Source organism: Thauera sp. 28, assembly GCF_000310145.2.
Lineage (GTDB): Bacteria > Pseudomonadota > Gammaproteobacteria > Burkholderiales > Rhodocyclaceae > Thauera > Thauera mechernichensis.
Window position 1 is genome coordinate 228996 of sequence record NZ_AMXA01000003.1, and the last position, 56994, is coordinate 285989.

At 66.2% G+C, this 56994-nt stretch carries 53 protein-coding genes and 1 pseudogene (2 of these 54 running past the window's edge); 25 read left to right on the forward strand and 29 right to left on the reverse strand.

Translation table 11 applies throughout. The features are described 5' to 3' along the window. Together C662_RS04400 and C662_RS04405 are read left to right on the forward strand one after the other, a co-directional pair. A protein-coding gene (locus C662_RS04400) for a Tim44 domain-containing protein (RefSeq protein ID WP_002925425.1) crosses the window boundary here: on the forward strand, nt 1-25 show its final stretch. The gene continues 863 nt to the left of window position 1, outside the view; 25 of the gene's 888 nt are visible here — the last part of the coding sequence; the start codon falls outside the window, past its left edge; its stop codon occupies nt 23-25. A gap of 68 nt (nt 26-93) precedes the next feature. Continuing rightward, nucleotides 94-681 (forward strand): ubiquinone biosynthesis accessory factor UbiJ, encoded by a 588-nt coding sequence (locus C662_RS04405; protein ID WP_002925427.1) that lies wholly within the window; start codon nt 94-96, stop codon nt 679-681. Nucleotides 682-790: 109 nt separating this feature from the next. Here C662_RS04405 and C662_RS04410 read toward each other — a convergent pair whose 3' ends face one another. The 9 genes from C662_RS04410 to C662_RS04450 form a co-directional block, all read right to left on the reverse strand. Then, a complete protein-coding gene (locus C662_RS04410; RefSeq protein ID WP_002925429.1) occupies nt 791-1216 on the reverse strand; it encodes a F0F1 ATP synthase subunit epsilon in 426 nt (141 codons plus the stop codon). Between the two features lie 54 nt (nt 1217-1270). Continuing rightward, nucleotides 1271-2671, reverse strand: coding sequence for a F0F1 ATP synthase subunit beta (atpD, locus tag C662_RS04415; RefSeq protein ID WP_002925431.1), 1401 nt, complete (start codon nt 2669-2671; stop codon nt 1271-1273). 26 nt (nt 2672-2697) lie between these two features. Continuing rightward, a complete protein-coding gene (gene atpG, locus C662_RS04420; protein ID WP_002925433.1) occupies nt 2698-3567 on the reverse strand; it encodes a F0F1 ATP synthase subunit gamma in 870 nt (289 codons plus the stop codon). Nucleotides 3568-3588: 21 nt separating this feature from the next. Further along, nucleotides 3589-5127, reverse strand: a complete 1539-nt coding sequence (atpA, locus tag C662_RS04425; protein ID WP_002925435.1) for a F0F1 ATP synthase subunit alpha — start codon at nt 5125-5127, stop codon at nt 3589-3591. Between the two features lie 12 nt (nt 5128-5139). After that, nucleotides 5140-5673: a F0F1 ATP synthase subunit delta gene (locus tag C662_RS04430; protein WP_002925436.1), complete on the reverse strand. Its 534-nt coding sequence runs from the start codon at nt 5671-5673 to the stop codon at nt 5140-5142. A gap of 3 nt (nt 5674-5676) precedes the next feature. Continuing rightward, a complete protein-coding gene (locus C662_RS04435; RefSeq protein WP_037984103.1) occupies nt 5677-6150 on the reverse strand; it encodes a F0F1 ATP synthase subunit B in 474 nt (157 codons plus the stop codon). Between the two features lie 47 nt (nt 6151-6197). Beyond that, nucleotides 6198-6443: a F0F1 ATP synthase subunit C gene (gene atpE, locus C662_RS04440; protein WP_002925444.1), complete on the reverse strand. Its 246-nt coding sequence runs from the start codon at nt 6441-6443 to the stop codon at nt 6198-6200. A 65-nt stretch (nt 6444-6508) separates the two neighbouring features. Further along, complete coding sequence (gene atpB, locus C662_RS04445; RefSeq protein ID WP_002925446.1) at nt 6509-7354, reverse strand: F0F1 ATP synthase subunit A; 846 nt, start codon at nt 7352-7354, stop codon at nt 6509-6511. Between the two features lie 2 nt (nt 7355-7356). Continuing rightward, complete coding sequence (locus C662_RS04450; RefSeq protein ID WP_002925448.1) at nt 7357-7698, reverse strand: ATP synthase subunit I; 342 nt, start codon at nt 7696-7698, stop codon at nt 7357-7359. A 234-nt stretch (nt 7699-7932) separates the two neighbouring features. Here C662_RS04450 and C662_RS04455 point away from each other — a divergent pair, with 234 nt between their 5' ends. Next, nucleotides 7933-9267 (forward strand): MFS transporter, encoded by a 1335-nt coding sequence (locus C662_RS04455; protein WP_002925449.1) that lies wholly within the window; start codon nt 7933-7935, stop codon nt 9265-9267. On the opposite strand, the gene C662_RS04460 is transcribed toward C662_RS04455, so the two are convergent. From C662_RS04460 to mnmG, 4 genes are all read right to left on the reverse strand, one after another. Continuing rightward, nucleotides 9264-10115 carry a ParB/RepB/Spo0J family partition protein gene (locus C662_RS04460; RefSeq protein ID WP_002925451.1) on the reverse strand — a complete coding sequence of 284 codons (852 nt, stop codon included), beginning with the start codon at nt 10113-10115 and terminating at the stop codon, nt 9264-9266. The two genes, C662_RS04455 and C662_RS04460, sit on opposite strands and share 4 nt — an antisense overlap. 14 nt (nt 10116-10129) lie before the next feature. Then, a complete protein-coding gene (locus C662_RS04465) occupies nt 10130-10900 on the reverse strand; it encodes a ParA family protein (protein ID WP_002925454.1) in 771 nt (256 codons plus the stop codon). Nucleotides 10901-11004: 104 nt separating this feature from the next. Further along, nucleotides 11005-11658 carry a 16S rRNA (guanine(527)-N(7))-methyltransferase RsmG gene (gene rsmG / locus C662_RS04470; RefSeq protein ID WP_002925456.1) on the reverse strand — a complete coding sequence of 218 codons (654 nt, stop codon included), beginning with the start codon at nt 11656-11658 and terminating at the stop codon, nt 11005-11007. Continuing rightward, nucleotides 11655-13583, reverse strand: a complete 1929-nt coding sequence (gene mnmG, locus C662_RS04475; protein WP_002925459.1) for a tRNA uridine-5-carboxymethylaminomethyl(34) synthesis enzyme MnmG — start codon at nt 13581-13583, stop codon at nt 11655-11657. The genes rsmG and mnmG overlap by 4 nt, the downstream gene beginning before the upstream one ends. A gap of 409 nt (nt 13584-13992) precedes the next feature. Between mnmG and C662_RS04480 the strand changes: the two genes are divergently transcribed. The 10 genes and pseudogenes from C662_RS04480 to C662_RS04525 form a co-directional block, all read left to right on the forward strand. Continuing rightward, nucleotides 13993-14358: a response regulator gene (locus C662_RS04480; RefSeq protein ID WP_002925461.1), complete on the forward strand. Its 366-nt coding sequence runs from the start codon at nt 13993-13995 to the stop codon at nt 14356-14358. Between the two features lie 2 nt (nt 14359-14360). Next, nucleotides 14361-15635: a methyl-accepting chemotaxis protein gene (locus tag C662_RS04485; protein WP_002925463.1), complete on the forward strand. Its 1275-nt coding sequence runs from the start codon at nt 14361-14363 to the stop codon at nt 15633-15635. 8 nt (nt 15636-15643) lie between these two features. Further along, complete coding sequence (locus C662_RS04490; protein WP_002925465.1) at nt 15644-15964, forward strand: STAS domain-containing protein; 321 nt, start codon at nt 15644-15646, stop codon at nt 15962-15964. A gap of 18 nt (nt 15965-15982) precedes the next feature. Then, nucleotides 15983-18208 carry a chemotaxis protein CheA gene (locus tag C662_RS04495; RefSeq protein WP_002925467.1) on the forward strand — a complete coding sequence of 742 codons (2226 nt, stop codon included), beginning with the start codon at nt 15983-15985 and terminating at the stop codon, nt 18206-18208. A 39-nt stretch (nt 18209-18247) separates the two neighbouring features. After that, nucleotides 18248-20314, forward strand: coding sequence for a methyl-accepting chemotaxis protein (locus tag C662_RS04500; protein WP_002925468.1), 2067 nt, complete (start codon nt 18248-18250; stop codon nt 20312-20314). Between the two features lie 37 nt (nt 20315-20351). Then, complete coding sequence (locus C662_RS04505) at nt 20352-20942, forward strand: chemotaxis protein CheD (RefSeq protein WP_002925469.1); 591 nt, start codon at nt 20352-20354, stop codon at nt 20940-20942. 20 nt (nt 20943-20962) lie between these two features. Then, entirely contained in the window at nt 20963-21826 is an 864-nt protein-coding gene (locus C662_RS04510; protein ID WP_002925470.1) for a CheR family methyltransferase, read from the forward strand. Further along, nucleotides 21823-22887 (forward strand): protein-glutamate methylesterase/protein-glutamine glutaminase, encoded by a 1065-nt coding sequence (locus C662_RS04515; protein ID WP_002925471.1) that lies wholly within the window; start codon nt 21823-21825, stop codon nt 22885-22887. The genes C662_RS04510 and C662_RS04515 overlap by 4 nt, the downstream gene beginning before the upstream one ends. Before the next feature lie 104 nt (nt 22888-22991). Further along, nucleotides 22992-23843 (forward strand): CheR family methyltransferase, encoded by an 852-nt coding sequence (locus tag C662_RS04520; RefSeq protein ID WP_002925473.1) that lies wholly within the window; start codon nt 22992-22994, stop codon nt 23841-23843. A gap of 23 nt (nt 23844-23866) precedes the next feature. After that, nucleotides 23867-24430, forward strand: a pseudogene (locus C662_RS04525) (chemotaxis protein CheB); the annotation flags it as partial. Nucleotides 24431-24435: 5 nt separating this feature from the next. Here C662_RS04525 and C662_RS04530 read toward each other — a convergent pair. Beyond that, complete coding sequence (locus C662_RS04530) at nt 24436-25524, reverse strand: substrate-binding domain-containing protein (protein ID WP_002925476.1); 1089 nt, start codon at nt 25522-25524, stop codon at nt 24436-24438. 128 nt (nt 25525-25652) lie between these two features. Here C662_RS04530 and C662_RS04535 point away from each other — a divergent pair, with 128 nt between their 5' ends. Next, complete coding sequence (locus tag C662_RS04535; protein ID WP_002925478.1) at nt 25653-26486, forward strand: extracellular solute-binding protein; 834 nt, start codon at nt 25653-25655, stop codon at nt 26484-26486. Between the two features lie 25 nt (nt 26487-26511). On the opposite strand, the gene C662_RS04540 is transcribed toward C662_RS04535, so the two are convergent. Then, complete coding sequence (locus C662_RS04540) at nt 26512-26982, reverse strand: Lrp/AsnC family transcriptional regulator (RefSeq protein WP_198291877.1); 471 nt, start codon at nt 26980-26982, stop codon at nt 26512-26514. 170 nt (nt 26983-27152) lie between these two features. Here C662_RS04540 and leuA point away from each other — a divergent pair, with 170 nt between their 5' ends. Next, entirely contained in the window at nt 27153-28865 is a 1713-nt protein-coding gene (leuA, locus tag C662_RS04545) for a 2-isopropylmalate synthase (protein WP_002925483.1), read from the forward strand. Here leuA and C662_RS04550 read toward each other — a convergent pair. The 7 genes from C662_RS04550 to C662_RS04575 all read right to left on the reverse strand — a co-directional run bounded on the left by C662_RS04550 (nt 28821) and on the right by C662_RS04575 (nt 33485). Beyond that, entirely contained in the window at nt 28821-29126 is a 306-nt protein-coding gene (locus C662_RS04550; RefSeq protein WP_037984109.1) for a hypothetical protein, read from the reverse strand. The genes leuA and C662_RS04550 overlap by 45 nt on opposite strands. Nucleotides 29127-29185: 59 nt before the next feature. Next, the gene (locus tag C662_RS04555) at nt 29186-29848 is read right to left on the reverse strand and encodes a C39 family peptidase (RefSeq protein WP_157354455.1); all 663 of its coding nucleotides are present in this window, start codon (nt 29846-29848) and stop codon (nt 29186-29188) included. A gap of 44 nt (nt 29849-29892) precedes the next feature. Next, complete coding sequence (locus tag C662_RS04560; RefSeq protein ID WP_002925488.1) at nt 29893-30474, reverse strand: hypothetical protein; 582 nt, start codon at nt 30472-30474, stop codon at nt 29893-29895. Between the two features lie 366 nt (nt 30475-30840). Then, the gene (locus C662_RS20255; protein WP_157354456.1) at nt 30841-30993 is read right to left on the reverse strand and encodes a hypothetical protein; all 153 of its coding nucleotides are present in this window, start codon (nt 30991-30993) and stop codon (nt 30841-30843) included. A gap of 48 nt (nt 30994-31041) precedes the next feature. Continuing rightward, a complete protein-coding gene (locus C662_RS04565) occupies nt 31042-31392 on the reverse strand; it encodes a hypothetical protein (RefSeq protein WP_002925490.1) in 351 nt (116 codons plus the stop codon). A gap of 156 nt (nt 31393-31548) precedes the next feature. After that, nucleotides 31549-32424, reverse strand: a complete 876-nt coding sequence (locus C662_RS04570) for a transporter (protein ID WP_002925493.1) — start codon at nt 32422-32424, stop codon at nt 31549-31551. 269 nt (nt 32425-32693) lie between these two features. Then, nucleotides 32694-33485: a DUF2059 domain-containing protein gene (locus C662_RS04575; protein ID WP_232433214.1), complete on the reverse strand. Its 792-nt coding sequence runs from the start codon at nt 33483-33485 to the stop codon at nt 32694-32696. Nucleotides 33486-33877: 392 nt separating this feature from the next. On the opposite strand from C662_RS04575, the gene C662_RS04580 reads away from it, so the two are divergent. Both C662_RS04580 and C662_RS04585 read left to right on the forward strand, forming a co-directional pair. Then, nucleotides 33878-34711 (forward strand): DUF3025 domain-containing protein, encoded by an 834-nt coding sequence (locus C662_RS04580; RefSeq protein WP_002925497.1) that lies wholly within the window; start codon nt 33878-33880, stop codon nt 34709-34711. A gap of 216 nt (nt 34712-34927) precedes the next feature. Next, complete coding sequence (locus tag C662_RS04585) at nt 34928-35764, forward strand: DNA ligase (protein WP_002925499.1); 837 nt, start codon at nt 34928-34930, stop codon at nt 35762-35764. Nucleotides 35765-35782: 18 nt separating this feature from the next. Here the strand turns inward: C662_RS04585 and C662_RS04590 are convergent, their stop codons facing one another. Beyond that, the gene (locus C662_RS04590; RefSeq protein ID WP_232433215.1) at nt 35783-37588 is read right to left on the reverse strand and encodes an ABC transporter transmembrane domain-containing protein; all 1806 of its coding nucleotides are present in this window, start codon (nt 37586-37588) and stop codon (nt 35783-35785) included. A gap of 143 nt (nt 37589-37731) precedes the next feature. On the opposite strand from C662_RS04590, the gene C662_RS04595 reads away from it, so the two are divergent. Next, complete coding sequence (locus tag C662_RS04595) at nt 37732-38340, forward strand: DUF924 family protein (RefSeq protein ID WP_002925504.1); 609 nt, start codon at nt 37732-37734, stop codon at nt 38338-38340. An 11-nt stretch (nt 38341-38351) separates the two neighbouring features. Here C662_RS04595 and C662_RS04600 read toward each other — a convergent pair whose 3' ends face one another. Beyond that, nucleotides 38352-42212, reverse strand: a complete 3861-nt coding sequence (locus C662_RS04600; protein ID WP_002925506.1) for an EAL domain-containing protein — start codon at nt 42210-42212, stop codon at nt 38352-38354. A gap of 227 nt (nt 42213-42439) precedes the next feature. Between C662_RS04600 and C662_RS04605 the strand changes: the two genes are divergently transcribed. After that, a complete protein-coding gene (locus C662_RS04605) occupies nt 42440-42952 on the forward strand; it encodes an LEA type 2 family protein (protein WP_002925508.1) in 513 nt (170 codons plus the stop codon). Between the two features lie 37 nt (nt 42953-42989). Next, nucleotides 42990-43778, forward strand: a complete 789-nt coding sequence (locus tag C662_RS04610) for an enoyl-CoA hydratase-related protein (RefSeq protein ID WP_037984138.1) — start codon at nt 42990-42992, stop codon at nt 43776-43778. Between the two features lie 48 nt (nt 43779-43826). Here C662_RS04610 and C662_RS04615 read toward each other — a convergent pair whose 3' ends face one another. After that, complete coding sequence (locus C662_RS04615) at nt 43827-44639, reverse strand: helix-turn-helix domain-containing protein (RefSeq protein ID WP_002925512.1); 813 nt, start codon at nt 44637-44639, stop codon at nt 43827-43829. 308 nt (nt 44640-44947) lie between these two features. Between C662_RS04615 and C662_RS04620 the strand changes: the two genes are divergently transcribed. The 5 genes from C662_RS04620 (at nt 44948) to C662_RS04640 (ending at nt 52727) form a co-directional block, all read left to right on the forward strand. After that, nucleotides 44948-46417 carry an alanine/glycine:cation symporter family protein gene (locus C662_RS04620; RefSeq protein WP_002925514.1) on the forward strand — a complete coding sequence of 490 codons (1470 nt, stop codon included), beginning with the start codon at nt 44948-44950 and terminating at the stop codon, nt 46415-46417. A gap of 73 nt (nt 46418-46490) precedes the next feature. Continuing rightward, nucleotides 46491-47894, forward strand: coding sequence for an aspartate ammonia-lyase (locus C662_RS04625; RefSeq protein ID WP_002925515.1), 1404 nt, complete (start codon nt 46491-46493; stop codon nt 47892-47894). Next, on the forward strand, nt 47891-48895 hold the full coding sequence (locus C662_RS04630) for an asparaginase (protein WP_002925516.1): 1005 nt from the start codon (nt 47891-47893) through the stop codon (nt 48893-48895). Before C662_RS04625 ends, C662_RS04630 begins: the two co-directional genes overlap by 4 nt. A gap of 133 nt (nt 48896-49028) precedes the next feature. Next, complete coding sequence (locus tag C662_RS04635; RefSeq protein ID WP_002925518.1) at nt 49029-50945, forward strand: B12-binding domain-containing radical SAM protein; 1917 nt, start codon at nt 49029-49031, stop codon at nt 50943-50945. A 90-nt stretch (nt 50946-51035) separates the two neighbouring features. Then, entirely contained in the window at nt 51036-52727 is a 1692-nt protein-coding gene (locus C662_RS04640; protein WP_002925519.1) for a DUF342 domain-containing protein, read from the forward strand. Between the two features lie 56 nt (nt 52728-52783). Here the strand turns inward: C662_RS04640 and tpx are convergent, their stop codons facing one another. The 4 genes from tpx to phnD all read right to left on the reverse strand — a co-directional run. Next, on the reverse strand, nt 52784-53284 hold the full coding sequence (tpx, locus tag C662_RS04645; RefSeq protein WP_002925521.1) for a thiol peroxidase: 501 nt from the start codon (nt 53282-53284) through the stop codon (nt 52784-52786). Between the two features lie 99 nt (nt 53285-53383). Next, nucleotides 53384-55393 (reverse strand): PhnE/PtxC family ABC transporter permease, encoded by a 2010-nt coding sequence (locus C662_RS04650; RefSeq protein WP_002925523.1) that lies wholly within the window; start codon nt 55391-55393, stop codon nt 53384-53386. Nucleotides 55394-55430: 37 nt separating this feature from the next. Continuing rightward, a complete protein-coding gene (locus C662_RS04655; RefSeq protein ID WP_002925525.1) occupies nt 55431-56246 on the reverse strand; it encodes a phosphonate ABC transporter ATP-binding protein in 816 nt (271 codons plus the stop codon). A gap of 68 nt (nt 56247-56314) precedes the next feature. Next, nucleotides 56315-56994, reverse strand: the 3' portion of a protein-coding gene (phnD, locus tag C662_RS04660; RefSeq protein ID WP_002925528.1) for a phosphate/phosphite/phosphonate ABC transporter substrate-binding protein. The gene runs 247 nt beyond the window's last position; 680 of the gene's 927 nt are visible here — the last part of the coding sequence; its start codon lies off the right edge, out of view; its stop codon occupies nt 56315-56317.

Below are 56994 nucleotides of genomic sequence, written 5' to 3' on the forward strand. Positions count from 1 at the left end.
TGCTGGCGTCCAGCAGACGCAGTGATCGGCAACTGATCTCACACCCGTGACTGGAGGCACCTTGGCGTGCCTCCTTTGCTTTTGGGGCTTCCCATGCTGTCAAGCGTCTTCCTGACCGCCACCAACCACCTTCTCTCGCAGGCAGGATGGGCGCGTGCGCGCCTGCAGGCCCACGCGGGACAGACTGCACGCCTGTCGGTGCAACCTCTGGGCGACATCGATTTCTGTATTGCAGCGGACGGCTATCTGGCCGAATGGAGCGCCGCCCAGGCGCCGGATGTCAGCCTTCACCTGTTGGTTGGCGAGCTTCCACGCCTACTGGTAGACGGGCTGGAGACCGCCATGCGCCACGTGCGCATCGAGGGCAACGCCGAGTTTGCCGAAGCGCTCGGCTTCGTTTTCCGTCATTTACGTTGGGACGCCGAGGAAGACCTGGCACGCCTGTTCGGCGACATTGCCGCTCACCGCCTAGTCGAAGGCGGCAAGCAGCTGATGGATCAAGGCCGGCGCTCTGCACAGCGCGCGGGCGGTACGCTGGCCGAGTACCTCACCGAAGAGGCGCCACTGCTGGTATCGCGTCATGCCCTGCCAGAACATGCGCAGGCGCTCATCGCACTGCGCGACGATCTGGCCAGGCTGGACAAGCGGTTGCAGCGCCTCGAAAGCCGCCGTCGGCGTTGAACAGCCTTTGCGCCTGCGCGGCGCTCATGGCGCAGAAAGCAAAAAAGCAGCTCCGCAGAGCTGCTTTTTTGTTGTCCGGCGCCTTGTACCTTGGTACAGGGCAGCCCGCTCAGTGCCCGCGCTTGCGCAGACGCTGGATGGCGGCAAGTTGCGCCACCGCTTCCATCAGCTCGGCCTGGGCCTTGGCATAGTCCAGACGCGCGGTCTGGTTGGCCATGGCTTCCTCGGCCTTGCGCTTGGCTTCGAGCGCCTTCGCTTCGTCGAGATCCTTGCCGCGGATCGCGGTGTCGGCAAGCACCGTCACCAGACCCGGTTGAACTTCCAGCAGGCCACCCGCAACGAAAACCAGTTCGTCTTCGGTTGCGTTCTGGGCACGCACACGCACGGCGCCCGGCTTGATCCGGGTCATGAGCGGCATGTGACCAGGCAGGATGCCGAGTTCACCCGTCTCGCCAGGCAGCGCGACGAATTCCGCCAGCCCGGAGAAGATCTGCTCTTCCGCGCTGACGATGTCGACGTGAACCGTCATAGCCATAGTGTTTCCCCTTGATGTCCCGCGCACCACACACGTGGCGCGCGGGCAGCCTCGTTACTGGAGCTTCTTGGCCTTCTCGATGGCCTCGTCGATGTTGCCGACCATGTAGAAAGCCTGTTCCGGCAGGCTGTCCAGCTCGCCGCTGACGATCATCTTGAAGCCCTTGATCGTGTCCTTCAGCGAGACGTACTTGCCCGGCGAGCCGGTAAACACTTCCGCAACGTGGAAGGGCTGCGACAGGAAGCGCTGGATCTTACGCGCACGAGCCACGGAGAGCTTGTCTTCCGGCGACAGTTCGTCCATGCCCAGAATCGCGATGATGTCGCGCAGTTCCTTGTACTTCTGCAGGGTCTGCTGAACCTGGCGGGCTACACCGTAGTGCTCTTCGCCCACGACCAGCGGATCGAGCTGGCGCGAGGTGGAGTCGAGCGGATCAACGGCCGGGTAGATACCCAGCGCGGCGATGTCACGCGACAGCACGACGGTGGAGTCGAGGTGCAGGAAGGTGGTAGCGGGCGACGGGTCGGTCAAGTCATCCGCCGGCACATACACGGCCTGGATCGAGGTGATCGAGCCAACCTTGGTCGAGGTGATGCGCTCCTGCAGACGGCCCATTTCTTCGGCCAGCGTCGGCTGGTAACCCACCGCGGACGGCATACGACCCAGCAGCGCGGACACTTCGGTACCGGCCAGGGTGTAGCGGTAGATGTTATCCACGAAGAACAGGATGTCGCGGCCTTCGTCACGGAAGCGCTCGGCCATGGTCAGACCGGTCAGCGCCACGCGCAGACGGTTGCCCGGGGGCTCGTTCATCTGACCGAACACCATCGCAACCTTGTCGAGAACGTTGGAGTCCTTCATCTCGTGGTAGAAGTCGTTGCCCTCACGGGTACGCTCACCCACGCCAGCGAACACCGACAGACCGGAGTGCTGCTTCGCGATGTTGTTGATCAGCTCCATCATGTTCACGGTCTTGCCGACGCCGGCGCCACCGAACAGACCCACCTTGCCGCCCTTGGCGAACGGGCAGATCAGGTCGATAACCTTGATGCCGGTTTCGAGCAGCTCGACCGACGGCGACAGCTCGTCGAACTTCGGCGCCTTCTGGTGAATCGCGCGCAGCTCGTCGGTCTCGATCGGGCCGGCTTCGTCGATCGGGCGACCCAGCACGTCCATGATGCGGCCCAGCGTGCCGTGGCCAACCGGCACCGAGATCGGCTTGCCGGTGTTGGAAACCTTCATGCCGCGGCGCAGGCCGTCGGAGGAACCCAGCGCGATGGTACGCACCACGCCATCACCGAGCTGCTGCTGGACCTCGAAGGTCAGGCCAGCTTCGGCGAAGGAGTCGGCAGCGTCCTCGAGCTTCAGGGCGTCATACACCTTGGGCATCGAATCGCGCGGGAACTGAATGTCCACCACGGCGCCGATGCACTGAACGATCGTACCTTGACTCATCGTCATATCCTTAAATCAATAATCCGTTACACCGCGGCGGCGCCGCCGACGATTTCCGACAGCTCCTTGGTGATCGCAGCCTGGCGGGTCTTGTTGTAGACCAGCTGAAGCTCGCCAATCACGTTCTTGGCATTGTCGGAAGCGGCCTTCATTGCCACCATGCGCGCGCTCTGTTCGGATGCCATGTTCTCGGCCACGGCCTGATAGACCAGCGCCTCGACGTAACGCACCAGCAGCTCGTCGATGACGACCTGCGGATCCGGCTCGTAGAGGTAGTCCCAGGAGCTCTCGGGCGTGCCCAGCTTCTCGCCGGTGAGCGGCAGAACCTGCTCGAGTACCGGCTCCTGCTTCATGGTGTTCACGAAGCGGGTGTAAGCGATGTAGACCGCGTCGAGCTCGTCGTTCTGGAACGCGTCGAGCATGACCTTGACCGGACCGATCAGCTTTTCCAGGTGCGGCGTGTCACCCAACTGGGTGACGTTCGACACCACCTTGGCGCCCATGCGCTGCATGAAGCCCAGACCCTTGTTGCCGATGCAGCAGGCACGGATCTCGGTCACGCCGGCGGACTCCCAGTCCTTCATCGCGTTGAGCGCGATACGCTGGACGTTGGTGTTGAGACCACCGCACAAACCCTTGTCGGTGGTCACCAGGATCAGCCCCACCCGCCTCACCTGGTCCTTGCGGACCAGGAACGGGTGCTTGTAGTCGGTCACATTGGCCTGGGACAGGTTCGCGGCGAGTCGGCGGATCTTCTCGGCAAAGGGGCGGGCAGCGCGCATCCGGTCCTGCGCCTTGCGCATCTTGGACGCGGCCACCATCTCCATGGCCTTGGTGATCTTGCGCGTGTTTTGCACGCTCTTGATCTTGGTACGGATTTCCTTACCGCTAGCCATATTCCGTCTCCCTCGCCAGTCTTAGGCCCAGCTCTTCTTGAACTCGGCGATCGCGGCAGCCAGGGTCTTTTCGCCGTCGGCGTCCAGTTCCTTCTTGCTCAGGATCGAGGAGACCAGGTCAGCCTGCTTGGTCTTGACGAACTGCAGCAGCGCGGCTTCGAACGGCAGCACACGTGCGACATCGACATCGTCGAAGTAGCCGTTGTTGACCGCGTAAAGCACGATGGCCATGTCGGCGATCGACATCGGTGCGTACTGGGCCTGCTTCATCAGTTCGGTCACGCGGCGGCCGCGCTCGAGCTGCTTGCGGGTCGCATCGTCCAGGTCGGAAGCGAACTGAGCGAAGGCGGCGAGCTCGCGGTACTGCGCGAGGTCGGTACGGATACCGCCGGACAGCTTCTTGACGACCTTGGTCTGCGCAGCACCACCGACGCGGGACACCGAGATACCGGCGTTGATCGCGGGACGGATACCGGCGTTGAAGAGGTCGGTCTCGAGGAAGATCTGGCCGTCGGTAATCGAGATCACGTTGGTCGGAACGAACGCGGACACGTCGCCGGCCTGGGTCTCGATGACCGGGAGGGCGGTCAGCGAACCGGTCTTGCCCTTGACTTCGCCGTTGGTGAACTTCTCGACGTAGTCGGCGTTCACGCGCGCGGCACGCTCGAGCAGACGGGAGTGCAGGTAGAACACGTCGCCCGGGTAGGCTTCACGGCCCGGCGGACGGCGCAGCAGCAGGGATACCTGACGGTAAGCCCAGGCCTGCTTGGTCAGATCGTCATAAACGATCAGCGCGTCCATGCCGCGGTCGCGGAAGTACTCGCCCATGGTGCAACCGGCGTAGGCGGCCAGATACTGCATGGCGGCCGATTCCGACGCGGTAGCGGCGACGACGATGGTGTACTCCATCGCGCCGTTCTCTTCCAGCTTGCGCACGACGTTGGCGACGGTCGAAGCCTTCTGGCCGATGGCCACGTACACGCAGTACATGTCCTGGCCCTTCTGGTTGATGATCGCGTCAACCGCAACCGCGGTCTTGCCGGTCTGACGGTCGCCGATGATCAGCTCGCGCTGGCCGCGGCCAATCGGCACCATGGAGTCAACCGACTTCAGGCCGGTCTGCACCGGCTGCGAAACGGACTGGCGGGCGATGACGCCCGGCGCGACCTTTTCGATCTTGTCGGTGAGCTTGGCGTTGATCGGGCCCTTGCCGTCGATCGGCTGACCCAGGGCGTTCACGACGCGACCGACCAGCTCGGGGCCGACGGGCACTTCGAGAATGCGGCCAGTGGCCTTGACGGTGTCGCCTTCGGTGATGTGCTCGTATTCGCCGAGGACCACCGCGCCAACGGAGTCACGCTCGAGGTTGAGCGCCATGCCGAAGGTGTTGCCAGGGAATTCCAGCATTTCGCCCTGCATGACGTCGGTCAGGCCGTGGACGCGGCAGATGCCGTCGGTCACGGAGACGACCGTGCCCTCGTTACGCGACGTGGCGGCGAGCTGCAGGTTCTGGATCCGGCTCTTAATCAGATCACTGATTTCAGAGGGGTTGAGTTGCATATATGTATGCTCCTAGTTCTTAAGCGCAGCGGCCATGTTCGCGAGCTTGCCGCGGACCGAGGCGTCGATGACTTCGTCGCCGACGGCAATGCGGACCCCACCGATGAGTTCGGGGTCCAGGCTGACAGTTACGTTGATCGCGGCCTTGAAGCGAGCTTCGAGGTCCGCCTTCAACGCAGCCAGCGCTGCATCGTCGAGCGGGAAGGCAGAGGCGATCTCCGCCTCCAGGACGCCTTCGTGTTCGTTCTTGAGTGCAACGAACAGGTCACGGATCTCCGGAAGCACCAGCAGGCGTTCGTTGTCGATGAGGACACGAACGAAGTTCTGCTGTTCGGCGGTCAGTTCACCCGTGACTTCCTGCATCAGCTTGTCGAGCTGTGCGGCAGAAAGGTTGGGGTTCTTGATGCACGCCTGCATGTCGGGATCGGCCGCCACGGAGGCGAGCCGATCCAGCGCTTCCGACCAAGGCCCCAGCGCACCTGCCCCGCGAGCCAGCTCGAAGGCGGCATCGGCATAGGGGCGCGCGATGGTGACGTTCTCGGCCATGACTTATTGCAGTTCCTGTTTCAGGTTGGCAAGCAGTTCGGCGTGCACCTGGACATTGATCTCGCGGCGCAGGATCCTCTCGGCACCGGCAACCGCCAGATGGGCGACCTGGTCGCGGAGAGCTTCCTTGGCACGTTGCGCTGCGACGCCGGCTTCGGCTTCGGCAGCTTCACGCGCTGCGGCAATGATGCGACCGGCTTCGGCGCGGGCTTCGTCGATCAGCTGGCTCGCCTGCTTTTCAGCAGAGGTACGCACGTCACCCGCGGATTCGCGGGCCTTGCGCAGTTCCTCGACGACCTTCTTCTCGGCGAGTGCCAGATCGGCCTTGGCCTTGTCCGCAGCTGCCAGCCCGTCTGCGATCTTCTTCGCACGCTCGTCCAGTGCCTTCACGATGGGCGGCCACACGAATTTCATCGTGAACCACGCCAGAATGAAGAACACAACGAGCTGGGCTATCAGAGTTGCGTTCAAATTCACGGTTCTTGGCCCTCAGGTTGGTTCAAAAAAGGATGAACTCGAACCGATCAGAGCTGGAACGGGTTGGCGAAGGCGAACATCATGGCGATACCGACACCGATCAGGAACGCGGCGTCGATCAGGCCGGCCAGCAGGAACATCTTGGTCTGCAGGGCGTTCATCAGCTCGGGCTGGCGCGCCGAGGCTTCGAGGTACTTGGAACCCATGATGCCGATACCGATACAAGCACCGATGGCACCGAGACCGATGATCAGACCAGCAGCCAGAGCAACAAAACCCAGAACGTTTTCCATGACGACTCCTTAGTGGGGAAGGTGAGTTTAAAAACTAGGTACTGCGTTGAAGATGAAACCGAAACTTAGTGGCTCTCGTGCGCCTGACCGACATACACCAGAGTCAGCATCATGAAGATGAAGGCCTGGAGCAGGATGATCAGGATGTGGAAGATCGCCCAGATGGAACCCGCGATCACGTGACCAACGAAGCCAAACACGGTGGCGGTGCCGCCGAGCAGCGCGATCAGGATGAAGATCAACTCGCCAGCGTACAGGTTGCCGAAGAGTCGCATGCCGTGCGAGATGGTCTTGGCGAGGAACTCGATGATCTGCATCGCGAAGTTGATCGGGTAGAGCACCGGGTGGCTGCCGAAAGGCGCGGTGAAGAGCTCATGCACCCAGCCGCCAAGACCCTTGATCTTCACGTTGTAGTACAGGCAGAGCAGCAGCACGCCGCAGGACATGCCCAGAGTGGCGGACAGGTCGGCGGTGGCCACGACGCGCATGTAAGCGTGGGCAGGATCACCGCCTGCGGCGGAATAGATGCCGGTCCAGAGCATGGGGATGAGATCGACCGGCACGAGGTCCATCGCGTTCATCAGGAAGATCCACACGAACACGGTGAGCGCGAGCGGGGCAACGAACTTGCGCGACTCCGGGCTGTGGATGATGCCCTTGGCCTGGTCTGCGACCATCTCGACCAGGAGCTCGATGAAACCCTGGAAGCGCCCGGGGACGCCGGAGGTCGCCTTGCGAGCGGCCAGCCACAGGATGAAGATGGTCAGCAAACCGAGTCCGATCGAAAACACCATCGAGTCGATATTGATGATGCTGAAATCGACGATGTTTTCCTGGGGGTGCCCGGAATTGTTGAAGTGTCCGAGGTGGTGGGTCACATACTCGGATGCGGTGGGAGCGTTTCCAGCCATGGTCAGGTCTTCACCAAAAATGCAAATAAATTCGCTTTCAGCGCCAGAACGAGCCCGATCAGCATGCCCCCCCAGTGGAGGTCAGGATAAACGGCCCACACCAGCACCAACAATCCCACTATCGAGGCGACCTTGATGAATTCGCCTGCGACGAAGGCAGCCACCGTCGCCGACCCGGTCTTGCGCGTCATGGCCGTAAGGCGCATGGCGAAGATCCAGCTCGGCAATACACACGCCAGACCCGCTGCTGCTGCCGAGATCGCCCCGGCAACTCCGAACAGCGCGGCAGAAATCAGCGCGGCGAGGAGTGTAGCTAGCAACTGCAGTATGACGGCTTTAAGCATCGGTGTAACAGCTCCTGCGTCAAACGCGCGCAGGCGACCGCCCAAAATCCCGCGGATGGTAGGGGTTAACCGCAGTAAAGTCAAACCTCGGTTGCATTGCAGCAAGCACTTCCCGAGGCGTCGTGTATCTTATAGAAGTTGTATCACCAGCGGGGGCCGCAATGAACCGATCTGCGACAGTTCGCGCCGCCCGCCCCCCGTCACCTGCACTGCAGCCACAGCCCCCGCACAATCATGATCCGTACCCGCAAGGCCAGTCGCAGGGAGATCTTCGGCTGGTGCATGTTCGACTTCGCAAACCAGGCCTACACACTACTGATCATCACGGTGGTGTTCGGCGACCTGTACACCCGGGTGATCGTTGGCGACGCCCCCGATTACAGGCTCGGCAACCTGCTCTGGAGCCTTGCACTGTGCATCAGCTATGCCATGGTCGTGGTGAGTGCGCCGCTGCTCGGTGCGGTGATGGACCACGCGCAGGCCAAGAAGCGCATGCTGCTGGCGAGCTACCTCGTCACCGTGGCGAGCACCGCCATGCTCTACCTGGTCAGCCCGGGATACGTGTGGCTGGGGTTCGCGCTCATCGTGATCTCGAACACGACCTACTCCGCAGGAGAGTCCTTCATCGCCAGCTTCCTGCCTTTCCTCGGCGACAGCCACGAGATGGGGAAGATCTCCGGCCTGGGCTGGGCGCTCGGCTATGCGGGCGGGCTGGTGTCGGCCGGGTTCGTGCTGCTCTTCCTCGGCGAGGTGAGCGCGGAGAACTTCGAGCGCATGCGCTGGGTCGGCCCCTTCGCCGCGGCCTTCTTCCTGCTCGCCGCCATCCCGACCTTCCTGTGGGTACGCGAGCCTCGAGTGGGCCACCATCGCCGGCTCGACGCGGCGGTGCTGCGCGGCGCCTATGCGCGCCTGCTGGCGACCTTGCGCTCGGTATCGCAGTTCCCGGACCTGGGTCGGCTGTTCATGTCCATCCTGTTCGCGATGGCCGGGGTCTATGTGATCGTGGCCTTCTCCTTCATCTACGGCGCCCAGGTGATCGGATGGAGCGAGGCCACGCGCAACCTGATGTTCATCGTCGTGCAGATCACCGCCCTGCTGGGGGCGCTGCTGTTCGGCGCGCTGCAGGGGCGGCTCGGCGGACGTCTGACCTATTCGCTCACCCTCGTGCTGTGGATTGCAGCCATCCTGGCGATCTACTTCGTCGGCGAGCTGACCGCAGGCCTCAACAGGCAACTCGGTATCGAACTGAAGGTCGAGGAGGTATTCCTGTTCGCCGGGCTGCTGTCCGGCCTCAGCCTGGGTTCGAGCCAATCGGTGGGACGCGCCCTGGTAGGCATGTTCGCACCTGAGCAACGCGCGGCCGAGCTGTTCGGCTTTTGGGGCCTGTTCAGCAAGCTGGCGGCGATCTTCGGCATCTTCGGCGTCGGCCTGCTGCAGTGGCTGTTCGGCCTGCAGGGCGCAGTGCTGTTCTGCATCCTGCTGTTTGCGCTGGCCTTGCTGCCGCTCGCAGCGATCGACGAGGCGCGCGGCATCGCCGCCGCGCAGCGCGCAGACGCGCCTGCGCCCTAGCGCAGGCGGCCGAGCAGGCCGTCGAGCTGGTCGAGGCTGCCGAAGCGGATCGTGACCTCGCCGGCACCCTTCTTGTTGGCCTTGATCTTCACCGTCGCGCCAATCGCGTCCGACACCTCTTCCTCGAGCCGCAGCAGATCGCGGTCGGGCTGGGGCGCAGGCTTCTTCTGGCGCGGGTTGAGGATCTGCTGCACCAGGCGCTCGGTGTCGCGCACCGACAGCTGACGGGCGGCGACCTGGTTGCCGAGCTGGATCTGGCTGGCGCCGTCGAGCGGCAGCAATGCGCGCGCATGACCCATGTCGATGTCGCCCGCCATCAGCAGTTCCTGCACCGGCTTGGCAAGGTTGAGCAGGCGCAACAGGTTCGACGCCGCCGGACGCGAGCGGCCGACCGCATCCGCGGCCTGCTGGTGGGTCATGGCGAACTCGTCGATCAGGCGCTGGATGCCGCCGGCCTCTTCGAGCGGGTTGAGGTCCTCGCGCTGGATGTTCTCGATCAACGACATCGCCAGCGCGGCTTCGTCGGGGATCTCGCGCACCAGGCAGGGCACTTCGGCGAGGCCGGCAATCTGCGAGGCCCGCCAACGGCGCTCGCCGGCGATGATCTCGTAGGCATCGTCGCCTACCGGGCGCACCATGATCGGCTGCATGATGCCCTGCGCCTTGATCGACGCCGCGAGCTCTTCGAGCGAACCGGGGTCCATGCGCGTGCGCGGCTGGTACTTGCCCGGCTGCAGCGCGATCGTGGGCAGCGTCTGCAGCTCGCCCTTGTCGGCTTCGTCTTCCTGGTTGGCTGCGAGCAGCGCATCGAGGCCGCGGCCAAGGCCCTTGAGTCTGGGTTTGTTCATGTCGGTTCCGGTCTTCAGAAGGTCTTCGCGCGTTCGATCATCTCGTGCGCAAAGGCCATGTAGGCCTGCGCACCCTTGGCCGCCTTGTCGAACACCACGCCCGGCATGCCGTGGCTGGGCGCCTCGGCCAGGCGCACGTTGCGCGGCACGATGGCTCGGAACACCTTGTCGCCGAAGTGGCCCTCGAGCTGGGCGGAGACCTGTTGCTGCAAGGTGACGCGCGGGTCGAACATCACCCGCAGCAGGCCGATGATCTTGAGGTCGCGATTGAGGTTGGCATGCACCTTCTTGATCGTGTTGACCAGGTCGGACAGACCCTCGAGCGCGTAGTACTCGCACTGCATCGGGATGATGACGCCGTTGGCGCAGCACAGGCCATTGAGGGTGAGCATCGACAGTGAGGGCGGGCAGTCGATGAGGACGAAATCATAGTCGGCATCGAAGGCAGCGAGCGCGTTGCGCAGGCGTTTCTCACGCTGATCCAGATTGACCAGCTCGACCTCGGCACCGGCGAGGTCGCGGTTGGCCGGCAGCACGTCGTAGCCGCCGGTGGGCGAGGGCACGCGGACGCCGGCGAGGTCTACCATGCCCACGAGCAGGTGATAGACCGAGCTCTTCAAGCCGCGCTTGTCGACCCCGCTGCCCATGGTCGCGTTGCCCTGCGGGTCGAGGTCGATCAGCAGCACGCGCTGGCCGGCCTGGTGCAGGGCAGCAGCGAGATTGACGCAGGTGGTGGTTTTGCCCACCCCGCCCTTCTGGTTGGCAACGCAGAAAATCTTGGCCATGTCGGTTCAGGCTGTTCCGTATGCAGGGACCGCACGCAGGGTGCGAGTCCCGGAGTGTACTTCAATGCGGCGCCGCAGCAGACGCCCCTCTTCAGGGCTCAGTATCAGGCACGACGGATGACCAGCAGGTGACGCTCGGCATCCAGCCCGGGCACCACGAGCGCGTGGGTCTCCGCCACCACCCACCCGGCGGGCAGCGCAGCGATCTCGTCAGCCGGGTGGGCGCCCTTCATCGCGTACAACGCACCACCCTCTGCGAGCAGATGGCCCGAAAGGTTCACGAAATCGGCCAGACTCGAGAACGCCCGCGAGATCACGCCTTCGGCCGCACCGCCGGGCAGGCCTTGGGCCTGCACCTGTTCGACCCGCTTGTTGAGCACGCTGAAGTTGCCCAGCCCGAGCTCGATCTTCGCCTGTTGCTGGAAGCTCGCCTTCTTGCCCACGGTCTCGATCGAGCTGACCACCAGACCCGGACGCACGATCGCCAGTGCCACGCCCGGCAGCCCGCCACCGGAGCCGATGTCGGCCAACCTGCTCACGCGCTCGAGGTGCGGCAACACCGCCAGCGAATCGAGCAGATGATGGGTGATCACCTCCTGCGGGCTACGGATCGCGGTGAGGTTGTAGACCTTGTTCCACTTGAGCAGCAGCTCGCCGAAGGCGAGCAGGCGATCGACCGTTTCCTGCGGCAGGGCAAGCCCGAGAGCGGCGACCCCATCGCTGAACTGTGCCGCCCAGGGTTGCAGGCGGCCGCTCATGCCGCAGGCCTCCGCGCCGCCTCGTCCGCGGCCACACCGGTGCGCGCCGCCAGGTCGCGGCGCTTGAGCCACACCAGCAGCAGCGAGATCGCCGCCGGGGTCACGCCCTGAATGCGGCCGGCCTGGCCGATGGTTTCCGGCTTGTGCAGGTTGAGCTTCTGCTGCACTTCCTTGGACAGGCCGCGCACCTGGGCATAGTCGAGTTCGACCGGCAGGCGGGTGGCCTCGGCCTGGGCCTGCTTCGCCACCTCCTCCTGTTGGCGGTCGATGTAGCCCTGATACTTGGCTGCAATCTCGATCTGCTCGATGACCTGCGCGTCGGTCTCGCGCTCTTCCGGCGCTCCAGGCAGGCTCATCAGCGTCTCGTAGCTGGTCTCGGGCCGGCGCAGCAACTCGAAGTAGCGCTGCTCGCGCTCGAGCGCCTTGCCGAGCACGCGTTGCTGGTCCTCGGCGGGAATCGCCTCCGGTCGCGCCCACGCCGCCTTCAGTTGCGCGGTGCCGCGCTCGATCGCCTCGCGCTTGGCACAGAAGGCGGACCAGCGTTCGTCATCCACCAGGCCAAGCTCGCGGCCCTTCTCGGTCAGGCGCAGGTCGGCATTGTCCTCGCGCAGGCTCAAGCGGTACTCGGCACGCGAGGTGAACATGCGGTAGGGCTCGGAAACGCCGCGGGTGATCAGGTCGTCCACCAGCACGCCGAGATAGGCCTCGTCGCGACGCGGACACCATGGCTCGCGGCCCTGTACCTGCAGCGCCGCGTTGGCACCGGCGAGCAAGCCTTGCGCAGCGGCCTCCTCGTAGCCGGTGGTGCCGTTGATCTGGCCAGCGAAGTACAACCCGCCGATCGACTTCGTCTCCAGGCTGGACCTGAGGTTGCGCGGGTCGAAGTAGTCGTACTCGATCGCATAGCCGGGGCGCAGGATGTGAGCGTTCTCGAGGCCGCGGATGCTGCGCACGATCTGCAGCTGCACGTCGAAGGGCAGCGAGGTCGAGATGCCGTTGGGGTAGATCTCGTGCGTCTCCAGCCCTTCCGGCTCGAGGAAGATATTGTGGCTGTCCTTGTCGGCGAAACGGTGAATCTTGTCCTCGATCGACGGGCAATAGCGCGGCCCCACGCCCTCGATCACGCCCGAATACATCGGCGAGCGGTCGAGGTTGGCGCGGATCACGTCGTGCGTGCGTTCGTTGGTCTGCGTCATCCAGCACGGCAGCTGACGCGGGTGCTGGGCGGCGTTGCCGAGGAAGCTGAACACCGGCACCGGATCGTCGCCCGGCTGGATGCTCATCACCGAGAAGTCGATGGTGCGCGCATCCAGCCGCGGCGGCGTGCCGGTCTTGAGTCGGCCCTGCGGCAGCGTGAGCTCCTTCAGGCGCGCGCCGAGCGAGATCGCCGGCGGATCGCCCGCACGCCCGGCCGAGTAGTTCTGCATCCCGACGTGCACCAGGCCGTTGAGGAAGGTCCCTGCGGTCAGCACCACCGCCGGCGCCTCGAAGCGCAGGCCGATCTGGGTGACCACGCCGGTGACGCGGTCGCCGGCCACGGTGAGATCATCCACCGCCTGCTGGAACAGCCACAGATTGGGCTGGTTCTCCAGCCGACGCCGGATCGCCGCCTTGTACAGCACGCGGTCGGCCTGGGCGCGGGTGGCACGCACCGCCGGGCCCTTGGAGGCGTTGAGGATGCGGAACTGGATGCCGCCCTCGTCGGTGGCCGCCGCCATCGCGCCGCCGAGCGCATCGACCTCCTTTACCAGGTGGCCCTTGCCGATGCCGCCGATCGAGGGGTTGCAGCTCATCGCCCCCAGCGTCTCGATGTTGTGGGTGAGCAGCAGCGTGGCTGCGCCCATGCGCGCTGCGGCAAGCGCAGCCTCGGTCCCGGCGTGACCGCCGCCGACCACGATGACATCGAAACGAGTGGGATAGAGCATGGCGCGCTCCGGGCTGCAATGCGTGAACAAGGGGCGAGATTCTACGCCTTCAACGCCCGAGCGGCCAGGCATGCGCCCCATGTTTCACGAAATTACGCATTTTAAACAGCTGCTTATCACTTACCGTCGGGCAAGATCCAAGAGAGGCGACCACCCACCCGCCTTGCTCCGTCCCCGTCCGAGCGGTCCAACAAAGGCATCCGCGCGCTAAAGTCCTCGCGCCAAGCCCCCGTTAAGAACCCCAACGATTGGACTACAGTAACGACATTCGCTTCGAAGTGTGACATGGTTCGCGGAGCAGCCCGTGTAGGGACGAGGTTTGTAGACCTTGATCAAAGCTCAGTTCGCTGCTCGATGATGTCATGCCGGTGCCCTTCCCCATCATCAAGACCGACCCGGTTAACTCACAATGAAAACCATCTTCCTCGTCGATGACTCCGCCACCATCCTGCTGTCGATCTCCGGGATCCTGAGCAAGGCTGGCTACGCGGTAGAGAAAGCGCCGAGCGCGCTCGACGCCCTCAAGAAATTCCAGGGCGGCGTCAAGGCAGACCTGCTGATTACCGATCTCAACATGCCGGGCATGAACGGCATCGAGTTCATCAAGGAGGTGCGCAAGCTGCCCGCGTATCGCTTCATGCCGATCCTGTTCCTGACCACGGAGTCGCAGCAGTCCAAGAAGGCGGAGGCCAAGGCGGCAGGCGCTTCCGGCTGGATCGTCAAGCCCGCCTCGGCAGACGAACTGCTCAATACGATCAAGCTCGTCATGCGCTGACCATGAACTCCTCGATCTTCCTGCGTCGCTCACTGGTGATGCTGGGCGCCATCGCGCTCGCCGCCGGCGTCACGGTGTTCCTGTTCAACGAGTGGTTCAACGCCAGCTTCCTGCCGGCGCTGGGCATCCCCCAACCGCTCGGAAACGCGATCGGCGCAATGTTGATCGTCTTCGCGGCCTATCTCGGGGTGCGTCTGGTATCGCTCGCCGTCTTTCGCGACGCTGCATTCGGCCAGGAGATCACCCTCGACACGCTGCAGAACAACCGCGAACAAGCCAGCCAGGTCTGCCGGGAAATCGCCGTCGAGCTACGTGCCGTGCCGGCTTTCAGCGACGTGCTGCGCAAGCAACTCGACAGCGTCGTGCAGCAGACCGAACAGGCTGCCTACGACATCGGCGAGCGTCTGCAGACGATTGACGACGTGGTCAATCGGCTCAACACCTTCGTCACCGAACAGTCGAACGAGTCGACCGAGAGGGTGCATAGCTCGGAATCGCGCATCGCCAACAACCAGAAGCTCATCCGGCGCATGCAGCAGTACATCGACCATCGCATCCAGGAAGCCCGGGAGGATCAGGAGCGCGTCGCCCAGGTGGTCCGCGAGGCACGCTCGCTGGAGTCGCTGACCAAGCTGATCAAGGACATCGCAGCACAGACCAACCTGCTCGCACTCAATGCCGCGATCGAGGCAGCGCGGGCGGGCGAAGCCGGTCGCGGCTTCACGGTCGTTGCCGACGAGGTTCGCAAACTATCGACCGAGACGGAAAATGCCGTGCAGTCGATCAACCTTGGCATCCAGGGCGTGGCCTCGACGATCGAGACCCAGCTCAAGGAAAAACTGGCCGCCACCGATCTCGACGACGAACGTGACGCGCTAGGCCAGTTCGCCGTGCAGCTCGCCGAACTCGGCCAAAGCTACGAAGACATCCTGCAGAATCAATCCAGCGCAATGGACACGGTGCGCCAGAGCAGCAACGAACTGGCAGCGATGTTCATGGATGCGCTGGCGAGCGTCCAGTTCCAGGACGTCACCCGGCAGCAGATCGAACACACGGCCGAATCGCTCAGTCGCCTCGACCAGCACCTGGGCGTACTCGCCGAGCGGCTCGATCAGAGCGACAACCCCAGCTTCAGCTACACCCCGCTCGCGGAGCACCTGGAAGAGATCTATGGCCGTTACGTGATGGAGCAACAGCGCCACACGCACGAGCAGGTCACCGGCAAGACATCGTCAGGTACCGCAGCGGCAGCAAATCCAAAGATCGAACTTTTCTGAGTACGACCATGCCTGCGCGCAAGAAAAAGACCGGGGATCGCATCGCCATCGCCGAGGACATGAGCATCTACCACGCTGCAGCACAGAAGCAGCAGCTCATCGACGCACTGCACCACGCAGCCGAGCGCCTTGAGATCGACCTCTCCGGCGTCGCCGAAATCGACACCGCCGGCTTCCAGCTTCTGATGCTGGTCAAGCGCGAGGCACGCCGACTCGGCAAGGAGGCACAGATCATCGCGCACAGCGAGGCAGTACGCGACGTGCTCGATTTCTACAACATGGCAGCCGAGTTCGGCGATCCGCTGCTTATCCCGGCAAACCAGGCCTGATTCCGGACGCGCAGAACCATGGACGAGATCACCACCGTATTCGTCACCGAGAGTCGCGAACAACTCGCAACCCTCGAGTCGGCCCTGCTGCAACTCGAGAACAGCCCCGACGACGACGACACCCTGAACGCGATCTTCCGTAGCGCGCACACCATCAAGGGGGGCGCCGCGGTCATCGAATGCGGTTACATCGTCGCCTTCACCCATGTGGTCGAGAACGTACTCGACAAGTTGCGCAACCGCGAGATCAAGCTCGACTCAGACCTCATCGCGCTGCTGCTGGGCTGCGGCGACCACATCGGCAATCTGCTCGGCGTGCTCGAATCCGCTGCCAGCAGCCCCGACCCCGACCTCGCCGCCGAGGGCGAAGGGCTGCTCGCCCGCCTGCAGCGCGACTGGCTGTCGGAGACGAAGGCCGACTCGAGCTCGGGGCCGCCAAGCGCCATGCCGCCACCGATCGAGAGCAGCGGTGGCGGCATGGTCGAAACCGATTGCTGGCATATTTCGCTGCGCTTCGGCCCCGACGTGCTGAGGAACGGCATGGACCCGCTGTCCTTTCTGCGCTACCTCGGCAGCATCGGGCGCATAGAGCGCCTGGAGACCATCGCCGACGCCATGCCGAACGCGGAGGACATGGATCCCGAGGCCTGCTACCTCGGCTTCGAGATCAGCTTCTCGTCCAATGCCGACAAGGCCGCCATCGAGCGCGTCTTCGACTTCGTGCGTGATGACTGCAGCCTGCACATCCTGCCCCCGCACAGCCGGCTGGACGACTACCTGGCGCACATAAACGCCCTGCCCGAAGACCCGATGCGCCTGGGCGAGATCCTGGTGAAGGTGGGTGCGCTGACCCAGGCCGAACTCGACGAGGGGCTCAGGCTGCAGCACGCGGACGACGGCGAAACCGTGCTGGCCGAGGCTCAGGACGCTCCCGCCGAGCCCCACCCGATCGGCGAGATCCTCGTCGAGCACAAGGTCGTCCAGGCCGAACTGGTCGATGCCGCGGTCGCCAAGCAGAAGCAGGTCACCGAAAAGAAGGTCGCCGAGGCGCGCCTGATCCGCATCCAGGCCGACAAGCTCGACCGCCTCATCGACCTCGTCGGCGAGCTCGTCATCGCCGGCGCCAGCGTCAGTCTTCTAGCCAGTCGCAGCGGCCTGGGCGAGCTGGTCGAAGCCAACTCCATTACCAGCCGCCTGGTCGAGAGTATTCGTGACGCTGCGCTGCAACTGCGCATGGTGCAGATCGGCGAGACCTTCAACCGCTTCAACCGCGTCGTGCGCGACACCGCACGCGAGATGGGCAAGGACATCGAGCTGGTGATCAGCGGCGGTGAAACCGAGCTCGACAAATCCATGGTCGAGAAGATCGGCGACCCGCTGATGCATCTGGTGCGCAATGCCATGGACCATGGCCTGGAGCAGCCTGCGGCGCGCGAGGCCAAGGGCAAACCGGCGCGCGGCCGGCTCGAACTCAACGCCTTCCACGACTCGGGCAGCATCGTCATCGAGGTGGCAGACGATGGCGCCGGCCTGAACCGCGACCGTATCCTCGCCAAGGCGATCGAGCGCGGACTCGCCCAGCCTGGCCAGGCCCTGTCGGACGCCGAGATCTACAACCTGATCTTCGAGCCCGGCTTTTCCACCGCCGAGAAGGTCACCAACATTTCCGGCCGTGGCGTTGGCATGGACGTCGTCCGCCGCAACATACAGAGCCTGCGCGGCAGCGTCGAGGTCAGCTCCGAGATCGGCAAGGGCTCGCGCTTCGCCATCCGCCTGCCGCTCACGCTGGCGATCATCGACGGCTTCCTCGTCGGCATCGGCGATGCCGCCTACGTCATCCCGCTCGACAGCGTGGTCGAGTGTGTCGAGCTCTCGGTGGATGGCTTCACCCGCGACTACGTCAACCTGCGCGGCGAAGTCCTGCCCCTGGTGCGGCTGCGCCAGATGTTCGACATGGCGGGCGAGGCACCGGCGCGTCAGAACGTGGTCGTCGTACAGTACGCCGGGATCAAGTCCGGCATCGTGGTCGATCAGCTGATGGGCGAATTCCAGACCGTCATCAAGCCGCTCGGCAGCATTTTCCGCCACATCAAGGGGATTGGCGGCTCAACCATCCTCGGCAGCGGCGAGGTCGCACTCATCCTCGACGTGCAGGCATTGGTTCAGCGCTGCGCTTCGAGCGAGGAGCAACGCGCCGGCGGCCACGCCACCACGCGCGCACCCGCCTTGGCAGCCCGCAACTGACGGCGACCTGGCTCGCATCGATTTTTCCTGGAGTACATCATGAAGAACCTGAAGATCGGCATCCGGCTCGGCATTGGCTTCGCCATCGTGCTGCTGCTGCTGGTCGCCATCGCGGCCGTGGGCAGCCTGCGACTGAGCAACCTGCAGGCCGAAATCACCGACATCGTCAGCGACAAGAACGTCAAGCTGTCGACCTCGAACGAGATGATCGCGTCGATCAATCTGATCGGGATGTTGCACCGGAACATGCTGATCATGCGCGGCGAGCAGGACCTGCGCGACTTCGCGCAATCAACAAGCGCAGAACGCGCCAAGCTGCTGCGCAACCTGGAAGCCCTCGACCGCCTGAAATACAGCGACGAAGGCAAGCGGCAGCTCGAATCCGTCAAGTCCACCCGGCAGGCTTTCATCGGTCTGCAGCAAGAGTTCGAGGGGCTGATCCAGCAGCGCGACTTCGACACGGCGACCGCCATGTTCTCGGCGACCTATCGCCCAGCCTTCCTCGCCTATCTCGACGCGCTCAACAAGTTCATCGCCTACCAGACCGCGCTCACGCAACAGATCGGTGGCAATGCCGAAGTGCTCGCCGAGCGTTCCGTTACCGTACTGATCGGGCTGGCGATTGCCGCGCTGCTGGTCGGTATCGGCTTTGCCATCTTCATCACGCGCTCGATCACGCGCCCGGTGGGCGAGGTGAGCGCCGCTGCCGAGCGCATGGCCAGGGGCGACTTCGCCTTCGACCTCCAGTCCGACGCCAAGGACGAGGTGGGTAGCGTGGTGCGTGCAGTGGCCGGCGTCCAGACCAGCGTCAAGCGCATGATCGACGACGCCAGCATGCTGGCCGACGCCGCAATCGCCGGCAAGCTCGCCACCCGCGCCGACGCCAGCCGCCACGAGGGCGATTTCCGCAAGATCGTCGACGGCGTCAATGCCACGCTCGACGCCGTCATCGGGCCGCTCAACGTGGCCGCCGACTACGTCGACCAGATTGCCAAGGGCGCCATCCCCGCCCGCATCACCGACAGCTACAACGGTGACTTCAACACCATCAAGAACAACCTCAACACCGCCATCGACGCGGTCAATGCGCTCGTCACCGACGCCAACATGCTCGCCCAGGCCGCCGTCGAGGGCCGCCTGTCCACCCGCGCCGACGCCAGCCGTCACCACGGCGACTACGCCCGCATCGTCCAGGGCGTCAACGCCACCCTGGATGCGGTCATCGCCCCCATCGACGAGGTCAAGCGCGTCATGGTCGCACTCTCCGGGGGCGACCTCACCCAGAAGATCACCGACAACTACGCCGGCGACTTCCAGGTGCTGCAGAACGCAGTCAACGAGTCCATGGACAAGCTCGCCGAGATCATCGAGCAGGTCCGTGGCGCGGCCGATGCGCTCACCAACGCCGCAGGCCAGGTCTCGGCCACCGCTCAGAGCCTGTCCCAGTCCTCCTCCGAGCAGGCCGCCAGCGTCGAGGAAACCTCGGCTTCGATCGAGCAGATGAGCGCCTCGATCAACCAGAACTCGGAAAACGCCAAGATCACCGACGCCATGGCCACCAAGGCCGCCTCCGAAGCCGGCGAGGGCGGCCAGGCCGTCAAATCCACGGTCGAGGCGATGAAGAACATCGCCGGCAAGATCGGCATCATCGATGACATCGCCTACCAGACCAACCTGCTCGCGCTCAACGCCGCCATCGAAGCGGCCCGTGCCGGCGAGCACGGCAAGGGCTTTGCGGTGGTCGCCGCCGAGGTCAGAAAGCTCGCCGAGCGCAGCCAGGTCGCCGCCCAGGAGATCGGCCAGCTCGCCGGCAACTCGGTCCACCTGGCCGAGCGCGCGGGTACGCTGCTCGACGAGATCGTGCCCTCGATCAACAAGACCTCCGACCTCGTGCAGGAGATCGCCTCGGCCAGCCAGGAGCAGACCGCCGGCGTCGGCCAGATCAACAACGCCATGGGCCAGCTCAACAAGGCCACCCAGCAGAACGCCTCGGCCTCCGAAGAGCTTGCCGCCACCGCCGAGGAGCTCGGCGGGCAGGCCGGACAGCTGCAGGAGCTGATGGACTTCTTCACGGTGGTCAGCGCACACCGCGGTCGGGCGCGTTGAGGCTGGCACGACTGCAGGCTGCCGAGGACAGTCCCGCATGATCGACTGGCACAACATGTCGCCGCAGGAAATCGAGCGCCGGGCGAGGAACATTGCGCCGGGCGAGTGGGCGGTCGAAATGCAGAAACCGATCTCCACCCTGCTCGGCTCCTGCGTTGCCGTGTGCATGTACGACCCGGCTGTCGGGGTCGGTGGCATGAACCATTTCATGCTGCCGAACATGCGCAAGCGAGAGGGGACGGTCGACGTGGATTCGCTGCTGTCCGGAGACTACGCGATGGAGGTGTTGCTCAACGGCATCCTCGGCCGCGGCGGCGCTCGCCATCGCATCAAGGCGAAGGCGTTTGGCGGCGGTACGATCATCAGCGGCATCGCCGCTTCGGGCATCGGCAAGCGCAATGCCGACTTCGCGCGCGAATGGCTCGATCGCGAAGGCATCGAGCTGATCGCCTCGGACTTCCTCGGCGCTTGCTCACGCAAGCTGCTCTTCGTGCCGGCGACAGGTGATGCATACTGCCGGCGCATGACCACCACAATGGCCACGGCCCAGGAAGTCGCCAAGGCCGAGCAGGCCTATGCCGAATCACTGCGACGTCCCCCGCCCAAGTCCAATGTCGAACTGTTCTGAGCTCGGGACTCCACCCGTACATGGATAACCAAAGCCTGACCGACCAGGAATTCAGCCTGTTCCAGAAGCTGATCTACCGCCTTGCCGGCATCAACATGGCCGACAGCAAGAAGGCGCTGGTGGCCGGCCGCCTGTCACGACGCCTGCGCCACTACGGCCTCGACAGTTTCGGTGCCTATTACACGCTCGTCACCAGCGGCGACGCCCTCGACGAACGCCAGTTGATGGTCGACCTGCTGACCACCAACGAGACCTACTTCTTTCGCGAGGCGGCGCACTTCGACTTCCTGCAGGACTTCGCCGCCAGCCGGCGCGGCCGCCCGCTCAGGGTCTGGAGCGGTGCGTCGTCGAGCGGCGAGGAGCCCTATACCATTGCCATGGTGCTGGCCGAAACCCTGGGCATGTCAGCCCCCTGGGAGGTGATCGCCTCGGACATCAGCCTGACCGTGCTCGAACGCGCCGCAGCCGGGCTCTATCCGCTCGAACGCGGTCGCGGCATTCCTCCCGAGCTGATGAAGAAGTACTGCCTGAAGGGCGTTCGCAGCCAGGACGGAAACTTTCTCGTCATGTCCACGCTACGCGAGCGGGTGACGTTCCGCCATCTCAACCTGCTCGAACCTCACCACCGCGACCTCGGCCAGTTCGACGTCATCTTCCTGCGCAACGTAATGATTTACTTCGACAACGACACCAAGCGCAAGGTCATCGCCAACATGCTCCCCCACCTGCGCGAGGACGGTGTCTTCATCGTCGGCCACTCGGAGACGCTGACCGGGATCACCGACCAGCTCGGCGCCCTGAGGCCGACGCTGTACTGCCGCGCGGGTGCCCGCGCCCAGTTCGAGCGCTACCGCAGCGCAACGCGAAGCGGGCACGGACGATGAACAGCCGGATCAAGGTCATCATCGTCGATGACTCGGCGGTGGTGCGCCAGACCGTGCGCCAGGCCCTCGAGCGTGACAGCGGCATCGAGGTGATCGCGGCAGCCTCCGACCCCTTGTTTGCCATGGGCCACATGCAGCGCCAGTGGCCGGATGTGATCGTGCTCGACATCGAGATGCCACGCATGGACGGCCTGACCTTCCTGAAGAAGATCATGACCGAGCGCCCCACACCGGTGGTGATCTGCTCCTCGCTCGCAGAGAATGGCGCTGCCGCAACCATGCAGGCCCTGGCGGCCGGCGCGGCGGCGATCATCACGAAACCCAGAATGGGCGTGAAGCAGTTTCTCGAAGGCAGCGCCAACGACGTGGTACAGGCGGTGAAGGCCGCCGCACGGGCCAACGCGAGCCGGCTCGCGCCGCGTACCGTGGCGCCCAAACTGAGCGTCGACGCCATGATCGGCGCTGGCCTGGGAAGCGGCTCGAGCATGGTGCGTACCACCGAACGCGTCATCGCCATCGGCACATCCACCGGCGGTACGCAGGCGCTCGAAGCCGTGCTGACCCGCCTGCCGGCGGTATGCCCGGGCATCGTCATCGTCCAGCACATGCCCGAGCGCTTCACCGCGATGTTCGCCGAACGCCTCGACAGCCTGTGTGCGCTGGAGGTGCGCGAAGCGTGCCACGGCGACCGCGTCATGCCCGGACGCGCGCTGATCGCCCCCGGCGGCAAGCACATGATGCTCGCCCGCAGCGGCGCACAGTACACCGTCGAAGTGGTCGATGGCCCGCTGATCAATCGCCATCGGCCCTCTGTCGATGTGCTGTTCCGCTCGTGCGCCAGATTCGCCGGTCGCAACGCGGTCGGCGTGATCATGACCGGCATGGGCGACGACGGCGCACGTGGCCTCAAGGAGATGCACGATGCCGGCGCCCACACCATCGCCGAGGACGAATCCAGCTGCGTCGTCTTCGGCATGCCGCGCGAGGCGATCAAGCTCGGCGGTGTGGACCAGGTGCTGCCGCTCGACCTCGTTCCCGAAGCGATCATGAAGGCGGGTTGAAAGGTCGCAGCGCACACGAGGCGCCGACGCGGCATCCATGCGGCAATGCTGATGCATACTATCGGCGGCGGATCCCCACCCATGTTCAGCACAGGCGCTCGACAATGCACAGCACCGGCCTCACCGACCAGGAGTTCAAGCTTTTCCAGACGCTCATCTACAGTCTGGCGGGCATCAGCATGGCCGACAGCAAGAAGCAGCTGGTTGCGGGTCGCCTGTCGCGCCGACTGCGTCACTACGGCCTGGACACCTTCGACGCCTATTACCGGCTGGTCACCCGTCCGGACCAGGCCGTCGAGCGCCAGTTGATGGTGGACCTGCTGACCACCAACGAAACCTACTTCTTCCGCGAAGCCGCGCATTTCGGCGTGCTCGCCGAGCTTGCGGCCAGCCGTCGCGGACGAAGCTTCCGGGTCTGGAGTGGTGCCTCGTCCACCGGCGAAGAGCCCTACACCATCGCCATGGTGCTGGCCGAGACCCTGGGCATGTCGGGCAACTGGAAGGTCATGGCCTCGGACATCAGCCTGACCGTACTCGAGCGCGCGCGCGCCGGCGTATACCCGCTCGATCGCGGACGCGGCATTCCACCGGCGCTGCTCAAGAAGTACTGCACGCAGAGCGGACAGGGGCTCGATGCCAGCCTCGAGGTCGTGCCCCAGTTGCGTACCCGCGTGGAGTTCCGCCAGATCAACCTGATCGCCCCTGGCCATGCCGCAATGGGCAAGTTCGACATGATCTTCCTGCGCAACGTCATGATCTACTTCGATCAGGACACCAAGCGCAAAGTCATCGGCAACCTGCTCCCGCACCTTGCGGACGACGGCATCTTCATCGTCGGGCACTCCGAAACCCTCAGCGGCATCACCACCGAGCTGACGTCCCTGCGCCCGACCCTGTACACCAGGCCCGGCGCACGAGAACAGCTCGCACAGTTCACCAACAACGCCCGCCGATGAAGCTCGACCGCCTCCCTCGCAGCGGCGAACGCATCATCGCCATCGGTACGTCCACCGGCGGTACCCAGGCACTCGAAACAGTGCTCACGCGACTACCGGCCAACTGTCCCGGTATCGTGATCGTGCAACACATGCCCGAGCGCTTCACCGCGATGTTCGCAGCGCGTCTGGACAGCCTGTGCGCACTCGAGGTGCGTGAAGCGCGCAACGGCGACATGGTCCAGCCCGGGCGGGCATTGGTCGCCCCCGGCGGCAGGCACATGCTGCTCGCGCGCAGCGGCAGCCATTACTCGGTGCAGGTGGTGGATGGCCCCCTCGTCAGCCGCCATCGCCCGTCGGTGGATGCCCTGTTCAACTCCTGCGCCAAGGTCGCCGGTCGCAACGCGGTCGGCGTGATCATGACCGGCATGGGCGACGACGGCGCACGTGGCCTCAAGGAGATGCACGATGCCGGCGCCCACACCATCGCCGAGGACGAATCCACCTGCGTCGTGTTCGGCATGCCGCGCGAGGCGATCAAGCTCGGCGGCGTAGACCAGGTGCTGCCGCTGGAGCGCATACCGGACGCAATCCTGAAAGCTGTTTGAGTGCCTCACTTTCGTCTGGGGAAACGCCACCAGGGCAACACACGGCTCATCGAAAGCACCTCACCGCTATTCGAGGGTTGGTAGCCGGGGAGGCTCACCAGCCGACGCTGCCACGCGCTCGAACCGAGCAGTGCGAGAAGCGCACGGACTGCGGATTGATCCAGGGTGGACTTCAGGCAGGCGAGGAAGTATGTCTCCTCCACCAAGGGTATGAAGTCCAGCCCCCGGTCACGAGCACTTGCCTCAATCCCGAAACCGGCATCGGCCTCACCGCTTGCCACGGCCTGGGCAACCGCGGCGTGCGAAGGCTCGTCCACATCGTAGCCTCGGATCGCGAAAGGGCTCACCCCGAGCTCCCCCAGAAGCTCGTCGAATACGACACGCGTACCCGTACCGCGAGCCCGGTTGACGAAACGCACGCCTGGCCGCGGAAGATCACGCAGCCCGCATAGGGCGAGCGGATTACCCGGCGCCACGATCAAGCCCTGGCTGCGGCGCGCAAAACCGATGAGCTTATGAAGCCCGGGGCGCAACAGAGGCTTGTAGGTGTGGCGGGAGAGCGAGTCGGGCGCTGCGGGCTGGCGGACATGGAAGCCTGCCATCGTGCAACGGCCTTCGTTGAGCGCTCGGATGGCGTCGACGCTGCCCGTGAAGCGTATGTCCAAGTGCAGACGGCCAGAACGCGCCTCCTCGGCCAGGGCCGCAAGCCCTTGATCGTAGCTTGCGTGCAAGCTCAATACATGCGCCGACTCATCGAAAGCGATCGCAAAGGCGCGCTCCAGATCTCCACGCAGAGCTTCGATCTGCGGCAAAAGCCTCGCCTGCACCTGGCGTTCTGCCACAAGCAGCTTGGCCGCAAACGCGGTAAGCCGCGCCGCCTGTCCCTTCTCCCAAAGGATCAGCGGCTGACCAAGCTCGGCCTCCCAGCGCTTGAGTTCGCCCCAGACATGACGGTAGGACAAGCCAAGCGCGCGTGCTGCAGCCGAGATCGAGCCCTGCACACTGACCGCCTGCAGCAGGTCCAGCAAGGGGTTGCGCACCAAGGCGGGTGCCGCCGCCGGGCCGAGGGTGTAGTTGAGGCTGATCCTATGCATAGCCGTTCATATTGATGAGCTTAGGTTAGGCCAATAGATTGCGCCAAGCTGGTCGCTGAAGCCAATCCTGCCGATCACTCCAATTTGCCTACAACACGGTTGCCCGATAGCCGACGGAGACGATACCCATGCGCACCTCACTGCTTTCCCTCGCCAGCAAGCACGTCGCAAGCCTCGTTGCGGCCACCACCATCGCACTGTTACCGCTCGTCGCCCAGGCGCAAGCCACCTCGATCGTGATTGCATCCACCACCTCGACCGAGCAGTCGGGCCTGTTCGGCCACATCCTGCCCCAGTTCAAGCAGGCAACCGGCATCGACGTGAAGGTGGTCGCGCTGGGTACCGGACAGGCGCTGGATGTGGGCCGCCGCGGCGACGCCGACGTGGTGTTCGTGCATGACGCTGCGGCCGAGCAGAAATTCGTCGACGAGGGCCACGGCGTAGCGCACCGCCAGGTGATGTACAACGATTTCGTGCTGGTCGGCCCCAAGGGCGACCCGGCAAGCGCGGCAGGCAATGACATCGCCGCTGCGCTGCAGAAGCTCGCCGCCGCCGGAGCCCCTTTCGTGTCGCGCGGTGACAAGAGCGGCACCCACGCGGCCGAACTGCGCTACTGGAAAGCCGCCGGCCTGGAGGACAAGGGCAGTGGCTACAAGGAATGCGGCTGCGGCATGGGGCCGGCGCTCAACATGGCGGCATCGAGCGGCGCCTATGTCCTCACCGACCGCGGCACCTGGCTCAGCTTCAAGAACCGCGCCGACCTCGCAGTCCTGGTCGAGGGCGACACCCGGCTGTTCAACCAGTACGGCGTGATGGTCGTCAATCCGGCGCGCCACCCACACGTCAAGGAAGCCGAAGCGCGCAGCTTCGTCGACTGGGTCGTATCGCCCGCCGGTCAGGAAGCGATCGCCTCGTACAGGATCGCTGGCGAGCAGCTCTTCTTCCCCAACGCCGGGCAGTAAGCGAACGCCGGCAAGTAAGCAACGATCAGGCGCTGCCCAGCGGCAGCGCCGTCTTGTCGATCACCCGCCGCAGCACGAAGCTCGAATGCACCCCGGTGACACCGGGAATGCGGGTAATGCGGTTCAGCAGCAGTTCCTGGTAGCCGTCCATATCGGTGACGACGACCTTCAGCTGGTAGTCGGCATCCTGACCGGTAATGAGCAGGCACTCGAGCACCTGCGGAATGTTCTCGACCTCGGCCTCGAAATGCGAGAAGCGCTCGGGCGTGTGGCGGTCCATCGAGATGTGGATCAGCGCCATCAGCGACAGGCCGAGCTTCTTTGCATCGAGCAGCGCGCGGTAGCCGATCACCAGGCCGGACTCCTCCAGCGCGCGCAATCGCCGCAGGCAGGCCGAAGGTGACAACGCGATACGGTCGGCGAGCTCCTGGTTGCTGATTCGACCATCCTGCTGCAACATATCCAGAAGCTGGCGGTCATAGCGGTCAAGCTGCATGATCAGGCGCCCCATTGTTCATGAATGGTAGATTGTTGCACCAAACTTCCGTTTCGTGAACTTTTCTGCCGGCAAACACCGAATCGCACTGCAACAACGCAATCGTCTGCCGCGGCTCGGCGCGTAAACTCTCCTCCATCGAATCACGCCACGCCCCCGAGGACCGCGCCATGATGTTGCAGAACCCCGCCGCCAAGTACCGCCCCTTTGCCCCGATCGCACTCGCCGACCGCCAATGGCCGAACAAGGTCATCGACCGTGCGCCGATCTGGATGAGCACCGACCTGCGCGACGGCAACCAGGCGCTGTTCGAGCCCATGAACGTCGAGCGCAAGATGCGCATGTTCCGCACCGTGTGCGACATCGGCTTCAAGGAGATCGAGGTCGGCTTTCCGTCCGCCTCGCAGACCGACTTCGACTTCGTACGCACCCTGATCGAGGGCGGCCACATCCCGGCGGACGTCACCATCCAGGTGCTCACCCAGGCGCGCGAGGACCTCATCCGCCGCACCATGGCGTCGGTACGCGGTGCGCCACGGGCGATCATCCACGTCTATAACGCCACCTCGCCCACCTTCCGCGAAGTCGTGTTCAATATGGACAAGCCCCAGGTGGTTGCGCTCGCGGTGTCGGCCGTGCGCTTGATCAAGCAGATCGGCGCGCAGATGAGGGCCGAGTGCGGCACCGAGATCCGCCTCGAGTACAGCCCGGAGACCTTCTCCGCCACCGAGCTCGACTTCGCCAAGGAAGTCTGCGACGCCGTCACCGCCGAATGGGGCGCGACGCCGGACAACAAGGTCATCATCAACCTCCCCGCCACGGTCGAGGTCGCCACGCCCAACGTCTACGCCGACCAGGTCGAGTGGATGCATCGCCAGCTCGAGCGCCGCGACAGCGTCGTGCTCTCGCTCCACCCGCACAACGACCGCGGCAGCGGCATCGCCGCAGCCGAACTCGGCATGATGGCCGGCGCCGACCGCGTCGAGGGTTGCCTGTTCGGCAACGGCGAGCGCACCGGCAACGTCGATATCGTCACCCTCGCGCTCAACATGTACACCCAGGGCGTCGCGCCCGGGCTCGATTTCTCCGACATCAACGCGGTTGCGCGCACCGTCGAGTACTGCAACCAGTTGCCCATCCACCCACGCCACCCCTATGTGGGGGATCTCGTATTCACGGCCTTCTCCGGCTCCCACCAGGACGCCATCAAGAAGGGATTCGCCGCCCACAAGGCGGACACCCCGTGGAACGTACCCTACCTCCCGATCGACCCCGCCGACGTCGGCCGCAGCTACGACTCCGTGATCCGGGTGAATAGCCAGTCCGGCAAAGGCGGCATCGCCTACCTGCTCGAGACCGAGTACGGCATCGTCATGCCGCGTCGGCTGCAGGTGGAATTCTCGCGCGAGGTCCAGCAGGTCACCGACGCCAGCGGCGGCGAAATGTCGGCGTCGGCAATCTGGAACCTCTTCCGCAGCACTTACCTCGACACCGTCGCGCCGGTTCGCTACGTCGAGCACCATCTGTTCGAGCACGGCGAGGCGCAGGGCATCCGCCTGGTGGTGGAGATCGGCGGCACCCGACACCTGCTCGTCGGCGAGGGCAACGGCCCGATCGACGCCGCCATCCACGCCTTGCGCGGCGCCGGCATCGACGTCCAGGTGCGCAGCTTCGAGGAGCGCTCGATCACCCCCAGCGAGGACGGCGGCAACGCCCAGGCCTGCGCCTTCCTCGAGCTCACCGAGGCCGGCGGACAAGGCGGCGACCGCTACGGCGTGGGCGTAGACGGCAACATCGTCACCGCCTCGATCCGCGCCATCATCAGCGGCATCAATCGCCTACAGCCGGCGCGCGCAGAAGCACCGGCAGAAAAGGCGGCCTGAGGCGAGCGGCGGGCGACGCGCGGTCAAGGCGATCAGCATCACCGCCACCTGGCGGTCGCGCGCTTCATCTCCGGGCAGGCCCATGTGCTCGCGCCTGATAGCCTCGATCCGCGCGGCGATCCCATCAGCGGATGCATCACACACAAGCAGACGGACGATCTCCGGCACATAGTCGTAGTACTCCGTCTGTGCGCCAGGCTCGGAGTCGATACTGAGCGGATCCCACACCGTGTGCAGGATCTGGCTGACCCGCTTTGCCAACACACGCCATGGGCGGGTAGCCGGCCTCGGTATCACTTCGGACCCTCCGGATGCCACGGTTACGGCTGCACGCGAAACGCGAGCTGCGCCGTTGCATTGGCGCTCTGGCGGCGCGGCGCTCGGGTGAAGAAATCGTTGGGCGGTACGCCGTCCGAATCGACGGGCAGCACCGCCAGAAACTTGCCCGCCAATCCATCGTCCGCGTCTTCGCGCGTCTGCCACATCGCCAGAAACTGAGCGCGACTATAGGTGCGATTGCCCAGCGACGGATCGGCCAACCACACCGTGTCGCCGCTGATGCCGCGCAAAACGGTGAAATGGTCGTCCTTGCGGTGCTTCACATACACGACGACGGGCATCCTGAGCCGTGAAAGCTGCTCCCAGCTCGCAGCAAAGCCCTGCGCCCGAAACCCGAACTCCGGCAAGGCGCGCGCCATATCGTCGAAGCTGGCCCGGCCATCGCCCTTGTCCATGGCCTTGAGCAAGGCTTCCTCAGTGACGTTCTGGCCGTAAAAACTGTTGAGCAAGGTTGCCAGGGACGCCGCGCCGCAAGAGTAGTCCAAGTCCTGCTTGACGATGCGCGCGTCGCGGCGCGTCTTCCAGCTTTGCACCGGGACGATGCGATGGACGGAGTGGGTGACGAGCAGGACGCCTTCGGCACGCCGGGGCGGGCCTGCGTCCGCCGTGCCGAGAGTATCCGCCAACACCATGGTGCTGATCATGGGCAGCGCAGCGATGGCGATGAGGCGCCTGTGCAAGGGTCGCATCAACCCATGCCCGCCGGCCCTGCGCCCGGAGGCGGCAGCGGGACAACCCCGAGCATGGCCAGCACGATGCCGAGCACCGCGAACACGACCATAGAGGCCAGCATGGCCGGGATCAGCCCGAGGACGATGCCGCCGATGCTGTAGCCCAGGCTCGCCTTGGGAATGGCGCCCGACAGCGCATTGGCCCCAACCCACACCGAATACAGCCACAGCGGAAAGGTGAATAGCGGGGCGACCCCGAGCGCCGACAAGCCCGCACCCAGGGCATCGGCCACCAGCCACGACGCTGCCACCAGGTTGAACAGATCGCCCTGGCCGTCCCAGCGGCCACCGCGCCTCATCCACCAGCGCAGCACGCCGACGATGATCAGAAACGCCACCCAGGTTGTGAGAAGGCCCATGCCCACGGCCAGCCACAACGGCGGTACGGGCATGTCGGGTGGCGCGGCGCGCAAGCTCGGATCGAGGCCGATCAGCAGGCCGATGAGCGTGATGGCCAGTCCCGATTGCCAACGCGGAAAATCAAGGCGCGATAAGGGAAGTTTGCGTAGAAGGAAGAGGGAGAGAGAAGTATTTAGCATTCCGACGCTGACCAATTCAGTGCTTCCGCTTGTAGCGGAATAGACGAGTATGAGTGCTCCAAGGCAAAGCAATCCGAGCAGCACAATGACTACCGGATTCGCCGCTTCTTCCGTGCGAGAGTCATGTAGCCCAAACCCCGCAAGCATGACCCACGCACTCAATCCGAGACACAAGGCCAGTACCGGTTTGCGGCGGCTAGCGACATGCCGCGACCAATGCATCAGGGAGAAAGGGGTCATCCGGGCAAGAATGCCGTACAACCCTTATGGGGATGCTGGAAAGCCTACTAAACAACACCCCGTTAGTAAAAAGATCAAAGACCTATCTGCGAAAGCGCGAACAGTGAGAACACACCGTTTCCTGAGTCAGACGAGGCCGCGCAGCCAGGCTAAGAAATATGCTCCTGCCCATACGAGCAAAATAATCACGGCCAGCACAAATGTAACCAGGTTGGCGAGATGATGACCAGCATCGGCACCAATGCCAATCAGTCGCTTCAGAAGGGAGAGTATTTTCATTTTTGACCGTCGCTTGCCCCAGTATTCACTGGGGCAAGGCTCCATGCATTACAAGCCCAAGCGGTCCAGTACCTCAATCGTTGCCATTCCTGCGTGGTAAAGAGGCATGTATGCGGACGACTGATAAACCGTCCAAGCGGCAGCACTTAAAGGTGGGGCGTCGTAGAGGATGTACCACCAGACCGCCCCTTCTGTCTCCCTCATCTCCTGCTGCGACAGCGCCGCCAGTTGCATCGGCTGCCCCGCCTGCTCGAACATCGCGTCGATGTCCGTCTGGCTGAACGCCGCAACCGGTTGCGCGGCTTGCAGGTTCTGCACCTGCACCTCGCTGGCGTTTGCCTGGGCCGACAGCATGCCCACCATGGCCAGCGCCACCGCTGCGTGTTTGAACTGCTTCATATAGACTCCTTCATGTCACGAAGTACAACAACAAGCCTCGAAACAGACTCCCGAGGCACCCATTGACGGTGTTTGCGGCACCGGCAATTTGTCCCGGGCGGCTTGCCGCCCGACTTTCTCGCGCTACCTTCGCACTCCTGCACGCCGCGCCAGCGATCAGAACGTGTACAGCCAGTTCGCCCGCAGTTCCGTGCCGCTGCGCCCCGAGGCGTTGACCTTGAACGTGGTGTTGAGCGTGTTGCCGCGGGCAACGCCGTAACCGACCCCCAGCAGCAGATCGGTAGCCGTGCGGTCGATGCCCTGGCGCTGGCCGTCGAAGCGGTCGGCCTGGCGGCGCGTCCATTGCACGCCGGTGGTCAGCGTCACGCGGTCGTTCACCGCAAAACCCACCGAGGGGTTGAGCAGCAGCAGGTTGCCGGGCCGGTAGTCCTGCGTGCCGTCGCGGCGGCTCTGGTTGAAGCGGTAGGCGGCGGTCAAGGAGAACACGATCGGGTCGATGGCCGTGTAGGTGGTGACGCCCAGCATGGCCGACTTGAAGCTGGCGCTGCTGTGGCGATGTTTCTCGCGCAGGGCGATCTCCCCGAAACCGAGCACGGCAGGGCCGTCGTCATCCTGCTTGAACTGGTAGTTGACGCCCGCCCAGGCATCGGCGAAACCCGCTTCACTGCTCGATGTCGTGCCGCCCACGCCGCTGCTGCGGTGGCTCGACGACAGGCTGCTCATGCGGGCATAAACCTCGGCCTTGGCCGTCAGGCCATAGCGCATGCCGAAGGTGGCGACCAGGGTGTCGCTGTTGCCGATGCGCTCGCCCACGAGCGTAGGCACGGTTACGAACGAGGTGGGCCCGGTCTGGACGATGATCGGCTCACCCGTCGACACGCCACTGCGGTCCATGTTGGCGTAGGCCAACGACAGATCGAGCTTGACCTTGCCTTTGTCGGTGATGAGGTCTTCCACGGTGAGCGGCAGGTCGGCCCAAGCCGCAGGGGAAACGGCCAGAAGCAGGCCGGCAAGGCGACAGCGAGAAATCATGACGATTAAATTATTCCATTGGCGTTTTTTATCTTAAATGGATTATACCCCCCCCCCGAACAAATGCATGTCAATTGCAATAACGCAGATGCGCCGTTCACGGCCATAGCGCCTGCTCCGACTGCATGAAGGCGAGCCGTACGACTCGCTCGTCGGCGTACGGCTGCGCGTCGGCTAGCATCCGGCCACCGACGTCACAGCTCGCAAGGGGTTTCGATCACCCGGATGGCGCAGCAACTGCAATCAATCCGGCCCCGGGCATCATCCTCTCAAACGGGTCGTTGCCCCAGCCGCCGCCCGGCGGCCTCTCCGACCACCTCGGACAGGGCCGCCAGGGTCTGGTAGAAGCGGGTGCCGAATTCGATATACAGTGCCCGACCAGCCGGACTGTTCGCCCTTTTCAGCAGCTGTCCGAGTTCCTCCGTATCGAACTCCTGGTACGCGGCGGCAGAGTGAACGAGCAGCATCTGAGCCATCTGTGCCCGCATCGCAAAACGCTGTGCATTCATGTGGCTCTGCACCTCGTCGAAGCTGGGTCTCGCCGTGCCCTGGGGCAGGGTCGAGATCAAACCCCACTCCAGCGCCAGCTGGCTTTGCAGCGCCATGTTGGTGGCCTGCTCCACCGCATCGGTGGCCTGCAGCCAGGACTGCAGCAGTGCCATCCGGCTGGCATCCTGGCTGAGCGTCTCCATGATCTGCGGCGCCCGCTCCATCATCTCGCGCTGGAAGGCCGGCGAGGCCGCGTGCTCGTCGGCGGCGGTCAGCTTCCTGCCCAGCGGCGTCGCATAAAAGCCCAGCCAATCGGCCAGCTGCTCTGCGCTCAGGCTGGCTTGCAGGTGGGCGGTGACCGCCTGCTGCAGGCCCTCGAAGCCAAACACCTCGTCAGCCGCAGCCTTGAGCGCAGCCTCGACCTCGGGAGGCACCGCCGCCCCCTGAGCCCTGGCCTGGTCGAGCCCCTGCCTGAAATAGATGGGCAGCTCCCGCACCATCCGCTCGATGCTGGTCACCTGCAACAGCCGCCGCCAGTCGGTGGCGGCTGCGTCGGCCTGGACGCCCTGCATGCCATCCTGCTGAGCAAACACATGCGCCCCCGGTGCAAGCAAGCTCAATGCGAGCAGCCCTGCACCCAGGAATCGAAACCGTTTGAACATGATCACTCCTTATCAATGAAACACTTAGGCAGCATCAGGACCGCCAAGTCCGGCCAGCCGGGTTCGAGAGCGCTGGCGCGGCACCAGGCCGCACGCACACTGACGTGCTTGCCCAAACACGAGGACCATCAGACAAGGCCACCAAGACGCCAGCGAATCTGCGTGTTGCCCCACGCCCGTAAATAGTATTTATTCTCATCTAGGCTTTTGTCATTTTTATCGCTCTACTCCCCGCTTGTCAAGCGCATACGGCTCAGATGAGTTTCCAGTAACGGGCGGTTTGGAGAAGGCACAATGCGAGGATGAGCACCGCAGATCACCATCCCGCAAGTCTCGCTACAAAGCCTCTGTTCGCACCGATCGGGCGCTGGCTCGAACGCTGCGCCGGCACCGGCCTGCCTGACCACGCGGCGCTCGACGCCCTGCTCGCCGAGGCGGCCCCGGGCACCCGCAGCGGTGGCGGGGCGCCGATCCGCTTCGTGCCGCCCGGGGATACGCCTGCGGGCTACGAGGCGCACATCTTCGCCCGCGGCGAGGTGCCGACCCGCAGCGGCGACTGGCACGATTTCTTCAATGCGCTGGCCTGGTGCGCATGGCCGCGCACCAAGGCCACGCTCAACCGCCTGCATGTCGAAGAACTGCAGACCCGCACGGCGGCGGGCCTTTCCGGGCGCGGGCCGCGCCGCGATGCACTGACCCAGTTCGACGAATGCGGCATCGTGGTGGTGTCGGCCGATACCGAGATCCCCGCGCTGCTCGCCGCGCATGAGTGGGAAGCCGCGCTCTGGGATCGCCGCCAGCGCCTCGCACGGACCACCCGCTTTCTCGTCTTCGGACACGCCACCTGGGCGCTGCTGCGCGCCCCCTTCTTCGGCCTGTGCGCGAAAGCCCTCTACCGCAGGGTCGCACCCGACTGGCTGGCGCTGCCGGCGGACGCAGCGCTGGCCGACACCGACGCCTGGCTCGCCCACGCGTTCGCCACCATGATCGGCGACTTCAGCCCGCGCAGCCTGTCACCCCTGCCACTGCTCGGCATCCCCGGCATGACGCCCGAAAACGATTGCGCCGCGTATTACCGCGACACCCGCCAGTTCCGCCCGCGCCGCGCGCATGAGGCCCACGTCGCCATCCTCTGATATTCGATATGGATGATCCGGACGGCGCCACGTACAATGCCTTCGTCATTGAAAGCACAAATGCTCATGCCGCGTCCACCCACCACCCCAAAGACGGCCCCCAGGACTGCCCAGCGGGCCTGCACCGCCTGCGCGCCCGCACCCACGGGCGCTCAACGCCCCCGACTGCCAATAAACGCTGCATCGCGACTCGGGCCTGCCCGGACGCACCGTAGATTGATCCTGGCGCTGCTGGTGGCCGCGATCAGCGGCGCGGCCTGGGCCGACCCGCACACGCCACCGGCGCCCACCCCCATGCTCGCGCTGCGCTACGACGAGACCATCGACCCGGCCCAGTACTGGATCAGCGAAAAGCTCGACGGCGTACGCGCGCTGTGGGACGGCCGCCAGTTGCGCTTCCGCAGCGGGCGGCCGATCGTCGCGCCCGACTGGTTCGTTGCCGGGTTGCCCGACACGCCGCTCGACGGCGAGCTGTGGCTGGGCCGCCAGCGCTTCGACGAACTCTCCGGCCTCATCCGCCGCGCCGACCCACTGCACCCGGGCTGGCGCGCGGTGCGCTACATGGTGTTCGACCAGCCCGCCGGGGCGGGCGACTTCAGCGCCCGTCTGCAGGCGCTCCAGGCCCTCGTCATGGCGGTCGACCGGCCCTGGCTCCAGGTCGTGGAGCAGCGCCGGGTCACCGACCGCGCAGCACTGCAGCGCCTGCTCGACGACACCATCGCCGGCGGGGGAGAGGGACTCATGCTGCACCGCGCCGACGCCCACTGGCAGCCCGGCCGCAGCGACGCCCTGCTCAAGCTCACCCCATGGCTCGACGCCGAAGCCCGCGTCGTCGGCTACATCCCCGGCAAGGGCCGGCTGCAGGGCAAGGTCGGCGCACTGGAGGTCGAGACCGACGACGGCCGCCGCTTTCGCATAGGCAGCGGCCTGACCGACGCCCTGCGCAACACCCCGCCCGCCATCGGCACGCTGGTCACCTACCGCTACCGCGAACTTACCCCCGGCGGGCAACCACGCTTTCCACGCTATGTGCGCGAGCGCACGCTGCCGTAGGGCCCCGCGCCGCCCTCCTCACGCCTCCAGCTGCAGCGCCGCCAGCCGTGCATACAGCCCGCCCTGGCGGCGCAGGTCGGCCGGGGTACCGGTCTCGACGATGCGGCCGGCGTCCATCACCACGATGCGGTCCACCTTCTGCACCGTGGCCAGGCGGTGGGCGATGATGAGCGTGGTCCGCCCCCGCATCGCGGCGGCCAGGCCCTGCTGCACCAGGATTTCGGATTCGGCGTCGAGCGCACTGGTGGCTTCATCGAGCAGCAGGATGGGCGCACCCTTGAGGATCGCACGCGCGATCGCGATGCGCTGGCGCTGGCCGCCCGAGAGCCGGGTGCCGCGTTCGCCGAGGAAGCTGGCGTAGCCTTCGGGCAGGCGGGCGATGAATTCGTCGGCAGCCGCGGCGCGGGCGGCGGCGATCACCTCGGCGTCGCTGGCGTCGGGACGGCCGTAGCGGATGTTCTCCAGCGCGCTTGCCGAGAAGATCACAGGGTCCTGCGGCACGATCGCGATCCCGGCGCGCAGCGCATGCAGCGACAACGCGCGGATGTCGCTGCCACTGATACGGATACAGCCCGCGCTCGCCTCGTAGTAGCGCAGCAGGAGCTGGAACAGGCTGGTCTTGCCGGCGCCCGAGGGGCCGACGAGCGCAATCCGCTCGCCGGGTGCGATCTGCAGCGAGATGTCGTCGATCGCGCGCACGCCCGGGCGTGCCGGGTAGCAGAACACGACGTGGTCGAACGCGATCGCGGGCAGGGCGGCGTGGGCTGAGGGCGTGGCGCGGGCGCCCTCGCCGGCGCGGGCCGCGTCGCCATCCCGGATCGCCGGCTCGGCGTGCAGCAGTTCCATCAGGCGCTCGGTGGCGCCGCTTGCACGCATGACGTCGCCCCACACCTCGGCCAGCGTGCCCACCCCACCCGCCACCAGCGCGGCATAGATGAGGAAGGCGCCGAGTTCGCCCACCGACAGTGTGCCCGCCTGTACCTGGCGCGCGCCGATCCACAGCACGAAGATGATCGTGCCCATCACCGCCGCGATGATGAGCGCGGTGAGCAGGGCGCGCACGCGGGTACGCTGCACGGCAGCCTGAAACCCGGTCTCGCTGCGCGCAGCGAAGCGCCGCGCCTCGTTCGCTTCCTGGGTGAAGGCCTGCACCGTCGGCATGGCGTTGAGGATCTCGCCGGCCAGGGCCGAGGCATCGGCGATGCGGTCCTGCGACGCGCGCGACAGCCGGCGCACGCGCCGGCCAATGACGGCGATGGGCAAGGCCAGCACAGTCATCAGGCCGACGATGAGGCCGAACAGTTGCACGCTGGTCACCGCCAGCATGAGCATGCCGCCGACGAACTGGAACAGGCTGCGCAAGCCCATCGAGATCGAGCTGCCAACGACGGTCTGCACAAGGGTGGTGTCGCCCGTGAGCCTTGAGAGCACTTCGCCGGTCTGCAAGGTCTCGAAGAACTGTGGCGACTGATGCAGCACGCGGGCATAAACCGCGCTGCGCAGGTCGGCCGTGACGCGCTCGCCGATCCAGGACACCGTGTAGTAGCGCGCCGCGACCACCACCGCCCAGAACAGCGCGAGGCCGACCAGCGCCACGAAGCGGCCGTCCAGGCCCTGCGCACCGAATAGCCCGGCCCCCGCCACATCGCCGCCAAAACCCGCGTCGATCAGGTCGCGGAAAGCCAGCGGCACGACGAGGATCGCGGCCGAACCGAGGCAGAGCAGCACGAAGGCCAGGGCCACCCGGCCACGATGCGGGCGCAGGAATGGCAACAGGCCGCGCAGTGCGGAGAGTGGGCGGGCAATCGGGGGCGAGGACGTCACGGTCGGTAGGCAGGCACGGTGAATGCCCGATTATTGCCGGATTTCCCGCGCTCGAACGCGAACTCCATACCGCACCGAGCTCGCAGACACGGACGGTCGACTGCGCTATGGTGTCCGTACCGCCCGCCCGCAGGAGGTCCCGCTTGGACACGCCCGACTCAATCCACGCCTTCTGGTTCGGCCCGGACGCCGACACGACCGCGCAGACAGCCATCATCGAACGTCAGTCCGCACTATGGTGGCGGAAACAGGCCGAGGTCGACGCCGACATGCGCCAGCGCTTCGCAGCGCTCGTCGGCCGAGCGGGTGCCGGCGAGCTGGACAGCTGGCTGGGTACGCTGCGCGGCCGGCTTGCGCTGATCCTGCTTACCGACCAGTTCCCACGCAATATCTGGCGCGGGCAAGCTGCCGCCTTCGCCTTCGACGTGCTCGCACTGCGCTGGGCGCGGGACACGATCAGGCTCGGCCTCGACCTCGATGCGCGCCCGATCGAGCGCGTGTTCCTGTATCTGCCACTGGAGCACTCCGAGGATCTGGCCGATCAGCGCGAAGCCGTCCGTCTCTTCGACGTGCTCGCCTCGGGCCTTGGCGCGGCAGAGCGGCCCGCCTTCGATGGCTATGTCGATTACGCGCGCCGTCACCTGGAGATCATCGACCGCTTCGGCCGCTTTCCCCATCGCAACGCAGCCCTGGGCCGCGAATCGACGGCGGATGAAGTCGCCTTCCTGCAACAGCCCGGATCCGGGTTCTGACGTAACCGGACTCAGCCAGCGCGAAGCACGGCGTCGAGCGCGCTCTCGATTGCGGCTCGGCGTGCGCCCAGCTCCGCAATCAGGGATGGACGACTGCCGGCGGCAGCAGGCGCGCCAGCACAGCGCTCGCACAGCTGCGCCAGTTGGGCGAGTTCATCCTGCAGGGCTTCGCAGGCCGGTGCGTCGACAGCGCCGGACGCACGCTCTGCGGCCAGCCAACGCCCGAAGGCGCTGCCCTCGATGTCGAACGCAGGCACCTCCGCGCCCTGGTTGCCAAGCGCCGCCGCAGCCAAAGCGCACCAGTGTGCAAGCTCGGCCCCGGCATACAACAGCAGCACCTGGTCGCGGCCGAGTTCAGCCGCACTCTGCCAGGATGGATCCGGTCGCCAGGCCGTCACCCACACGGGTACGGCGGCCGCAGGCATCGGCCGCGCAATACCGTAGCCCTGGGCAAACTCGCACCCCAGCAACAGCAGGCGGCGCGCATGTACGATGCTCTCCACCCCTTCGGCAACCGCCTGACGGCGGAAGGCCTTGGCCAGGCCGATGACGCCTTCCAGGATCGCCAGGTCATCGGGGTCCTCGAGCATGTCGCGCACGAAGGTCTGGTCGATCTTGAGCACGTCGGCCGGCAGGTGCTTGAGGTAGGCGAGCGACGCATAGCCGGTGCCGAAGTCGTCGAGCGCAAACCGCACGCCGAGGCGCCGGCAGCCGCGGATCACCTCTGCGACATGCTCGAGGTTGCCGAGCGCGCTGGTTTCGAGAACCTCGATCTCGAGACGCCCGGGGCCAATGTCGCGCTGACGTCCGAGCAAGGCCTCCAGGCGGGCGACGAAGTCCGCGCGCTGCAGGTGCTCGGCCGAGATGTTGACGCTGACCGGCAGGTCCAGTCCCTGCTCGCGCCAACTCACATGCTGGGCGAGCGCGGTATCGATGACCCATTCACCGAGCTCCACGGCAAGCGGGCTGGCCTCGACATCGGCGAGGAAGGCGCCCGGTGAAAGCAGGCCGCGCTGCGGGTGATGCCAGCGGATCAGCGCCTCCAGCCCGATCACCGCACCGGTACGCATGTTGACCTTGGGCTGGTAGAAGAGCTCGAACTCGCCCCTGCGGAGACCCGCGGCGACCTGGGCCAGCGTCTCATGATGGCCGCGCACGCTGCGATCGAGCTCGGTATCGAAGATGCAGAAGCGGTTCTTGCCGGCCAGCTTGGCCTGGTACATCGCCTGGTCGGCCTGGCGCAACAACTGGTCGGCATCGACGACATCGGGCTGTGGGAACAAGCTGACGCCGATGCTGGCCGACAACTGCAGTCGCACGCCATCGATGTCCACCGGGCGGGACACGACATCGAGCAAGCGCATCACGAAGGGCACGAAGGCACCATGCTCGCCGACATCGACGAGCACGGCCGCAAACTCGTCACCGCCGAGGCGTGCGATGGTGTCGCCCTCACGCAAGGCCGCGCGCATGCCGCCGGCGAACTGCTTGAGCAGGCGGTCGCCGAGCGCGTGGCCATGCTGGTCATTGACCAGCTTGAAACCGTCGAGGTCGAGGTAGGCCACCGCCACGCGCTGCTCGCGGCGGCGGGCCTGCGCGATGGCCTGCTCAAGGCGGTCGCGCAGCAGCGCCCGGTTGGGCAAGCCGGTGAGGGCGTCGTGGTGGGCGAGGAACTCGAGCTCGGCCTCGTGCGCCTTCTGCGCTGCGATATCGGCATACAGGGCAACATAGCGCAGCGCCTCACCGCCGGCGTCCGGCACCGCGCTGATGGTGAGCAGCGCCGGGTAGTGCTCACCGGATTTGCGCCGGTTCCAGATCTCGCCACTCCAGAAACCGCGCTCGCTCAGGCTTCGCCTCATCACGGCGTAGAACTCCGCACCATGTCGCCCCGACTGGAACATCCCCGCCGGATGACCCAGGATCTCCTCGCGCGTATAGCCGCACTGCCTGCAGTAGGCCTCGTTGGCGTCGACGATCAGGCCTTGCCCGTCGGTGATCAGGATGCCCTCGCGGGCATACGAGAACACGCTCGCCGCCAGGCGCTGGCTGGCCTGCGCCTGGCGTTGCTCGGTGAGGTCGATATCGATGCAGTACATCTCGAACTCACCATCAGCGTTGCGCTGCATGACGTGGCTGGAGAAAACCGGCACGCTGCTGCCATCCTTGCGCAGCAGGTTGAGCTCCCCTGCAGGGATCTCGACGCCTTTCTCGATCCAGTCGCGATGCAAAACCTCGAGGTCAGCACGCATCTCGGGCGGAATCAGCAGTTCGTCCAGCCTGCGTCCGAGCGCTTCCTCGGCACTGAAGCCATACAGCGCGGTGCTCGCTTCGTTCCAGAAGATCACTTTGCGCTGGGCATCGTAGCCCTGCACCGAGATGTTGGGGATCTTCTCGAACAGCTGGCGGAAGCGCGCCTCGCTCTGGCGCAGCCGGCGCTCGGCATCGCGGCGCTCGAGCGCGTTGCGGATGGCGTCGCCGGCAAGCGCGAGCAAGGCCTTCTCCTCGTCGGCCCAGCGTCGCCGGGCATGCACCGAGTCGAAGCCGATGAAGCCGGACAGGCGCTTGTTCGAGCGCATCGGCGCTGCCAGCGTGGAATGAATGCCCTGCGCCAGCAGTATCTCGCGGTCGAGGCGAGCCTCATCGTCCAGCGCCTCCACGTCCTCGATATCGACGCAGTCGAACGCCCTCAGCGTACGTGCGAACAGCAGCTCGTGATCGAAACGCACCTGCTGCAGGCTGCCGATCTGCGTCGACACCCCCGGCGCGCACCACTCATGGGTATTGCAGGCGTGGGCGTCGTCCTCCGCGACCGCGAACACGTAGGCTCGATCGGCACGCGCATGGCCGGCGAGCTCGCCGAGCGCCTCGACGATCACCTCGTCGAGGCGCTCATGCTCGGCACCGACGATGCGCGCCGAGATGCGTGCCAGGGTCTGCTCGAGCGACACCCGCCGCCGCAGGGCGGACAGATTGCGGCTGTTCTCGAGCTCCGCGCTGACCGGTGCGTCGAAGATCTGGAGCAGGTCGAGCACCACTTGCGGCTGGGCCAATGGACGCCGGCTGAGCAGCGCAAGCAGCCCCAGCGGGTGCCCGGCATGATCGATCAGCGGCACCGCGCAATAGCCTTCTATACCCTTGCGTACGAGCGCCTCGTCGCGCGGGAAGCGCATCGCGACGCCCTCGGCATAGACGCAGGGCGCCCGCCCGATCACATGCTCGCAGGGCGAGTCCGCAAGCGCGTAGTCGAAGGCCTGCATGCGCCCCGCGCTCGACCAGCCGGCGACCGCATTGACCCGCTCGCCGACCGCGTCGACCGCACCGACGAACACGTAGTCGGCATCGAGCGCCTCAACCAGGTGCCGGCACACGCGCTCATGGAAGGCGACCCCGGTACGCGGAGTGGAATCTGCGGCAAGCAGATCGAGTGCGGCCCGCATGCGCCGCTCGTGGGTGACGTCGTGGGCAATGCCGAGAACGCCGATGAGGCGTCCATCCGCGCCGTGCAGGGGCGCCTTGGTAGTGAGGACAAGCTCACGGTGGCCGTCGCGGGCAAAGGTGAGCCACTCCTCACGGCTCACGGGCTGCATGGCGGCCAGGGCCCGCAGATCGTCCGCGCGAAAGGCTGCGGCCTCTGCTTCGGCAAAGAAATCAGCGTCCGTCCGCCCGAGGATCTGGTCACGGGACCGGCCAAGCAAGGCCTCGACCTGGCGGTTGCAGTGCAGGAACACACCGTCGGGGCTCTTTACCCACACCAGCGCGGGCAACGCATCGACGAGCGCATCAAGCCCGCCGTCGGCAAACACGGAGGTGGCGGCCGGTCCAGCGCCGCCAGCGGCCGGCAGATTGAGGCTCGGATGCGTATGGTCGATCACTCGGACTCCTTCACCGATGCACAGCCGCAGCGGGCGCTACGCATACTGGATTCTAGACAGCTGCCGAAACACCGGTAGTGAAAACCGCACGCCTGGCGAGATACGCCGGTGCCTGCCTCGGTGATGACCTTTGCCCATGCGCGAGCCGGCATGGGCACGCGCCTGGCCAGAGGCCCGTCTGCAGGTAGAATGGACCAGGCCCGGCTTTCACAATGGAAGTTCCGCCCATGCATGCCGCCATCCCCATCCGCCTCGCACACCTCTGCTACCGCAGTCTCACTGCGGTACTGGTCGTCCTTGCCCTGCTCGCGGTCGGCGGCTGCGCCAGCCTGGTGCACCGCGAACCGGTTCGAATCAACGTCGTCGGCCTGGAGCCCATCCCGGGCGAGGGCATGGAGATGCGCTTCAAGGTCAGGATGCGGGTGCAGAACCCCAACGACTCGGCAATCGACTTCGACGGCCTCGCGCTCGAACTCGAGCTCAACGGTCGGCCCTTCGCCACCGGCGTCAGCGATCGCGCGGGCAGCGTGCCGCGTTTCGGCGAGACGCTGATCGAGATCCCGGTGTCGGTATCGGCGATCGCCGTGGTACGCCAGGCGCTCGGCGTGATCGAAGGCGAGGCCAAGGCCGAAGTACCCTACACGCTGCGCGGCCGGCTCGCCGGTGGTCTGGCGGGTGGCATGCGCTTCTCCGACTCCGGTACCCTCAAGCTACCCGATCCGCTCAGGACGCCACGCTGAAACCCGCCGCGCGCGACACTCAAAAGGAGACCGAATGATGTCCCAGCCCGCCCTCAAGGACGCCCGCCTGCAACTCGACGATCGCGTCGCCACCCTCACCCTGGCGCGCGACGACGTGCGCAATGCGCTCACCGGCACCGCACTCATCGACGACATCGTCGATGTAGCCGAGTGGGTGAACCGCTGCGACGAGGTCTCCGTGCTGGTGATCACCGGCGAGGGTTCAGCCTTCTCCGCGGGGGGCAACATCAAGGACATGGCCGAGCGCGGCGGCGACTTTGCCGGCGATGTGGCCGAGGTCGCCACCCGCTACCGCCGCGGCATCCAGCGCATCCCGCTGGCCTTGCAGGCGGTCGAGGTGCCGATCATCGCCGCAGTCAATGGGCCCGCAATCGGCGCCGGCTTTGATCTGGCCAACATGGCCGACATCCGCATCGCCTCCACCCGGGCGAAGTTCGGCGAGACCTTCCTCAACCTCGGCATCATCCCGGGCGACGGCGGCGCCTGGTTCATGCAGCGCCTGATCGGCTACCAGCAGGCCTTCGAGCTCACCCTGTCGGGACGCATCGTCGGTGCGGAGGAGGCGAAGACCCTGGGCATCGCGCTCGAGGTCGTCGAGCCTGAGCAGTTGCTGGCACGCGCCCACGACATGGCCGCGCGCTTCGCCGCCCAGCCGCCCAAGGCGCTGCGCCTGACCAAGCGCCTGATGAAGATGGCCCAGCGCACCGAACTCAAGGACTTCCTCGACCTGTGCGCGGCCTTCCAGGGCATGTGCCACAACGAGCCGGAACACCTCGCGGCAGTCGAGCGCTTCCTGAAGCGCTGAACGGCAGTCAGCCAGGCCCAGCCGTGCAGGCGAGGTGCGCGCGCACGCTCAGTGGCGCGCGCGGAAATGCCACTCGCCGGCTGCGATATCGTTGGCCACGGCCCGGCGCGTCGCCTCATCCACCCGTGTGTCATCGAGCGGATACAGGCCGCACAGGCGCAGCGCGCGCCGGACCTCGATGGCCTGGCCGAGGTATTCATACACGACCCGGGCGCAACATGGCATGCGCTCGCCGCTGCCCGACACCCCCAGCTTGAGCCCGGTGAGCCGGGTGACACGGTTCTTGAACGAGGGGAAGAGGATGGTCTGCGTCATCTCCAGACCAGTCAGCGTCTCGTAGTCGGTCAGGAAGATCCGGTCGGTGAGGAAATGCGCCAGGCCGCGATAGATGCCATGGTAGGCCTTCTCGCGCGGATGCTCGATGAGGCGCTCGGTACGCTGGTAATACACCCGGTCGTCACGCCTTTCCAGGCATACCAGGGTACGCAGAAGCTGCCCGGGGCAGGCCATCGACAGGTAGGTCTCGAAGTAATAGCCCAGGTACTTGTCCAGCCCTGCGCTACCGATCTCCTTCAGGTGGGCGAGATCCGCCGCCTCCGGTGCGTGCGCCACGGCGGGCACCACCGGCCGCGGGCGGACTTGCACCAGGCGCTCGAACTGCGCGCTGGGCATCATGATTTCGTGCTCGTCCACCCCGAAGAAGGCGCAGAACCGGCGCAGCGTATGGGCCGAGGGCCGATAGCGCCCGCTCAGGTAGCGGTTGAACTGCGGCCGGTTGATGTCGAGCCGGCGGCAGACCTCGGCCACGGAGCGGTAGTAGCTGCACAACAGGCGCAGGTTGCGGGCGAAATCCTCGTTCATGGTGGCTCCAGGGGCGACGCGGCGGGCAACAGGAGTGGCGGCTCACGCGTACGGCCCCGGTCGGTGGCACACCTTGGATATGTCGCAGTATGGCGCAGTTTGTGCGCCCATTGGCAACGGCTTGAGCCAGGTCGTCAAATTCCCGTGCTGCCCGCGGCTTGCTGAAATGTCCGTGCTCCCGCCGTTCGCGCGGGGGAAAACGACAACAGCGGCCACGCGCCGCGCAGCAAGGAGACATCTCATGCCTGCCTACCCGTGTCACGTCCCGGCCCTGGCCGCCTGCCACCTCCGCCAGGGAGGGCGCCGTCATGCTTGACCTGCTCAATGACCTGCTATGGTCCAAGGTGCTGATCGTCGTGCTGATCGGCCTCGGCCTGTGGTTCACCATCGGTTCGCGCTGCGTGCAGTTCCGCCACTTCGGACGCATGTTCCGCATCCTCGGCGCCAATCAGGCCTTTGCACGTGACAAGCACGGCCACGTCAGCTCCTTCCAGGCCCTGATGCTGTCCGTGGCCGGCCGCGTCGGCGGCGGCAACATCGCCGGCGTCGCCGTCGCCATCACGCTGGGCGGCCCCGGCGCCATCTTCTGGATGTGGATGGTGGGCCTGATCGGCATGGCCACAAGCTACTTCGAGTGCACGCTCGCCCAAGCCTACAAGACTGCCGAGCCTGACGGCACCTACCGCGGCGGCCCCGCGCACTACATCGCCCGCGGCATGGGGCGGCGCTGGAAGTGGCTGGCGGCGGTCTATTCGGTGCTGCTGCTGCTGACCTTCGGCTTTGCCTTCAGCGCGCTGCAGTCGTACTCGGTCGCCACCTCGATCAACGACGCCTTCGGCATCCCGGTCAGCGTGACCGGCGGCATCCTCGCCGTGATCGTCGGCGCGATCATCTTCGGCGGCGTCAAGCGCATCGCCAAGGTGGCCGAGGTGCTCGTGCCGGTGATGGCGGTCGGCTACATCGCCATAGCGCTGGTGGTGGTGGTGCTCAACCTCGGCGAGTTGCCGGGCGTGCTGGCACTGATCGTCAAGAGCGCCTTCGGCCTCGAACCCGCGATCGGCGGCGGCATCGGCGCGGCGATCGTGATGGGCGTCAAGCGCGGCCTGTTCTCCAACGAGGCCGGTCTGGGCAGCGCGCCCAACGTCGCCGCGGTGGCCTACGTGCGCCACCCCGCCAGCCAGGGCATCGTGCAGGCCTTCTCGGTGTTCATCGACACCCTGATCGTGTGCTCGTGCACCGCCTTCATCGTGCTGCTCGGCGACGTCTACCAACCCGGCACAGGAGCCCAGGTCGGCGGCGTAGCCCTCACCCAGGCATCGCTGGCCGGTCTCGTCGGCGAATGGGGCCGGGTATTCGTAAGCGTTGCGCTGATGCTGTTCGGCTTCACCACCATCATCTACAACTACTACCTCGGCGAGAACAGCCTGAGCTGGTTCAACGCCAGCAACCGCGGGCTGGTCGTGCTCTACCGCGCGGTGGTGATCGCACTGTGCGGCTGGGGTGCCACCACCGACCTCGGCACCGTGTTCGCCTTCGCCGACGTGACCATGGGCCTGCTCGCGCTCGCCAACCTGCTTGCGCTCGCGGCGCTGTTCAAGCCCGGACTGCGCCTGATGCGCGACTACGACGCGCAGATCGACGCCGGCGTCGCCGAGCCGGTGTTCGACGCCACACGCTTCAGCGACCTGGACATCGACGCCGACGCCTGGCGCCTAGAGGAAGAAGACCGCGCGGCGATCCAGTCGCCCGCCGCGGACCCGGTTCCGGCCAAGGCCTGATCCGCGACCTCACCCGACCACTCCCGGTGGCTGGCGCACACGGCGCCTGCCACCGCCACAGGAACACACCAACATGAACACCCGCATCGAACACGACCTGCTCGGCGACATGGCGCTGCCCGCCACCACCTGGTACGGCATCCAGACCCAGCGCGCTGTCGACAACTTCGCCATCACCGGCGTACCCATCAGCCACTTCCCGGCACTCGTCAACGCGCTGGCCATGGTCAAGGCCGCTGCCGCGCGCGCCAACCACGAACTCGGGCTGCTCCCGGCGCACAAGGCCGACGCCATCCTCGCCGCCTGCTCGGACATCATCGGCGGTCACCTGCACGAGGCCTTCGTCGTCGACCTGATCCAGGGCGGCGCCGGCACCTCGACCAACATGAACGCCAACGAGGTCATCGCCAACCTCGCGCTGGAGAAGCTCGGCCAGCCCAAGGGCGCGTATGCACACCTGCACCCCAACGACGACGTGAACATGTCGCAATCGACCAACGACGCCTACCCGACCGCGGTCTGCGTCGGCCTGCAGTTCGCCGTCGAGCCGCTGGTGGACGCCATCGCCAGCCTCAAGCGCGCCCTCGAAGCGAAGGGCCGCGAGTTCGCCGACGTCATCAAGATGGGCCGCACCCAGCTGCAGGACGCCGTGCCGATGACGCTCGGCCTGGAATTCGAGGCCTTCGCAGTGAACCTGGGCGAAGACATCGACCGCCTGCGCGAGGTCTGCACCCTGTTGTGCGAGGTCAACCTCGGCGGCACCGCGATCGGCACCGGCATCAACACCCACCCCGACTACGCCGCACTCGCCGTGCGCCATCTCGCCGAGATCTCGGGCAAGCCGATCGTGCCCGCGGCCAACCTGGTCGAGGCGACCTCGGACATGGGCGCCTTCGTGCTCTTCTCGGGCGTGCTCAAGCGCTTCGCGGTCAAGCTGTCCAAGCTCGCCAACGACCTGCGCCTGCTCTCCAGCGGGCCGCGCACCGGCTTCGGCGAGATCCACCTGCCGCCGATGCAGCCGGGCTCGTCGATCATGCCGGGCAAGGTCAACCCGGTGATCCCGGAGGCAGTGAATCAGACCGCCTACCAGGTGATCGGCAACGACCTCGCGGTAACGATGGCGGCCGAGGCCGGCCAGCTCCAGCTCAACGCCATGGAGCCGCTGATCGTCTACAACCTGCTGTCCTCGGTACGCATGCTCGACGCCGCCTGCCGCATGCTGGAGGAACGCTGCATCCGCGGCATCCGCGCCGACCGCGAGCAGTGCCGCCGCCACGTCGAGCACAGCATCGGCGTGATCACCGCGCTGGTGCCGCACATCGGCTACGCCAACGCCTCGCGCATCGCAGCCCAGGCGCTGCACAGCGGCGACACCGTGCGCGCCCTGGTGCTGGGCGAGGGCCTGCTTGGCGAGGCCGAACTCGATGCGCTGCTCAGCCCGCAATCCATGCTCGCCCCGCAAAGGCAGCCGGCATGAACGAGCGCATCCTGGTGCTGCACACGGGCGGCACCATCGGCATGGAGCGCGGCATGGACGGCTATCGTCCGATGCCGGGCTTTGGCGCGGTGCTACGGCGCCATCTGGACGGCGTGGCAGGCCTGCCCGCCTTCGATCTCGTCGAACTGGCACAGCCGATCGACAGCGCCAACCTGCAGCCAGCGCAATGGACCGCGATCGCCCGCGAGCTCGTCACGCGCTGGAACGACTACCGCGGCTTCGTGGTGCTGCACGGTACCGACACCATGGCGTGGACGGCGTCGGCGCTGTCCTTCATGCTGCAGGGCGCCGATCGACCGGTGATCCTCACCGGTGCGCAGGTTCCGCTCGTCGAGCCGCGCACGGACGCACTGGCCAACCTGCAGTCGGCGCTGCTGCTCGCCGACAGCTTGCCGCACGGCGAAGTCGGCGTGTTCTTCGGCCGCCAACTGCTGCGCGGCAACCGCAGCACCAAGGCCAGCAGCACGGCCTTCGAAGCGTTCGCCTCACCCAACGCAGCCGCGCTGGCCGAGGTCGGCATCACGCTGAATGTGCATGCGCAGCGCCTGCAGCCTGCGGGCGCACGCAACTTCCGGCTCCCCGAGTTCGATCCGCGCGCGGTGGCGGTGCTGACCGTGCATCCGGGCCTGGGCGCACACCAGGTCGATGCGCTCACGGCCGATCCCGCATTGCGCGGCCTGGTGCTGAGCAGCTACGGCGCCGGCAACCTGCCCGATGCCGAGCCCGGCCTTCTCGATGCGCTCGCGCGCGCCGTAGCGCGCGGCGTGGTGGTGGTGAACCGAACCCAGTGCAGCCACGGCGCGGTGATGCAGGGCGCCTACGCAACCGGCGCAGCACTGCACCGCATCGGTGTCGTCCCGGCCGCAGACATGACGCTCGAGGCGGCCTTCGCCAAGCTGCATGTGCTGCTCGCGACCGACGCCGATCCTGCGCAGGTGCGCGCGCGCTTCGGCACCGCGCTGTGCGGGGAGATGTCCTGAACCTGGCGCCGGGCACGGCGCGCCGGCGGGGCTGACGTAGAATGGCGCTCCCCGCCCCCGCACAAGACAAGTGCTCGGCCCGACGCCGCGACCGCCCTCATCCCGGCGAGCGACACGGGTGAGCCCCCCCATCATGGCAGACAGCTCGCCACGCGTGCTTTCGGTGATCCCGCCGATGACGCAGCTCAACACGCCGTATCCGTCCACGGCCTATCTCACCGGCTTCCTGCGTTCGCGCGGCATCGCCGCGGTGCAGGAGGATCTTGCGCTGAAGCTGGTGCTGCGCCTGCTGTCGCCTACCGGCCTGGACGACATCCGCGCCCGCGCCGAGACCTTGGCACGCAGACAGCGCACGCCGCTGGTGCAGGGCTTTCTCGAGCACTTCACGCGCTACCGCTACACCGTCGGCCCCACCATCGCCTTCCTGCAAGGCCGCGACCCCACCATCGCCCATCGCATCGCGAGCCGGACCTTCCTGCCCGAGGGGCCGCGCTTCGACACGCTCGATACCTATGTCGACCCGGACGATCCCGAAGGCGGCGACCCGCTCGCCTGGGCCTTCGGCGCCCTCGGCCTCGCCGACCGTGCGCGCCACCTCGCCACGCTGTATCTGAACGAGCTCGCCGACATCCTGCGCGACGCCATCGATCCGCGCTTCGAATTCGTGCGCTACGCCGAATCGCTGGCCATGAGCCAGGCCACCTTCGACGCGCTCGCCGACGCCCTGGCCGCCTCACCGACCTTGGTCGATGCCTACCTCAAGGAACTGACCCTCGAGGCCATCTCCCACCATCGGCCGCAGCTCGTCCTCGTCTCCACGCCCTTCCCCGGCTCGGTGTACGGCGCTTTCCGCATCGCCCAGGCGATCAAGGCCGCCCATCCGGGCATCGTCACCGTGCTCGGCGGCGGCTTCGTGAACACCGAGCTGCGCGAGCTGTCCGAGCCGCGCGTGTTCGACTACTTCGACTACGTCACCCTCGACGACGGCGAGCGCCCCCTGCTGGCGCTGCTCGAACACCTGCAGGGCAAGCGTGGCAAGTCCCGTCTGGTGCGCACCTTCGTGCGCGACGCGGACACGCATGCGGTGCGCTACATCAACCTCATCGAGCCCGATGTGCCCTTCGCCGAGGTCGGCACGCCGACCTGGGACGGCCTGCCCCTGGACGGCTACCTGTCGGTGCTCGACATGCTCAACCCGATGCACCGGCTATGGTCCGACGGGCGCTGGAACAAGCTCACGGTGGCCCACGGCTGCTACTGGAAGAAGTGCAGCTTCTGCGACGTCAGCCTCGACTACATCGGCCGCTACGACGGCGCCCCGGCCGCGCTGCTGGTCGACCGCATCGAAGCGATCATCGCCGAGACCGGCCAGACCGGCTTCCACTTCGTCGACGAGGCGGCGCCGCCCAAGGCCCTGCGCGCGCTCGCCGAGGAGCTGCTGCGCCGCGGCGTGGCAATTTCGTGGTGGGGCAACATCCGCTTCGAGAAGTCCTTCACCCCCGAGCTCTGCCGGCTGCTCGCCGACAGCGGCTGCATCGCGGTATCGGGCGGGCTGGAAGTGGCCTCGGACCGGCTGCTCAAGCTGATGAAGAAGGGCGTGTCGGTGGACCAGGTGGCACGCGTCACCCATGCGTTCACCGAAGCCGGGGTACTGGTCCACGCTTACCTGATGTACGGCTTCCCAACGCAGACGGTGCACGACACCGTTGATGCGCTGGAATACGTGCGCCAGCTCTTTGAAGCCGGCTGCATCCAGTCGGGCTTCTTCCACCGCTTTGCGTGCACCGTACACTCGCCGGTGGGGATGAACCCGCAGGAGTACGGTATCGAGCTCGTACCGCTGCCACCGGTAAGCTTCGCGAAAAACGACATCGGCTTCATCGACCCCACCGGTGTCGACCACGATCGCCTCGGCAAAGCGCTCAACAAGGCGCTATACAACTATATGCACGGTATCGGCCTCGATGCGGACGTGCGCCAGTGGTTTGCCGACAAGGTGCCGCGCCCGCGCGTGGCGCGACAGTTCATTGCCCGCGCGCTCGGGCAATGATGCTCGCACTTGATCTCGCACATGCATGCACGCCCCCGATGAGGGCTAGAATCCCGCCCCGCCTCCCTTCAACGCCACTGCACCGCGCGCATGGACAATGACCTGGCCCCAGGCCCTCTACTGAGCCTCACCCTCGACGCGGCGACCCGTGTGCTCAGCGCGAACCTGGCACATGACACACGCTTCCCGCGCATCGATGCACTCTGGTTGCGCGAGCAGCTCGGCGCGGCCGGCTACGCCGAACTGCGCATCCGGCCGGATGCGATCAAGGGGCTGATCGCGCGCTACAACGCCGGGCAATCGGTCGAGGCCGTCGAGATCGCCGAGTGCGCGGATGCCATGCTCGAGGTCGAAGTCGCGGCCGATGGCCTCAGCGCGGAACTCACCCTCACCCCGGCCAAGGGCGGCCGTCCGGCAACCAAGGCAGAACTGCTCGGCCTGCTCGCCGCACGCGGCATCGTCGAGGGCGTGCTGGTCGACGAGATCAACCGCGCGATCGCCAAGGGCCAGGCCAACCGCCTGGTGATCGCCCGCGGCCGCGAAGCCGTGCCCGGTGAGGACGGCTGGCTCGAACGCCTGCTGCCCGAGACACCTGCGCGCGTACCCAACGTCCGCCCCTGCGGCCGTACCGACTTCCGCGACTTCGGCGAGATCCTCGTGGTGCAGGAGGGAGAGGGCCTGATGCGACGGCATCCCGCGACTCGTGGCGAGGACGGCCGCAACGTGCTCGGCCAGCCGATCGCGCCCAAGCCGGGGCGCGATGTCCGCTTCGCCAGCGGTTTGCGCGGCACGCGCGCCGCGGCCGAGGACCCCGACCTCCTCGTCGCTGCCTGCGACGGCCAACCCGTGGAGGTGCGCGATGGCATCATCGTCGAGCCCATCTACACCGTCGACTCGGTGAACATGGCCACCGGCAACATCGACTTCGATGGCACGGTCAGGGTACGCAACGACATCCAGGCTGGCATGAGCGTCCGCGCCAGCGGCGACATCGAGGTCGGCGGCGTGGTCGAGCCCGCCACGCTGGAGGCCGGCGGCAACATCATCGTGCGCGGCGGCGTGATGGGCGGGCTCGGCGGCAAGACGGCAGGCAAGGATTTCAGCGCCGTCGCCATCCGTTGCGACGGCAGCTTCACCGCCACCTATGCTCAACAGGCACGCATCACGGCGGGCGACTCGATCTTCATCGATGATCTGGCCATGCAGTGCCAGCTCGTGGCGCGGAACCATATCCGCGTCGGCAACCAGCGTCGCGGCCACATCATCGGCGGCAAGGCCTGCGCGAACCTGTCGATCCATGCCCGTGTGATCGGCGCGCACAACCGCATCCGCACCGAACTCGAGATCGGCGCCGACACGGCACTCTCCCAGGCGGTGCAGGCCAAGGCCCAGGAGCGCGACATCCAGGAAAACAAGCTGCTCGATGTCGGCAAGCTGCTCAACTTCGCCGACCGCAATCCGGGCAAGGTCACAAGCGAGATGCTGAGCCGCGCCGAGCTTGCAGCGGCTGCGCTGTCGACCGGGATCGAGGCCTTGCGTAACGAGGAAGAGGCCTTGCGTTTCCGGCTCGAGCTCGCCCAGCAGGCGCGGGTGAATGTGGAGCAGACCGTGTTCGAAGGCGTCACGGTCAGCATGGGTGAGCGCAGCCTGCGCATCCCGCAAGTACTCGCCGCCAGCACCATCCGCCTTGCAGACCAGGGGCTCGGCGTGTTTCCGCTCGAGGATGACAGCCACTTTGACGAGCCACAGAAACCGGGTGGCGAGTCTGCTCGCCGCCGCTGAGCGGAAAAGGCAAGGGCCCCGACTGGGGCCCCTGCCTTTCACTGCATGACTGCCGCTTACTTCAGCGCGGCAAGCGCGGCCGCATAGTCCGGCTCATCCTTGATCTCACCCACGCGCTGGGCATGTACGACCTTGTCGTTGGCATCGATCACCACCACTGCACGCGCGGTGATGCCGGCGAGCGGGCCGGAAGTGATGGCCACGCCATAGGCCTCGGCAAAGCCCGGGTTGCGGAAGGTCGACAACGTCTGCACGTTCGCCAGGCCTTCGGTCTCGCAGAAGCGCTTGGCCGCGAAGGGCAGGTCGGCAGAAACCACCAGTACGACGGTATCGGCCAGCTTGCCGGCTTCCTCGTTGAACTTGCGCGTCGAGGTCGCGCACACCGGGGTGTCAAGGCTGGGAACGATGTTCAGTACCTTGCGCTTGCCGGCAAAGGCCTCGAGGCCGACGTCGGCAAGGTCGGCGGCGGTGAGCTTGAAGGCGGGGGCGGCATCGCCGGCTTGCGGGAAACGGCCCGCCACGTCGATCGGATTGCCGCCGAGGGTCACTGCGCTCATGGTTATCTCCTGTGGGTGAGGGTGGTGCCGGCTTGTTCGTGGGGCACCGGCTGGTCCGCCCCCTAGCCTACACCAAGGCGCTGCCCGCTGCCCGGCCGTTCAACGCCCGACGCGGGACAGCTTGAGCAGGCGCGAACCGCGGTCGATCAGCACCGTCAGCAACACGATCATGAGCAGGTAGGTGCCGGCCCGCTCGAAACGGAACCACTCGAAGTTGAAGCTGAACTGGAAGCCCAGGCCGCCCACGCCGACCAGCCCGAGCACCACCGCCGCGCGCACGTTGCTCTCGAACTGGAAAAAGCCATAGGTCATCCAGTCGCGCCACACCCGCGGCACCGCCACCAGGCCGTAGGTTGCCAAGCGGGAGCCACCGCAGGTGGGCTCGAAGCGGCGCAGGGGCTGGTTGTCCACCGCCTCGCCGAACACCCGGGTGAGCACGCCCAGCGTGTGCAGCGCGATGGCCAAGGTCCCCGCCACCAGGCCGGGACCAAAGAAGGCGATGCACAGGAAGGCCCACATCACCTCAGGCACGCCACGTGCGATCACCGCCGTGGCGCGCGCCGCCGCGAGCTGCAGGGCGCGCAGCGCGCGCTGCCAGGGCGCCGGCGTCTCGCCGCTGAAGCGTGCGGCGTGGAGCTGGAAGCTGGCCGAATGCGGATAGGTGAGCAGGATCGCCCCGGCCACGCCGAGCACCGTGCCGACGACCGCAATGGCGAGCGGGATCGCTGCCGATTCCACCACCCGCCACACGAACCACTTCTGCAGCTCCTGCTGCCAGGCCAGCCACGCCGACGGTCGCCAGAAATCGAGCGCGCCATGGGTGGCGGACAATTCGACCGCCTTGCCCTGCTCGAGGCGCGCCGCCGCCTTGGCCGGGTCGCCCAGACCGATCGCGGCGAGGTCGAGCTCGGGCTGCAGCAGGCGTTCGAAGAAGCGCAGCTTTCCCCAGGCCTCACCACTCAGCAGCTCCATGGCCGGTGCAAGGTGGTTGCGTGCAGCCCCATCCTCACCGCCACGGTTGCCCCAGCCCATGAACCACAGCGACCACAGCAGGGCCAGCACGACCAGACCGGTAGCCAGCCAGGGGCCGAACGGCGGACGGGAGACGCCAGCCGCAATGGGCGGCGCCACAGCATCGCCCTCAGGCCGTCCCTGGCGCGAGGCATCGCCAGCCCCCGCCACCGCGCACGAGGCACCGCCGCTCTGGCGGGACTGGTCACCGCGCAACTGGCGACGAATGGTGTTGCTGACGAGATCCGCGGCCAGCGTCAGTAACAAGGTGAACAGGATCAGCGTGCCGACCTTGTCCCATGCGCCGAAGCGCACCTGGTACCAGATCTCCGAGCCCAGCCCGCCGCCGCCCACCGCGCCGATCACCGCCGCGTTGCGGATCGCGCATTCGGCGCGCATCAGCGTGAAGGACAGCACGTTGCGCGAGGCCAGCGGACGGATGCCGTACAGGAAGGTCGCCAGCCGGCCGCCGCCGAGGCTGCGCACCTGGGCGTAACGCGATTCGTCCACGCTGTCCCACAGCTCGCTGTACACCTTGGCGAGGATGCCGGTGATGTTGAGCGCCAGCGCCAGCGCACCGGTCAGCGGGCCGAGGCCGACCAGCGCCACCAGGATGATCGCCCACACGAAATCCGGCACCGCACGCAGGATGTCCTGCACCAGCCGGCAGGCCGCGCACAGCAGCGCCGCCGGCGAGCGCAGCGGCAACCGGCGCCATAGCCGTGCCAGCGGGCCCGTCCCCTCCGCGCCACGCGCCTCGCCGACGCACACCGCCCGGCTCGCCCCCATCGCCAGCGGCCAGGCCAGCAGCACCGCCAGCGCGGTCCCAAGGATGGCGGCGGACAGGGTCTGCAGGGTCAGGTCCCAGGCATGGTGCACGAACGCTGGCGACAGGTCGGGGCGGGCAAAGGCCGCCAGCCAGGCGCCGATGCGCGCTGCCGCCTGAGCGCGGCGCTCGGCGTCAGTGAGCGCCCCCCAGTCCCATTCGGCGGCGGCGAAAGCCGCCAGCAAGGCCAGCAGGACGGCGAGCAGGGCGACGAAATGGCCCAGCGGGCGGCGCTCGTAACGCGCGCTGGCGGCCAAGGCGAGCGTACTCACCAAGACACCCCAGGCACACAGCTGCGGCAGCCGTGCTTCATTCCTGCACCTCGATCTCGTCCAGGTGCAGCGCGCGGTATTCGGCGCCGTAGAGCTCGCGCAGCAGATGCTGGGTGATCTGCGCTGGTTCGCCCTGCCAGAACAGGCGGCCGCCACGCAGCGCGATCACGCGGTCGAAATGGCCTTGCAAGAGGTCCAGCGTGTGCAGATTGACCACCAGCGTCACGCCGTCGCGCTGCGCCAGCTGGCATAGCAAGCCGATGATCTCGCGCCCGAGGCGCAGGTCGAGCGCGCTCACCGGCTCGTCCGCCAGCACCAGGCGCGGCTGCTGCACGATCAGGCGGGCGACGGCGACACGCTGCTGCTGGCCGCCGGAGAGCTCGTCGGGCAGCGCCCACAGCTTGTCGGCGAGTTCGACGCGCGCCAGCGCCGCGCGCGCGCGTTCGATCTGCTGCGGCCACAGCAGGGACAGCAGCGCACGCGCCAGCGACCAGTGGCCGAGCCGGCCCATCAGCACGTTGTGCACCACGCGCAGCTGAGGGATCAGGTTGTCCTGCTGGTAAAGGAAGCCGAGTTCGCGGCGCAGCCGCGCCAGCCGCCGCCCGCGCAGGCGGCGGGTATCCTCGCCCAGCGTCAGCGCGCAACCAGCCGCAGGCTTGACCAGGCCGGCGATGAGACGGAACAGCGTGGTCTTGCCCGCCCCCGAGGGCCCGATGACGGCGACGCGCTCGCCCGGAGCGATGTCCAGGCTGATGTCGTCGAGTACGCGCTGGCCGCCGTAGGCGACCGCGGCGCCCTGCAGGCGAACCGGGTGCTCGGGCACGGCCTGCGCATCAATGGAGTCTGTATTCATGATGATGAGCGGGCAGGGGGCGGCACAGCATCCGGCCGGACGCTGCGCCTACCGGTCCCAGCCAGCCCTCAGCCGCCGATGTCGATACCCGACTCGAGCAGGTCGACGTAGCCCTGCCACTCACCGATGTCGGCCTCGATGAACTTGCCCGCCTTCAGGTACTTCAGCACCTGGGCGCCTTCCGGCGTGCTGCCATCGACCGCGAGCAGGGCGGCACGCAGCCTGGCGAGCAGGTCCGGGCCGAGATCGGCACGCGCGGCGAGGGCGTAGTTGGTGTAGGGCGGGGTCTTGTAGACGATGGGCGCGCGCGCCTTGAGCGCGTCGTCGGCCTTGTCCCACGATGCGTAGTTGAGGGCGCCGAGGGGGTGCGTGCCGTCGGCCACCATCTGCATCACCACGTCGTGGCTGCCGGAATAGGCCACGCTGCGGAACACCTTCTCCGGCGTGGTGCCGGCCTGGTCCATGAAGTACTTGCGCGGCATCATGTGGCCCGAGGTGCTGCTCTTGCTGCCGAAGGTGAAGCTCCAGCCCTTGCCCTGCGCGGCCTTGGCGAGCTCGCCGAGGTCGCTCACGGTGCCCAGGCCGGTCGCCGGATTGGCGATGAAATAGCTGACGAAGCCCTTGTCGATGTCGCGGCAGCCGAGGATGGTGAGCTGCTCACCCATCTGCATGCGCGCCTGCGCGGTCGTCACCGCGCCGAGCCAGGCGACGTGGGCGCGGCCGGTGGCGAGCGCGGTGACGCTGGCGG

Excerpts from the sequence above, each read along its gene's own strand:
- C662_RS04405 (WP_002925427.1), top strand. The coding sequence starts at position 94 with ATGCTGTCAAGCGTCTTCCTGACCGCCACCAACCACCTTCTCTCGCAG.
- C662_RS04410 (WP_002925429.1), bottom strand. The coding sequence starts at position 1,216 with ATGGCTATGACGGTTCACGTCGACATCGTCAGCGCGGAAGAGCAGATC.
- atpD (WP_002925431.1), bottom strand. The coding sequence starts at position 2,671 with ATGAGTCAAGGTACGATCGTTCAGTGCATCGGCGCCGTGGTGGACATT.
- atpG (WP_002925433.1), bottom strand. The coding sequence starts at position 3,567 with ATGGCTAGCGGTAAGGAAATCCGTACCAAGATCAAGAGCGTGCAAAAC.
- atpA (WP_002925435.1), bottom strand. The coding sequence starts at position 5,127 with ATGCAACTCAACCCCTCTGAAATCAGTGATCTGATTAAGAGCCGGATC.
- C662_RS04430 (WP_002925436.1), bottom strand. The coding sequence starts at position 5,673 with ATGGCCGAGAACGTCACCATCGCGCGCCCCTATGCCGATGCCGCCTTC.
- atpE (WP_002925444.1), bottom strand. The coding sequence starts at position 6,443 with ATGGAAAACGTTCTGGGTTTTGTTGCTCTGGCTGCTGGTCTGATCATC.
- atpB (WP_002925446.1), bottom strand. The coding sequence starts at position 7,354 with ATGGCTGGAAACGCTCCCACCGCATCCGAGTATGTGACCCACCACCTC.
- C662_RS04450 (WP_002925448.1), bottom strand. The coding sequence starts at position 7,698 with ATGCTTAAAGCCGTCATACTGCAGTTGCTAGCTACACTCCTCGCCGCG.
- C662_RS04455 (WP_002925449.1), top strand. The coding sequence starts at position 7,933 with ATGATCCGTACCCGCAAGGCCAGTCGCAGGGAGATCTTCGGCTGGTGC.
- C662_RS04460 (WP_002925451.1), bottom strand. The coding sequence starts at position 10,115 with ATGAACAAACCCAGACTCAAGGGCCTTGGCCGCGGCCTCGATGCGCTG.
- C662_RS04465 (WP_002925454.1), bottom strand. The coding sequence starts at position 10,900 with ATGGCCAAGATTTTCTGCGTTGCCAACCAGAAGGGCGGGGTGGGCAAA.
- rsmG (WP_002925456.1), bottom strand. The coding sequence starts at position 11,658 with ATGAGCGGCCGCCTGCAACCCTGGGCGGCACAGTTCAGCGATGGGGTC.
- mnmG (WP_002925459.1), bottom strand. The coding sequence starts at position 13,583 with ATGCTCTATCCCACTCGTTTCGATGTCATCGTGGTCGGCGGCGGTCAC.
- C662_RS04480 (WP_002925461.1), top strand. The coding sequence starts at position 13,993 with ATGAAAACCATCTTCCTCGTCGATGACTCCGCCACCATCCTGCTGTCG.
- C662_RS04485 (WP_002925463.1), top strand. The coding sequence starts at position 14,361 with ATGAACTCCTCGATCTTCCTGCGTCGCTCACTGGTGATGCTGGGCGCC.
- C662_RS04490 (WP_002925465.1), top strand. The coding sequence starts at position 15,644 with ATGCCTGCGCGCAAGAAAAAGACCGGGGATCGCATCGCCATCGCCGAG.
- C662_RS04495 (WP_002925467.1), top strand. The coding sequence starts at position 15,983 with ATGGACGAGATCACCACCGTATTCGTCACCGAGAGTCGCGAACAACTC.
- C662_RS04500 (WP_002925468.1), top strand. The coding sequence starts at position 18,248 with ATGAAGAACCTGAAGATCGGCATCCGGCTCGGCATTGGCTTCGCCATC.
- C662_RS04505 (WP_002925469.1), top strand. The coding sequence starts at position 20,352 with ATGATCGACTGGCACAACATGTCGCCGCAGGAAATCGAGCGCCGGGCG.
- C662_RS04510 (WP_002925470.1), top strand. The coding sequence starts at position 20,963 with ATGGATAACCAAAGCCTGACCGACCAGGAATTCAGCCTGTTCCAGAAG.
- C662_RS04515 (WP_002925471.1), top strand. The coding sequence starts at position 21,823 with ATGAACAGCCGGATCAAGGTCATCATCGTCGATGACTCGGCGGTGGTG.
- C662_RS04520 (WP_002925473.1), top strand. The coding sequence starts at position 22,992 with ATGCACAGCACCGGCCTCACCGACCAGGAGTTCAAGCTTTTCCAGACG.
- C662_RS04530 (WP_002925476.1), bottom strand. The coding sequence starts at position 25,524 with ATGCATAGGATCAGCCTCAACTACACCCTCGGCCCGGCGGCGGCACCC.
- C662_RS04535 (WP_002925478.1), top strand. The coding sequence starts at position 25,653 with ATGCGCACCTCACTGCTTTCCCTCGCCAGCAAGCACGTCGCAAGCCTC.
- C662_RS04540 (WP_198291877.1), bottom strand. The coding sequence starts at position 26,982 with ATGCAGCTTGACCGCTATGACCGCCAGCTTCTGGATATGTTGCAGCAG.
- leuA (WP_002925483.1), top strand. The coding sequence starts at position 27,153 with ATGATGTTGCAGAACCCCGCCGCCAAGTACCGCCCCTTTGCCCCGATC.
- C662_RS04555 (WP_157354455.1), bottom strand. The coding sequence starts at position 29,848 with ATGATCAGCACCATGGTGTTGGCGGATACTCTCGGCACGGCGGACGCA.
- C662_RS04560 (WP_002925488.1), bottom strand. The coding sequence starts at position 30,474 with ATGCTAAATACTTCTCTCTCCCTCTTCCTTCTACGCAAACTTCCCTTA.
- C662_RS20255 (WP_157354456.1), bottom strand. The coding sequence starts at position 30,993 with ATGAAAATACTCTCCCTTCTGAAGCGACTGATTGGCATTGGTGCCGAT.
- C662_RS04565 (WP_002925490.1), bottom strand. The coding sequence starts at position 31,392 with ATGAAGCAGTTCAAACACGCAGCGGTGGCGCTGGCCATGGTGGGCATG.
- C662_RS04570 (WP_002925493.1), bottom strand. The coding sequence starts at position 32,424 with ATGATTTCTCGCTGTCGCCTTGCCGGCCTGCTTCTGGCCGTTTCCCCT.
- C662_RS04575 (WP_232433214.1), bottom strand. The coding sequence starts at position 33,485 with ATGCAGGGCGTCCAGGCCGACGCAGCCGCCACCGACTGGCGGCGGCTG.
- C662_RS04580 (WP_002925497.1), top strand. The coding sequence starts at position 33,878 with ATGAGCACCGCAGATCACCATCCCGCAAGTCTCGCTACAAAGCCTCTG.
- C662_RS04605 (WP_002925508.1), top strand. The coding sequence starts at position 42,440 with ATGCATGCCGCCATCCCCATCCGCCTCGCACACCTCTGCTACCGCAGT.
- C662_RS04610 (WP_037984138.1), top strand. The coding sequence starts at position 42,990 with ATGTCCCAGCCCGCCCTCAAGGACGCCCGCCTGCAACTCGACGATCGC.
- C662_RS04615 (WP_002925512.1), bottom strand. The coding sequence starts at position 44,639 with ATGAACGAGGATTTCGCCCGCAACCTGCGCCTGTTGTGCAGCTACTAC.
- C662_RS04620 (WP_002925514.1), top strand. The coding sequence starts at position 44,948 with ATGCTTGACCTGCTCAATGACCTGCTATGGTCCAAGGTGCTGATCGTC.
- C662_RS04625 (WP_002925515.1), top strand. The coding sequence starts at position 46,491 with ATGAACACCCGCATCGAACACGACCTGCTCGGCGACATGGCGCTGCCC.
- C662_RS04630 (WP_002925516.1), top strand. The coding sequence starts at position 47,891 with ATGAACGAGCGCATCCTGGTGCTGCACACGGGCGGCACCATCGGCATG.
- C662_RS04635 (WP_002925518.1), top strand. The coding sequence starts at position 49,029 with ATGGCAGACAGCTCGCCACGCGTGCTTTCGGTGATCCCGCCGATGACG.
- C662_RS04640 (WP_002925519.1), top strand. The coding sequence starts at position 51,036 with ATGGACAATGACCTGGCCCCAGGCCCTCTACTGAGCCTCACCCTCGAC.
- tpx (WP_002925521.1), bottom strand. The coding sequence starts at position 53,284 with ATGAGCGCAGTGACCCTCGGCGGCAATCCGATCGACGTGGCGGGCCGT.
- C662_RS04655 (WP_002925525.1), bottom strand. The coding sequence starts at position 56,246 with ATGAATACAGACTCCATTGATGCGCAGGCCGTGCCCGAGCACCCGGTT.